Raw genomic sequence first — 57,085 nt, forward strand, 5'->3', positions numbered from 1 at the left:
AAACGCGCGAGAAGGACCCCCGCAAGTCGCTCCACCTGGACGACGTCCCCGTGCCCGAACTCGGTCCCGGCGAGGCCCTGGTCGCCGTCATGGCGTCCTCGGTCAACTACAACTCCGTCTGGACCTCGATCTTCGAGCCGATGTCCACCTTCGGCTTCCTGGAGCGCTACGGCCGCCTCAGCGAGCTGACCCGGCGGCACGACCTGCCGTACCACGTCATCGGCTCCGACCTGGCGGGCGTCGTGCTGCGCACCGGGCCCGGGGTCAACGCCTGGCGGCCGGGCGACGAGGTCGTCGCGCACTGTCTCTCGGTCGAGCTGGAGAGTTCCGACGGGCACAACGACACCATGCTCGACCCGGAGCAGCGGATCTGGGGCTTCGAGACCAACTTCGGCGGGCTCGCCGAGATCGCGCTCGTGAAGTCCAACCAACTGATGCCGAAGCCGGACCACCTGAGCTGGGAGGAGGCGGCGGCCCCCGGGCTCGTCAACTCCACGGCCTACCGCCAGCTCGTCTCGCGCAACGGCGCCGGTATGAAGCAGGGCGACAACGTCCTGATCTGGGGCGCGAGCGGCGGCCTCGGCTCGTACGCGACCCAGTTCGCGCTGGCCGGCGGCGCGACGCCGATCTGTGTGGTGAGCAGCCCCGAGAAGGCGGACATCTGCCGGGCGATGGGCGCCGAGGCGATCATCGACCGCGCCGCCGAGGGCTACCGGTTCTGGGCGGACGAGCACCACCAGGACCCGCGCGAGTGGAAGCGGTTCGGCAAGCGGATCCGGGAGCTGACGGGCGGTGAGGACGTCGACATCGTCTTCGAGCACCCGGGCCGCGAGACGTTCGGCGCGAGCGTGTACGTGACGCGCAAGGGCGGCACCATCGTGACCTGCGCGTCCACATCGGGCTACACGCACGAGTACGACAACCGCTATCTGTGGATGTCGCTGAAGCGGATCATCGGCTCGCACTTCGCCAACTACCGCGAGGCGTGGGAGGCCAACCGACTGATCGCCAAGGGCAAGATCCACCCGACGCTGTCCCGCGTGTACCCCCTGGAGGACACCGGACAGGCCGCCTACGACGTGCACGGCAATCTCCACCAGGGCAAGGTCGGCGTCCTCGCCCTGGCACCCCGCGAGGGCCTGGGCGTCCGCGACGAGGAGATGCGCGCACGGCACATCGACGCCATCAACCGCTTCCGCGACGTCTGAGAGGCGGTACCCCTCCATGACCGAGCGTCAGACGGAGCGGCACAAGGACCGGCCGTGGCTCATGCGGACCTACGCGGGGCACTCCACCGCCGAGGCGTCCAACGAGCTGTACCGCCGCAACCTCGCCAAGGGCCAGACCGGTCTTTCGGTCGCCTTCGACCTGCCGACGCAGACCGGGTACGACCCCGACCACGTCCTCGCGCGCGGGGAGGTCGGCCGCGTCGGTGTGCCCGTGTCCCACCTCGGTGACATGCGCCGGCTGTTCCAGGACATCCCGCTGGAGCAGATGAACACCTCCATGACGATCAACGCCACCGCGATGTGGCTCCTCGCCCTCTACCAGGTGGTCGCCGAGGAACAGGGCGCCGACCTCACCCGGCTCCAGGGGACGACGCAGAACGACATCGTCAAGGAGTACCTGTCGCGCGGGACCCATGTGTTCCCGCCAGGACCGTCCCTGCGTCTGACGACGGACATGATCGCGTACACGGTGAACCACCTCCCGAAGTGGAACCCGATCAACATCTGCAGCTATCACCTCCAGGAGGCCGGGGCGACCCCGGTCCAGGAGATCGCGTACGCCATGTCCACCGCCATCGCCGTCCTGGACGCGGTGCGGGACGGTGGGCAGGTGCCCGAGGAGAAGTTCGGCGAGGTCGTCGCGCGGATCTCCTTCTTCGTGAACGCGGGTGTCCGCTTCATCGAGGAGATGTGCAAGATGCGCGCGTTCGGCCGCATCTGGGACCGGGTCACGCGGGAGCGGTACGGCGTGACGGACCCGAAGCAGCGGCGCTTCCGGTACGGCGTCCAGGTCAACTCCCTGGGGTTGACCGAGGCGCAGCCCGAGAACAATGTGCAGCGCATCGTCCTGGAGATGCTGGCGGTGACGCTGTCGAAGGACGCACGCGCGCGTGCCGTGCAGTTGCCCGCGTGGAACGAGGCGCTGGGGCTGCCCCGGCCGTGGGACCAGCAGTGGTCGCTGCGGATCCAGCAGGTCCTCGCGCACGAGAGCGACCTCCTGGAGTACGAGGACATCTTCGACGGCTCCCGGGTCGTCGAGGCCAAGGTGGAGGAGCTGGTCACCGAGTCCCTCGCGGAGATCGACCGCATCCAGCAGATGGGCGGCGCGATGGCCGCCGTCGAGTCGGGCTATCTCAAGTCGCAACTGGTGTCCTCGCACGCCGAGCGCAGGGCGCGGATCGAGGGCGGCGACGAGAAGATCGTCGGCGTCAACATCTTCGAGACCACCGAACCCAACCCGCTCACGGCGGACCTCGGCACGGCGATCATGTCGGTGGATCCGGCGGTCGAGGACCAGGTCGTGAAGGCGCTGCGCGGCTGGCGCGACACGCGGTACCAGCCGCCGTTCAACCACCCGCGCCCCTGCAAGGCCCTGGAGCGGCTGAAGGCGGCTGCGGCCGGTACGGAGAACCTGATGGAGGCCAGCCTGGAGTGCGCGCGCTCGGGGGTCACGACCGGCGAGTGGGCGGACGCGCTGCGGGAGGTGTTCGGCGAGTTCCGGGCGCCCACGGGCGTGTCGTCGGCGCCGGTCGCCGTCGCCGCCGTCGCGGGCACCCCGCTCGCCGCGGTCCGCGCCAAGGTCGAGCGGACCGCGGCCGACCTGGGCGCGGGCAAACTGCGCCTGCTGGTCGGCAAGCCGGGCCTGGACGGGCACTCGAACGGCGCCGAGCAGATCGCCGTCCGCGCGCGGGACGCCGGGTTCGAGGTCGTCTATCAGGGCATCCGGCTGACGCCCGAACAGATCGTGTCGGCCGCGCTCGCCGAGGACGTGCACTGTGTGGGCCTGTCGATCCTGTCCGGGTCGCACGCCGCACTGGTGCCCGACGTCCTGGACCGGCTGCGCGAGGCCGGGGCCGGCGATCTGCCGGTGATCGTCGGCGGCATCATCCCGCCGGGCGACGCCGACGACCTGAGGCGGGCGGGAGTCGCCGCCGTCTTCACTCCCAAGGATTTCGGCATCACGGAGATCATCGGCCGTATCGTCGAGGAGATCCGGACAGCGAACAAGCTCGACCCACTGGAGGTCCCCGCATGACCGCGCCTGTCAACCGTCTGCGTCCGCGCCGCTCCTGTCTCGCGGTGCCGGGTTCCAACCCGCGGTTCCTGGAGAAGGCCCAGGGTCTCGCCGCCGACCAGGTGTTCCTGGACCTGGAGGACGCGTGCGCGCCTCTGGCCAAGCCGGACGCCCGGCACACCATCGTCAAGTTCCTCAATGAGGGCGACTGGACGGGCAAGACACGGGTGGTGCGCGTCAATGACTGGACGACGGAGTGGACGTATCGCGATGTCGTGACGGTGGTGGAGGGAGCCGGTCCGAACCTTGACTGCATCATGTTGCCGAAGGTGCAGGACGCCCAGCAGATCGTGGCGCTCGATCTACTGTTGACGCAGATCGAGAAGACGATGGGCTTCGAGGTCGGCCGGATCGGTATTGAGGCGCAGATCGAGAACGCGAAGGGTCTGGTCAATGTTGACGAGATCGCCGCCGCGTCACCCCGTATTGAGACGATCATCTTCGGCCCGGCCGACTTCATGGCGTCGATCAACATGAAGTCGCTCGTCGTCGGTGAGCAGCCGCCCGGCTATCCGGCAGACGCGTACCACTACATCCTGATGCGCATCCTGATGGCCGCGCGCACCCACGACCTCCAGGCGATCGACGGTCCCTACCTCCAGATCAAGAACGTCGACGGTTTCCGTGAGGTCGCCGGGCGGGCCGCCGCGCTCGGCTACGACGGCAAGTGGGTCCTGCACCCGGGTCAGGTCGAGGCCGCCAACGAGGTGTTCTCGCCGTCCCAGGAGGACTACGACCACGCCGAACTCATCCTGGACGCGTACGCGTACTGCACGTCCGAGGCGGGCGGGAAGAAGGGCTCGGCGATGCTCGGCGACGAGATGATCGACGAGGCGAGCCGGAAGATGGCGCTCGTCGTCTCCGGCAAGGGTCGCGCCGCGGGGATGCGGCGGACGACGGCGTTCGAGGCCCCGGAGGCGTAGGACATCATGCAGTTCGGCCGCACCTACGAAGAGTTCGAGATCGGCGCCGTCTACAAGCACTGGCCGGGGAAGACGGTCACCGAGTACGACGACCACCTGTTCTGTCTGCTCACGATGAACCACCACCCGCTCCACCTGGACAACAACTACGCCGAGCGGACGACGGACTTCGGACGCAATGTCGTCGTCGGGAACTACATCTACTCACTGCTCCTGGGCATGTCCGTACCGGACGTGTCGGGCAAGGCGATCGCGAACCTGGAGATCGAGTCGCTGCGCCACGTCGCGCCGACCTTCCACGGCGACACGATCTACGGCGAGACCACGGTCCTCGACAAGACCCCGTCCCGCTCGAAGAGCGACCGAGGGATCGTGTACGTCGAGACCAAGGGCTACAAGCAGGACGGCACCCTTGTCTGTGTGTTCCGCCGCAAGGTGATGGTGCCCACCGAGGCGTACGTCAAGGAGCGCGGCGGGGACCAGCCCGGCCGCCCGGAGCCGCGGGAAACGCCCCGGAAGCCGCAGGACCCGAAGCCACAGGACGAGAAGCCGCAGGAGAAGTGAAGCCATGAGCCGACTCGCCCAGACCCCTGGCCTCACCGAGGTCCAGCGGGAGATCCTGTCCACCGTCCGTGACTTCGTCGACAAAGAGATCATCCCGGTTGCGACGGAGCTGGAACACCGCGACGAGTACCCGCAGCAGATCGTCGACGGCCTCAAGGAGCTGGGCCTCTTCGGGCTGATGATCCCCGAGGAGTACGGGGGCCTGGGTGAGTCGCTGCTCACCTACGCGCTGTGCGTGGAGGAGATCGCGCGCGGCTGGATGTCGGTCTCCGGGATCATCAACACGCACTTCATCGTCGCGTACATGCTCAAGCAGCACGGCACTCAGGAGCAGAAGGAGTACTTCCTGCCCCGGATGGCGGCCGGTGAGGTGCGCGGCGCCTTCTCGATGTCGGAGCCGGCGCTCGGCTCGGACGTGTCGGCGATCACCTCGAAGGCGGTACGGGACGGCGACGAGTACGTCCTGACCGGTCAGAAGATGTGGCTGACGAACGGCGGCACGTCGAACCTGGTGGCCGTGCTGGTCCGCAGTGACGAAGGCCACCCGGACGGCACACCTCCGCACCGGTCGATGACGACGTTCCTGGTCGAGAAGGAGCCCGGCTTCGGCGAGGTCCGCCCGGGGCTCACCATCCCCGGGAAAATCGACAAAATGGGGTACAAGGGGGTCGACACCACCGAGCTGATCATGGATGGCCTGCGCATTCCGGCCAATCGTGTACTCGGCGGCACGACCGGCCGTGGCTTCTACCAGATGATGGACGGGGTCGAGGTCGGCCGGGTGAACGTGGCCGCACGTGGCTGCGGTGTCGCACAGCGTGCCTTTGAGCTGGGTGTGTCGTACGCACAGCAGCGTCACACCTTCGGCAAGCAGATCGCCCAGCACCAGGCCATCCAGTTCAAGCTGGCCGAAATGGCTACCAAGGTCGAGGCCGCCCATGCGATGATGGTGAACGCAGCACGCAAAAAGGACTCCGGGGAACGAAACGACCTTGAAGCAGGGATGGCGAAGTACCTCGCATCCGAGTACTGCAAAGAGGTGGTGGAGGACGCCTTCCGGATCCACGGCGGCTACGGCTTCTCGAAGGAGTACGAGATCGAGCGCCTCTACCGTGAGGCCCCGATGCTGCTCATCGGAGAAGGTACCGCCGAGATCCAGAAAATGATCATCGGGCGCAGGCTGCTTGAGGAGTATCGGCTCCAGGGATAGATCCCCTGGTCCGGGTGTTTTCTTCGAGAAGAAGATCACACCCGGCCGGCACCCTTCGGCCGTCGACTCGGCTTCCTGGCTTGCCGAGTTGTGCCTCGCAACCGATACGATCGCCGGAAAGCCGCCGTCCCCCGTCCTAGCGCGGCATCATCCGCTACGAAGGTCATCCATGCCCGACAGCCAAACCTCTGCATCTCGCGGCCGGGTCCGCATCGCGCGCGGAGCATCTCCCTGGCTCCTGCCGACCGTCGCCACCGCCGCCCTGAGCCTGGTCAGGTCCCGCCGCTCGCGCGGTGCGGCCGTCGTCGCCGTACCCGCCACCGCGCTCGCGGCGGGCATGCTGTGGTTCTTCCGCGACCCCGAGCGCCAGATCTCCCAGGGCCGGGTCATCTCTCCGGCCGACGGCGTGGTGCAGAGCATCATGCCGTGGAAGGACGGACGCACCCGCGTCGCGATCTTCATGAGCCCGCTGAACGTCCATGTGAACCGCGCCCCGCTCTCCGGCGAGGTCACCTCGGTCGAACACATCCCCGGCGGGTTCGTACCGGCATTCAACAAGGAGAGCGAGAACAACGAACGCGTTGTCTGGCACTTCGACACCGAGCTGGGCGACATCGAGATGGTGCAGATCGCGGGAGCGGTCGCGCGCCGGATCGTGCCGTACATTCCGCAGGGCACCAAGGTGGAGCAGGGTGACCGGATCGGTCTGATCCGCTTCGGCTCGCGCGTCGACATCTACCTCCCCGAAGGTGTGGACGTCGCGGTCGAGGTAGGCCAGAAGACCGTGGCTGGGGTGACTCGCATTGACCGTGATTGATCCGGAGACACAGGCCGGCTGGGTGCCCGAGGCGGACGAGGTCGACGACGACGCGGAGGAGATGCCCCTCTCCCTGCGTCTGTCGATAGCGGACACCCTGACACTCGGCAACGCCACCTGCGGCTTCATGGCGGTGTACTTCACCACCACCGGGATCCTGATCCCGCACCTCACCGGCAGCGACGAGTCGGGCATGGCCCGGCACTCCGCCGCCACCGCCGTGATCCTCATGCTCTGCGCCGCGGTCTTCGACCTCTTCGACGGACTCGTGGCCCGCAAGCTGCGGTCCTCGCCGATGGGCGCCGAGCTGGACAATCTGTCGGACCTGATCAGCTTCGGTCTGGCACCCGCGTACTTCGTTCTTGTCTACGGGATGGTCGCGGACGACGCGTACCAGAAAGTGGCCGCGGTCGGAGCGATCGTGGTGCTGCTGGCGGTGGTGCTGCGGCTTGCGCGGTTCTCCTGCGTGGCCGTGAAGGACGGCATGTTCCAGGGCATGCCGAGCCCGTTCGGCGCGCTGACCGTCGTATCGATCGTGCTGCTCGAACTGCCGTTCGTGGCGACGCTGCTCGCGATCGTCGGCACCGCGTGGCTGATGGTCAGCCGGGTCGAGTACCCCAAGCCCCGGGGCCGGCTCGCGGTGGCGATGCTCTCGTGGATCGTGCTGAGCATGGGACTGCTCGCGGCGTGGGCGTTCGACGCGCCGGGCGGTCAGCTCCTGCTCCAGACGGGCTGCGCCCTGCAACTCGTCCTCGGCGCCGTCATCCCGCTCTTCGCGACGGCCCGCCGGGTCAACAATTTCCGCGACAACCGACGCGAGGCCCGAGCCTGCCCCGACGGGCGGTAGACGGGCCCTGCACTACCGGACCGGGTGTGTCCGAGCCTTCGGAGGCTTGGACACACCCGGTCCTGTTCTGTCGTGTCGGCGACCTCAGATCAGGAAGTCCGTGGCGATACGTTCCGCCACCTGCTCCAGGAGGGGGCCCGCGTTCGCGATGCAGCGGGAGACGTCCGGTTCCACGTCCGTGAGGGCGTAGGCGCGGCGGATTCCCGCGCGGCCCAGCGCCTCCGGTGCCAGGGCGAGCCGGCCGCAGACGGCCACGACCTCCTTGCCTCCGGCGCGGGCCGCCGCCGCCACCCCGGCGGGGGCCTTCCCGTGCAGGGTCTGCTCGTCCAGCGACCCCTCACCGGTGATCACCAGCGAGGCCCGCTCCAGCGCGGGCGCGAAGCCGAGCACATCGAGCATCACCTCGATACCGGGCCGGAACCGCGCCCCGAGCCCCACCAGCGCCCCGTACCCAATGCCGCCCGCCGCCCCGGCGCCCGGCGCCTGTGCGCACTCCGCCGCCCGGGAGCCGGCCGACTTCTCCAGGACCCGGGCGAAATGGGCGAGCGCCGCGTCCAGCGCCGCCACGTCGTCCGGTGTGGCGCCCTTCTGCGGTCCGTACACCGCGGGCGCGCCCTTCGGGCCGGTGAGCGGATTGTCGACGTCGCTCGCGAGCACCAGGTCGACCTCGGCGAAGCGCGGGTCGATGCCGGACAGGTCGGCGGTGGCGAGGGTGCTCAGGGGGCCGCCGCCCGGAGCGACGGGTGCGCCGTCCGCGTCGAGGAACCGTGCCCCGAGCGCGGCGAGCATGCCCGCGCCGCCGTCCGTCGTCGCGCTGCCGCCGACCCCGAACACGAGGGTGCGGGCACCGGCGTCGAGCGCGGCCCGCAGCAGCTCCCCGGACCCGTACGTCGTGGCCGTCAGCGGTGCGAACTCGCCCTCGGGCAGGAGTTGCAGTCCGGACGCCTCGGCCATCTCCACGACGGCCGTGTCACCGCGCAGCGCGTACGCCGCCGTGGTCCCGGTGCCGAGCGGGCCCGTGACCCGTACCTCGCGGCGCTCGAATCCGGCGGCGACCGCCGCGTCCACCGTGCCGTCGCCGCCGTCGGCCACCGGCAGGGCCTCCACGCGTACGTGCGGCGCGACACGGAGCAGTCCTGCCGTGACCCGCTCGGCGACCTGCACGGCCGTGAGAGATCCCTTGAATTTGTCCGCGGCGATGAGCACGCGGTCCACGGGCCGCGTCTGCCCGGCCGTCGCCGTGGTCGCCGTGGTCGCCGCCGACGGCTTCGTCGAAGGCTGTGTCACCGAAGCGTCCGCCACCTTGGATTCCCCTTGCTTCCGGGCCTTGCTTGCGTCAAGGCAGTCGCGCCGCTGCGACCATAACCGGAGGAAGGGTCCCCTGCCCACCATCGAGGGCGAAATGATCGATCAAAGCGGGGTGATCACCCCCCGGCCCTGGTCACCCTTCCCTGGTTACCCTTCCTTCCCTGGTTACCCTTCCCTCGTGACCACCCAGGACTTCGCCACGTACATCGCCGGACTCCCCCGCGTCCTCGTCGGGGCCGCATGCCTCTTCCGGGACGCCGAAGGGCATGTGCTGCTCGTCGAGCCCAACTACCGCGACGGCTGGACGCTGCCGGGCGGCACCGTCGAGTCCGACGACGGTGAGAACACCGCGCCAGGGCGCGCGCCGCGAGACCGCCGAGGAGATCGGCCTGGACATCCCGCCGGGGCGGCTTCTCGCGATGGACTGGGTGCGGGCGGCGGGTGTTCCGCCGCTGGTGTCCTATCTGTACGACGGCGGGGTGCTCGATGCCGACCAGTTGAAGTCGATCCGGTTGCAGGAGGAGGAGTTGCTGTCGTGGCGGCTCGTGCCCCGGGACGGTCTCATGGAGCTGCTGCCGGGCGTCCTCGGCCGCCGTGTCCTCGCCGCACTCGACGTCCTGGACTCCGGCGCCGGCACCGTCGAGTTGGAGGACGGCGAACCCGTGCATTGATCACCATTGACGACACTGGTCAATCATTGACCGTCCAGACGGAATGCCGTGTTCGACTTGCTCAACTCTCCTGCCCGTACACACTGTTGATCGGCACAATGATCCTGTGCCGCACTACGAGTACATGGAATTCACCCTGGACGACGGTTCACAGGTCCGCCTGGAGCCGGCGCCCCCGGGCACGCCGCGGATCACCGCACTCCTCCCGACCCTCTCGGCGACCTGGCAGCTCCCCCGGACCCGCCGGAGCTGACGGGTGACCTGGTTCAAGGCGTCCTGCGACGACGGATCCGCCGACGCCCGTGGCGCGCTGGTACGGGTGCTCGCCACGGATCTGCGGCGGACGGCCGGCGCGGGTGTCTGCCTCACCGGACGCCGCCTCCTCACCTGCGCCCATGTCGTCAACGCGGCCCTGGGGCAGCCAATGCTCAGCCCTCGCGACCCGGGGCCGGTCTCGCTCACCGTGTCGTTCCCCGCGCTGAACGGTGCCCCCGCGCGCGGTGCCCGCCTCGCGGCCTGGGTGCCGCCGCGCTCCGTACTGCATCAGGGCCCGGTCGGCGACGACGCCCTGGAGTGGGCCGGCGACCTCGCCGTACTGGAGCTGGACGAGGAGCCCCCGCCGCCGGTCACACCCGTCCGGTGGCGCGCGATGCGGACGGGGCAGGAGGTGCGGGCCTGGTACGGGGGCGGTCAGGCGTTCTCGTACGCGGATGTGCGGGTCGGGCCGTGCGACGACCGGATCGGCTATCTCGACGGCCAGTTGTCGGGCGCCGCCGTCGACGACGGGTACAGCGGCGGACCCCTGTGGTCGCTCACCGAATCGGCCGCCGTCGGCCTGGTGATGGGCCGGATCACCGCGCCCGACGCGGTGTTCTCGCCGCAGCACACCCTGCGCCGCAGCTGGGGCATCACCTGGCAGCAGGTGCGCCGCGAGCTGGAGCACGTGGGGGCCGCGCCCGACGGGCTCCCGGCGGACGGGCGGGCGGCGGACGGCCGGGGGGCGGGCGGGCCCGGCGGTGACGAGTCGATACGGGACATGATGATCGGCCCGTTGCAGGCGCTGCTCGGCGATCCGACCGTACGGGGAGCCCATGCCACCGCGCTCGCCGCCGAACTCGATCTGCGGACCCCGGCCGACGGGACCGCGCCGGCCGTCGAGGAGCTGGCGCGGCTGCTGTGCACGACCGAGCGCGCGTTGCCGTCCCTCGCGGAGTCCCTGGCGCCCACGGTGACCGGCGACCCGAGGGCCCGTACCGCACTCGACCGGCTGCTGGCCCTGGGCCGGCTCACCACGGCGGCCCGCCTCCTCTCGGTCGCCGAACACCGCGTACTGCTCGGCAAGTTGGAGCACCTCACGCGGCAGGACCCGGGGCTGCTGCCACGGGCCGCGACCGCCGCGCTGCCCTATGTGGACCTGCCGGGCTCGCTCCAGGCGGCCCGCCTCGCGCCGCAGGCCGTGCCCGGTGTCCTGCGGGAGCTGGAGAACTGGCACGGCGACGGCTCGCCCGTGCCCGACGAGACGCCCCGGCTGCCCGCGCTCCTGCGGGTCGCCGAATATGTCGCCGCCGAGACCGAGGGCTATGCGGCGCAGGCGCTCCAGGAGTGGAGCGGCCGGGTCGCGGCGCGCCTAGGGATCCACGCGTCGGCGCTCGGGGAGCGGCGCGCGGATGCCGCCCGCTGGTCCGCGCGCGCCACGACGGCCGGGGTGCGGGTCCTGGTGGACATCGGGCGGTACGCGAAGGACCCCGCCGACCGCTACCGCTGTTCCGTGTGGCGGGTGCGGGCCGACGGCACGGCGGCGCGGACGTCGGCCGATCCCGAACGGCCGCGTACGGGACCGGAGATCGCCCGCCTCGTCCGTGACATCGCGGGGAGCGCAGAGGGCGCAGGTGACCAGGTCGCGCTGGTCGCGGTGTCGGTGAGCCCGGACGCGCTCGATCTGCCGGTCGACGAGTGGGACGGCGCGAGCGCCGACGAGTACCTGCCGGCCGCGCCGCTCGGTGAGGACTTCCATCTGGTGCTGCGCTGCCCGGACATCCGCCGCCGCTCGCGCGGGGTCACGGGTGATCTGAAGCGGCGGTGGAACGCCCGGCAGCAGAGCGACGCGCTCGTCGCCGACCAGCGCATCGGCGACGAGATGGAGCTGATCCGGCTGCTCAAGACAACCCATCGGGGTACCGCGCGCGTCATCGTGCACGGGACGCCCGCGCGCCGGGCCCAGTTGCTGCGTTTCTGTCTGGCCATGGGCGTCCCGATCGTGCTGTGGGACCGAGCGGCGCACGGTCCCTCCGACGCCGTACACCTCGACGCCACACAGCCGGACGGTCCGGTGGACGAACTGCCCGAGCGGGTACGCCACTTCCGGGTGCGTGCCTATGTGGACCAGGCGATGCCCGCACGTCCCGCGCTGGTGTGGGAGGACGCGGAGCTGCCGCTGCCCGACGCGCTGAGCCTCGCCGACCCCTCGGAAGAAGCCGGCCTCTCGGAAGAAACGGAGCAGGCGATATGACGGAGAACGACGGGTGGCGGCTGTTCCGGGGTGATCGCGAGGTCCGGCCGTTGGAGTTCCCCGCCGCGCCGCCCTGGCGGCAGTTCGGCGGTACGGAGCCCGGCCGGCGCGCCCGGCACCGGCCGTATCTGATCGGCCGTACGGAGGCCGACGTGGTGAGCGCCGCGCTGCATCTGCGGCGCCCGCTGCTGGTCACCGGGCACCCCGGCACCGGCAAGTCGTCCCTCGCGCACGCCATCGCGCACGAACTCGCCCTCGGCCCGGTCCTGCAGTGGCCGGTCAACAGCCGCTCGGTCCTCAAGGACGCGCTGTACGGGTACGACGCGATCGGACGGCTCCGCGAGACGCATCTGCTGAAGGAGCGGGGCGGCCCGGAACCCGACATCGGGACCTTCGTACGGCTCGGTCCGCTCGGTACCGCGCTGGTGCCGCGCGACCGGCCCCGGATGCTGCTGGTCGACGAGCTGGACAAGGGCGACGTGGACCTGCCGAACGACCTGCTGACGGTGTTCGAGGACGGCGAGTTCGAGATCCCGGAGCTGTCCCGGCTGCCGGACACCCAGGCGGAGGTGTCCGTGCTGACCCATGGCACGGACGGTGAGCGGGTGGTGGTGGAACGGGGTCTGGTGCGCTGCCGTGAGTTCCCGGTGGTCGTCATCACCAGCAACGGCGAGCGGGACTTCCCGCCCGCGTTCCTGCGCCGCTGTGTACGCCTCGATCTGCCGGACCCGGACGAGGAGCGGCTGCGGGACATCGTCGCCGCGCACCTCGGTGAGGAGGCGCTGAGCGGTGTGGACGACCTGCTGTACGCGTTCCTGAACCGCCGCGCGCCGGGCGAGCTGGCGACGGACCAGCTGCTGAACGCGGTGTTCCTGCGCAAGGGCGGGATGAACCTGGACGCCGAGGGTCTGCTGGACGCCGTGCTGCACCGGCTCGGCGGAGCGGTATAGCGGATGACGTCGCCCGCCGAACCGTCTCCGCTGGCGGCCCTGGGGTCGCTGCTCGGCCAGGAGCTGTCCGTCCACGAGCTGCTGGACACGCTGTGGCTCGCGGCCCGGCTGCCGCGCGACCAGGACGCGCCGCTGGTGGGCGCGCTCGCGCCGGACTCGGAGCACCGGCCAGGGACGGCGCGGCGCGGTGGGCGGGACCTGCCGCCGGACGGCGGTCCCGTGGCGGGGGACGACGGTGAGCCGGCCGGGCGGGTACCGGACCAGCCTCCGCCGCCCGCCCAGCTCATGGGCGCGCTGCACGCGGCGGCGGCGGCCCGCAGCGCCCCGGAGTTCGCGGATCCGGCCGGGCCCGTACGCAGGCGGCCGAACGGTGGCGCGCTGCCCGTGCGGGTGCCCGAGGAGAAGGCGCTCGGCACGGACGAGCTGCGGCTGAACCGGGCGCTGCGGGTGCTGAAGCAGCCTCATCCGGGCCAGGAGCGGCGGGAGTTCGACGAGGAGGCCACCGCGACGGCGATGGCCGAGACCGGGCTGCCCGATGTGGTGCTGCGCCCGGCGCGGCAGCGCTGGCTCGATCTGACGCTGCTCATCGACGACGGCATCTCGATGCTGCTGTGGCGCCGGCTGGCGACCGAGCTGCGGGCGATGCTGGAACGGCTCGGGGCCTTCCGGGACATCCGGGTGCACGGCCTCGACACCCGGTCGGCGGGCGCGCCGAGGCTGCGGGTGCGGCCGTACGACCCGATGGCCCCGCTCCTGTCGCCCGCGTCGGTCGCCGACCCGTCGGGGCGGACGCTGGTGCTGGTGATCAGTGACGGGGTCGGCGTGTGCTGGCGGGACGGGCGGATGCACACGGCCCTCGAACGCTGGGCGCGGCAGGGTCCGACGGCGGTGCTGCACGCGCTGCCCGCGCACATGTGGGCGAGTTCCGGTATCCGTTCGGAACCGTGGCTGGTGACCACGCGGCGGCGCGGCGCGGCCAACGACACCTGGGAGGTGGCCGATCCGCTGCTGCCGCCCGGCCTCGGCGAGGGGTTTCCGGGTGTGCCGGTGCCCGTGCTCGAACCGTATCCCCCGGCGGTCGCGGCCTGGGCGCGCCTGGTGGCGTCGCCCGGAGCCAGTACCGAACTGCCGCTGCTCACGGCGCCGGAGGCGCGGACGGCGAGGCGCCGGGCCGGGACGCGGGGGCCGAACGCGCCGGACGCGGTGCTGCGGTTCCGGGACGCGGCGTCCCCGCAGGCGTACCGGCTCGCCGCGCATCTCGCCGCGGTGTCCCCGCTGACGGTGCCGGTGATGCGGCTCGTGCAGGCCGCGGTGCCGTGGCGCGCCGACACCGCGCATCTCGCGGAGGTGTTCCTCGGCGGGCTGATGCGGCAGGTCGACACGGCGGACGCCCGGCTGCCCGCGCAGCACCGGCGGTTCGGCTTCCCTGAGGACGCGCAGGAGATCCTGCTCGACACGGCGGCACCGATCGATCTGCTGCGCACGACACGGGCGGTCACCGAGCGGCTGAGCACCCTGGTGGGCCGCTCCCCCGACTTCCCGGCCTGGCTGGCGCACCCGTCCGGTACGGGTGAACTCATGCCGGGGACCCGGCCGTTCGCCTGGCTGGAGGACCGGCTCCTCACCCATCTCGGGGCCCGGCCGATGGTGTCGGTGCCGGCGCCGCAGCAGCCCGTCGAGTACGAGGGCGTGCTGCTGCCGTCGGGGCTGGACACGGCGCCCTCGTGGCTGCCGGTGCGGCTCCAGGACCTGCACACCGTGGGCCCGTTCCGGCTCACGATGCGCGACGGCACCGGCGGCAGGCCCGTCGCGTACCTCGGTGAGACCACGGACGGGGAGCGGGCGCTGCTGCGGGTCGCGCACTCGTGGGACTCGCCGATGGCGCGGGAGCTGCTCGACGTGGAGCGGCGCGCGCTGCGCCGCATGGACGGGGTGTGCGCGCCGGCCGTGCTCGGCAGCGACCTCCAGGGCGCGACGCCGTGGATCGCGCTGCGCCTGGACACCCTCGGCAACGGGCTGCCCGCGCCCACCCTGCGCTCGGTCCTGGAGGTCTCGGGCCCGCTGCACGCCTCGCCGCTGCTGACCTGGCTGGGGTGGAACCTGGCGCGCGCGGTCGAGCGGTGCCATCGCAAGGGCATCGTGCACGGTTCACTGACGCCGGGCGCGGTCCTGGTGACGGAGTCGGCGCTGCACATCATCAGTTGGACGTCGGCCCGTATCGACGGCGCGTCGAGCGCGTCCCCGCTGTCCATGCCGACCAACTCCCCCTACCGGGCACCGGAGGTGACCCCGTGGGGCGAGTCGCGGATCGCGGCGGGCGATGTGTACGCGCTCGGCGTGATCCTCCTCCAGGCCGCGACGGGCCGGCACTGGCGCTGGTACGAGCGGGACGCCCTTGAGCACCATGCCGCGCTGCGGTCGCTCGAACCGCACGTACGGGAGCTGCTGCTGCGCTGCGTCGACGAGGAACCGGAGGCGCGGCCGACGGTCCGGGAGGTGATGGAGGGGTTCGGCGCGCTGCTGCCCGGCGCGCTGGAGTGGGACGACGCCCAGGACGACACGCCGGTCACGGACGCGGCGGAGACGCCCGAGCAGGACGTACGGCGCGACCGGTGGATCCGTACGATCCGGGCGCCGCTGGAACGGCCGCTGCGGATCGCGTTCGTCGGGGTGAAGGACCGGGCCGGGTGCACGACGACGACGATGGTGCTCGGCGCGGTCCTCGCCGAGCAGCGGCAGGAGCGGGTGCTGGCCGTCGACACGGACCGGCACGCGGGCAGCCATGTGCACATCGGCCGCCGGGTCTACCGGGACACTCCCGCGCGGCTCTCCGATCTCGCGCGGTCGGTCGAGGAGGTGGAGCGGTTCGAGGATCTGCGCCTCTTCCTGTCGGAGCACCGCTCGGGTCTGATGGTCCTGGCCAACGACTCGGTGTCGCATCCGCCGACGGCCGGGCAGTTCGCGGACGGCGAGTACGACCGGGTGGTGGAGGTGACTCAGCCGTACTTCGATCTCATGCTGACCGACACGGACAAGTTCCCCGCGGCCGTACTGGAGTCGGCGGACCGGATCGTGATCGTGTCCCGCGCGGATCCCGCCGGCCTCGCGCAGGCGCAGCAGGCGATGGACCGGCTCGTCGCACTGGATCTGCCGGGCCTGGTCACGGAGTCCGTGGTGGTCCTCAACCACAGCCGTCCGGCGGCGGGCTGGTCACTCGACCAGGGAAGTATCCGGGGCTTGAGTTCGCGGTGCCGGGGGGTGGTGACGGTACCCCGGGACAGCCATCTCCACATGGGCAGCACGGTGGAGCTGTCGTGGCTCGCGCCGGAGACGTATCAGGCGTATCTGCAGTTGGGGGCGGTGTTGTTGGGGCCTCGGACGGGTCCGGTCTGACGCCCGGAACCCGGATGCGCCGGAAGTGCCGAACGCGGACGGTTCCGGCGACGCGGCTCAGTCGTGCCAGACCGCGCGGATCCGTTCGACGCTCTCGGCGGCCTGGCGCAGGCCCGCGCGGGCGGCGCCGGGGATGCGGGACGCGTCCAGGGGGTTGCGGCCGAAGGCGCGGCGGGCCTCGCGGTCCGGGACCAGCAGGGCGGCCCGTACGCCGGCCTTCGCGAGGGACGCCACCTGCGCCGCGGCGCCGGGGTCGGCGCCCGGTCCCTTGGGGATCGGGGCGAGGACGACGACGCGGCGGCAGTCGTCCACCAGGTCGGCGTTGGTGGTGGAGCGGACGCCGCCGTCCATCCAGCGGCCGTCCCCCGCCGTGATCGGCGGGAACAGCGGGGGCAGGGCGCAACTGGCCACCATCGCGCGCGGCAGGTCGATGCCGTCGTCCGCGCCGAACCCCTTCGGCCGGCCCGTGAAGGCGTCCACGGCGAACAGCCGCACGGCCCGCTCCGGCCAGTCCTGGACGGGCAGTTGAGGGCCGAGGACGTCGAACACGTCGTCCTCCGACACTCCGCGTACGGCCAGCGCCAGCTTTCCGAACCGCTTGCCGGCGGTCACCGGGTCGCGTGAACCGAGCGCCGCCCACAGGTACTTCGCGGTCATGGCGAGGGTGAACCGTACGTCGGGCATGGACCGTTCGCCGCCGAGCTGGGCCGCGCAGAGGTCGGCGGGGGCTGCGCCACTGGCGAGTTCGACGGCGAGCAGCGCGCCGGCCGATGTGCCCGCCAGCAGGTCGGCCTTCCCGAGGTCGAGTCCCGCGTCGGCGTATCCCGCCAGCATGCCGACCTGCCATGCGTACGCGGTCAGTCCGCCGCCTCCCAGCACCAGCGCCTTGTCCATCCGCCGCTCCCCCGTCCTAACCGGAATGCCCTTCCGGAATGCCCGACGTTCCGGAATCCCTCTTCGAACCGTAAACGGGGATAACTCCCCGGTTCCATTCCGGACGCTAGCATGGCAACCGGGGAGTGGTCCACGGTTACCCGGTCGCGACGTCTACGAGAGGCAGGTGCGCCCATGGCGGTGCGCGGTGTGCGCGGTGCGCGGGAGGGGGATCCGGCGCCGCTGAGGCGGGACGCGCGACGCAACCGGGACGCGCTGGTGGCCGCCGCCCGGGACGTGTTCGCGGCGTACGGACTCGACGCGTCGCTGGACGAGATCGCCCGCCGGGCCGGGGTCGGCAACGCCACGCTGTACCGGCACTTCCCGACCCGGGGCGCCCTGGTCGACGCGGCCTTCCACGACGTACTGGCCGAGACCCGGCGCCTGGGCGACGAGGCCCGGTCCCACGACGACGCGTGGCAGGCGCTGACCGGCTACCTGGAGCAGGTCTTCGCGGGACTCGCGGCCGACCGGGGAGCCAACGACCTGATGACCACCGGTATCGAAGGGGTCGTGTCGCTGGAGGAGCTGCACGCGCACAACCGGGAGACGATCGGCCTGCTGATCGGCCGGGCGCAGGCGCAGGGCACGCTGCGCGCCGATGTCACCACGGAGGACCTGCTGTTGCTCCTGGCGGCGCTGGGCCGCACCGTCCCGGCGCTGACGGCGATCGTTCCCGACGCGTGGCGGCGCTATCTCGCCGTACTGCTCGACGGCCTCCGGGCCCGTCCCGCCGACGCGCCCGACGGCGGCCGGTCGCTCCCCCGCCCGTCCCTGACCTCCGGGCAACTCGGTGAGGTGCTGCGCGAACTGGGTCCGCACACCGCGCCGACGTCGAGGTGAGGGCGCGGTGAGGGTGCGGTGAGGTCACTATCGCGGCAGTGCCTGCGGTGGTGCCCGTGCGGCGCCGGAATGCGGTCGCCCCGCGCGCGGCCCCCGGCCTACCCTCGGCTCCATGGACAAGCCACTCGTCGCCATCCTCAGCGGCGCCGGAATCTCCACGGACTCCGGCATCCCCGACTACCGGGGGCCGAACGGGCTGTGGCGGCGTGATCCCGAGGCCGAGAAGCTCGTGACGTACACGTACTACATGGGTGATCCGGAGATCCGCCGGCGGTCGTGGCGGATGCGCCGGCGCAACCGGACGCTCCAGGCCGAGCCGAACGCCGCGCACCACGCCGTCGCCGAGCTGGAGCGCTCCGGGGTTCCGGTGCGGGTGATCACGCAGAACGTCGACGGGCTGCACCAGCGCGCCGGGCTCTCCGCGCGCAAGGTGGTCGAGCTGCACGGCAGCGCGCGGTCCGTGGTCTGTACGGAGTGCGGTGACCGGGGGCCGATGGAGGACGCGCTCGCGCGGGTCGAGGCCGGTGAGGAGGACCCGCCGTGCCGGGAGTGCGGCGGGATCCTCAAGTCGGCGACGGTGATGTTCGGTGAACGGCTCGACCCCGCCGTCCTCGGCGAGGCCCTGGGCATCACCAAGGCGTGCCAGGTGTTCCTCGCGGTCGGTACGAGCCTTCAGGTGCAGCCCGCCGCCGGGCTCGCGGGCCTCGCGGCCGAGCACGGCGCCCGCCTGGTCATCGTCAACGCCGAGCCGACTCCCTACGACGCCGTCGCCGACGAGGTCGTACGGGAGCCGATCGGGACGGCGCTGCCGAGGCTGCTGCGGGAGCTGGCGGAGTAGCGCCGCCGCCCGGTTCTCAGAACAGGGCGGTGCCGCGTTCGAAGTCCAGCAGGCGCTGCTTGCGGGGCAGCCCGCCGCCGTAGCCGGTGAGGCTGCCGTCCGAGCCGATCACGCGGTGGCAGGGGACGATGACGCTGATCGGGTTCTTGCCGTTGGCGAGCCCGACCGCGCGCGAGGCGCCAGGCTTTCCGAGCGACTGCGCGAGATCGCCGTAGGTGCGGGTCTCGCCGTACGGGATGCGCAGGAGCTGTTCCCAAACGGAGCGCTGGAACGGGGTGCCGTGCAGCCGCAGCGGCACGTCGAAGTCGGTACGGTCGCCGGCGAAGTAGGCGTCGAGCTGCCGTACCGTCTCGGCGAACGGCTCCGGGTCGGGGGCGGGGTCGCCGAAGGACTCCTCCGGCGGGCGGTGACGTTGATCGGTCATGTAGAGACCGCACAGGACGCCGTCGTCGTCGGCGACGAGCGTGAGGAGTCCATAGGGACTGTCAATGACGGTGTGCTGCTTCGTAGTTGTTGATTGATTCATGGTGGATCGCTCCATGATGTACGGGTCATGTTGAAGATGCATGGACCACGCTGAACTGGTCTATGCGGGCATGATGTTGATCGGGTGGTCATCAGTTGCCCATAGGTACTGGACCGCGTAGGCCCGCCAGGGACGCCAGGACGCGGCGCTCGCCGTGAGGGCGGCAGGGGTGGACGGAAGCCCCAGGTGCTCGGCGGCGCGGCGGACCCCGAGGTCGGTGGCGAGGAACGCGTCGGGGTCGCCGAGCGCGCGCATCGCGATGACCTCGACGGTCCACGGCCCGAAGCCGGGCAGTCCGGTCAGGCGGGCGCGGGCCTCGTTCCAGTCGGACTCGGCGCCGAGCCGCAGAGTGCCGTCGGCGAGGTGCGTCACCAGCGTGGTGAGGGTGGTGCGGCGGCTGCGCGGCAGGGCAAGCGCCTCGGGGTCGAGTGCGGCCAGCGCGTCGGGCGCCGGGAAGACGTGGGTGAGGCCGCCCTCGGCGTCCTCGACGGCTTCGCCATGGGCGGTGACGAGTCGGGCGGCGTGGGTGCGGGCAGCGGCCGTGGAGACCTGCTGCCCGAGCACGGCCCGTACCGCGAACTCGGCCTCGTCGACCGTACGCGGCACCCGGCGGCCCGGCGCCTTGTCGACGAGCGGCGCGAGCAGCGGGTCGGTGCGGAGCCGGTCGTCCACGGCGACCGGGTCCGCGTCCAGGTCGAGCATGCGGCGGCAGCGGCTGATGGCGACGGTCAGGTCCCGCATGTCGGTGAGCGTGAGCCGGCACGCGATGTGGTCGGGGGTCGGGGTGAGGGCGACGACGCCGTGTCCGTACGGGAGGCGGAGGGTGCGACGGTACGCGCCGTCGCGCCACTCCTCGACGCCGGGCACCGCAGTCGCCACCAGGTGCCCGAAGAGGTTGTCGGGGGTGAGGGGGGCGCGGAACGGCAGGCGCAGGGTGATCGCGCCGGGTGCGGCGCTCGGCTTCGGCGCCCGGGTGCGCAGCGCGCGGGCGCGCAGGTCGGTCGGGGACAGCGCGAACACCTCGCGCACGGTGTCGTTGAACGTGCGGATCGAGGCGAAACCGGCCGCGAAGGCGATCTCCGCCATGGTCAGCCCGGTCGTCTCGATGAGGAGCCGCGCGGTCTGGGCGCGCTGGGCACGGGCCAGGGCGAGCGGCCCTGCCCCCAGCTCGGCGAGTAGCTGGCGTTCGATCTGCCGGGTGCTGTAGCCGAGCTGTGCGGCGAGACCGGGCACGCCCTCGCGGTCGACGAGGCCGTCGGCGATGAGCCGCATGGCGCGGGCCACGAGGTCGGCACGCTGGTTCCACTCGGGCGAGCCGGGGCTCGTGTCGGGCCGGCATCGCTTGCAGGCCCGGAATCCGGCCTGCTGGCAGGCGGCGGCGCTCGGGTAGAACGTCATGTTCTCCGGCTTGGGCGGCACGACGGGGCAGCTCGGACGGCAGTAGATCCGCGTGGTCAGAACAGCGGTGTAGAACCACCCGTCGAACCGCGCGTCCTTGGACTGCACGGCCCGCACACAGTGCTCGGTATCGATGTACATCCCGCTTCGCATGCCTCAAGCATCGGCGATACGGACACCTGTGGCTGGCGAGAATCCGACATAGAGGTGCATGTGCCAGGGCCTGCCCGGACGGCCGCCGACCCTTCGGCGCCCCCTCAGCCCTCCTCCGTCACCGCCGCCGCAAAAGCCTCGTACGCCTGGTCGTCGAAGAGGACGAAGCGGACCTCCTCGATGGTGGGCGGGGCGGAGGTGCGGACGGTGTGGATCGCGGTGCGGGCGCCGTCGGCCATGGGCCAGCCGAAGATTCCGGTGGAGATCGCGGGGAACGCGACCGTGCGGGCGCCGAGGTCGGCGGCGGCGCGCAGTGACTCGCGGTAGCAGGAGACGAGCAGGGCGGAGCGGTCGTCGGTGGGCGACCAGACGGGGCCGACAGTGTGGACGACATGGCCCGCGGGCAGCAGGCCCGCCGTGGTGGCGACGGCCCGCCCGGTCGGCAGTCCCTTGCCGTAGTGGCCGGCCCGCAGCGCGCGGCACGCGGCGAGGATCGCCGGGCCGCCGCGCCGGTGGATGGCACCGTCCACGCCTCCGCCGCCGAGCAGGGAGGAGTTCGCGGCGTTGACGACGACGTCGACCGCCTGCTCGGTGATGTCGCCCCGGACGAGGGTGATGGCTGTCATGCCGTCATCGTACGAAGGGTGCGAGCGGTCCGGTCAGGTGTTCTGCCGGAGGTGTCGCCAGACCGCTTTGGCCGCGTTGTGGCCCGACATGCCGTGCACGCCGGGGCCCGGTGGGGTGGCGGACGAGCAGAGGAAGACCGCCGGGTGCGGGGTGGTGTACGGGGACAGGGTGATGCGGGGCCGGAGGAGGAGTTGCAGGCCGTCGGCGGCGCCGCAGGCGATGTCGCCGCCGACGTAGTTGGCGTTGTGGGCGGCGAGTTGGGGCGGGCCCGCGGTGGCGCGGGCGAGGACGCGGTCCCGGAAGCCGGGCGCGAACCGCTCGATCTGCCGCTCGATGGCGTCCGTGAGGTCGCCGTCCCAGCCGTGGGGGACATGGCCGTAGGCCCAGAAGACGTGTTTGCCCTCGGGGGCGCGTGACGGGTCGGCGACGCTGGGCTGGACGGTGATCAGGAACGGTGTTTCGGGCGCCCGGCCCTCGCGGGACGCGGCACGCAGCGCGGTGCCGATCTCGCGGCTGCTCGCGCCGATCTGGACGGTGCCGGCGCGGCGCGGTTCCTCGGCGGTCCACGGCACCGGTCCGTCCAGGGCGTAGTCGACCTTGAAGACGCTCGCGCCGTACCGGTACCGCTCGTAGTACCGCCCGAGGCCGGCGATCCTGGCGAGTGCGGTCGGTGAGGTGTCGAAGACGTACGCGCGCGCGGGCGGGAGGTCGTCGAGCCGCTTCACCTCGTAGTCCGTGTGCACGAGGCCGCCGAGGTCCTTCAGGTACGCGGTGAGGGCGTCGGAGATGGACTGCGAGCCGCCCCGGGCGACGGGCCAGCCGCCGGCGTGCGCGGCGAGCGCGAAGACCAGGCCGACGGCGCCGGTGGCGAAGCCGTCGAGCGGGGCGATGACATGGGCGACGAGCCCGGCGAACAGGGCTTTCGCGCGGTCGTCGCGGAAGCGCCGGGTCAGCCAGGTCGACGGCGGCAGGCCGACGAGTCCGAAGCGGGCGAGGGTGACCGGGTCCCGGGGCAGCGCGGTGCCCGGGAGCGACATGAAGTCGTGTACGAGGGTGTCCCAGCGGCCCGTGAAGGGGGCGACGAGTCTGCGGTACGCGCCCGCGTCGCGGGGTCCGAGCGAGGCGGCCGTCTCACCGACGGACCGGGACAGGACGGCCGCGGTGCCGTCGGGGAAGGGGTGCGCCATGGGCAGGCCGGCGTGCAGCCACTCCAGGCCGTACCGCTCCAGCGGCATCGCACGGAACGCGGGCGAGGTGATGCCCAGCGGATGCGCGGCCGAGCACGGGTCGTGCCGGAAGCCGGGCAGGGTGAGTTCTTCGGTGCGGGCGCCGCCGCCCACGGTGGCCTTGGCCTCGAACACGGCGACGGAGAAGCCCCTGCGGGCCAGTTCGACGGCAGCGGTCAGTCCGTTCGGTCCCGCACCCACGACGACCGCATCGAGCATCGACGGCACCTTCGGACTCCTTTGTCAGCCGATGGCCAGTGGGCCCAGGATATGCCGCGCCGCTCGGGCCCCGGGCGGGGTGGCCGTCCGGAAACCAGGTCCGCGACCCGGGCGTGAGGTCACCGCCCGGCGCGCAGCAGCTCCAGGACCCGCGCCACCGTCGCACGGTCGCGCCCCGCCGTGAACGGCAGCGCGTTGCCTCCTTCGATGCGGAAGGGCGTGCCGTCCAGCGTCGCATGCGTACCACCCGCCTCGCTGACGAGAAGCAGACCGGCGGCGTGGTCCCAGGAGTTCTCCCAGGAGAACGCGACGGCGTCCAACTCGCCCTTGGCTATGGCGAGATACTCCAGACCGGCCGAACCGCAGGGGCGCGGCAGGACACCCTCGGTGCGCAGTCCGAGCAGGGCGCGCTTCTGGTCGGGCGTGGTGAAGTCCGGGTGGGACGTGGCCACTTCGAGTGCGGCGCCGGGCGCGGGGGCGCCAGCGGTGAGCGCCCGGCCGTTGAGCACGGCGCCCTCTCCGCGTACCGCCACGGCCATCTCGTCGAGCGCCGGGGCGTATGTCCACGAGGCGTGCACCTGGCCCTGGACCGCGAGCGCGACGAGCATGCCGAAGCCGGGGTCGCCGTGCACGAACTGGCGGGTGCCGTCGACCGGGTCGACTATCCACACGGGGGCGTCGCCGCTCAGCGCGTCGGTGGTCGCCGGGTCCGCGTGCACGGCCTCCTCGCCGACGACGACGGAGCCGGGGAGCAGCGCGGTGAGCGAGGCGGTGAGGTGCTCCTCGGCGAGACGGTCGGCGACGGTCACCAGGTCGTGCGGGCCGTTCTTCTCGACGATCTCGTGGGCGGCGAGCTGCCGGAAACGGGGCATGACCTCGGCGGCGGCGGCCTTGCGTACCGCCTCCTCCACTTCGGTCAGGCCATGGGCGAGAAAGTCTTCGATCATGTGTCCATCGAAGCACGCGTGTCTGACAATCCGTACCCGGGTGGTGTACGTGGGGTGGAAACGAGGCGAATTGAACGCGACGCCGACCGGATCACCCGGCCGAACGCCGCGTGACGCGGCGCTCACCGTCCGACGGCGTACCCCTGCATCCCGCGCGGATTGGCCGCCGCCGACAGGACGCCGGTCCGCGGATCGCGGGCGACCGCGCACAGTCGTCCCTCGGACCAGGCGTCCCCGACGGTCACGAGATGCCCTCGGCGGCGCAGCTCGGCGACGACCTCCGGGGGTGTCCGGGATTCGACGGTGACGCTGCCGGGGCGCATACCGCGCGGGTAGAACGAGCCGGGGAAGCTGTCGTTGTGCCAGTTCGGGGCGTCGACGGCGCCCTGGAGGTCGAGGCCGCCGCGGACGGGTGCGCGCACGGCGACGGCGAGGAAGAAGTGGACCTGCCACTGGTCCTGCTGGTCGCCGCCGGGGGTGCCGAACGCCAGCACGGGCACCCCGTCGCGCAGCGCGAGGGACGGCGTCAGCGTGGTGCGGGGGCGCCGGCCGGGGGTCAGGGAGTTCGGCAGGCCCTCGTCCAGCCAGGTCATCTGGAGGCGGGTGCCGAGCGGGAACCCGAGTTCGGGCACGACCGGGTTCGACTGGAGCCAGCCGCCGCTGGGGGTCGCGGCGACCATGTTGCCCCAGCGGTCGACGACGTCCAGGTGGCAGGTGTCGCCGCGGGTCGCGCCGTCGGACGCCACGGTCGGCTCCCCCGCGCCCGCGGGGACCCCGAGCGCGTCGAACTCGAACTCGCTCTCCGTCTCGCCGGTGACGACGGCATGCGCGTACGAGGACAGTCTCGGGGCGCGCCCGCCGGGGCTGCCGGGGCGCAGGTCGTGCGAGGCCCGCTCGCCGACGAGGGCGCGGCGCCCGGCGTTGTACGCGTCGGACAGCAGATCGGTGAGCGGCACGTCGGCCGCGTCCCCGTACCAGGCCTCACGGTCGGCCATCGCGAGTTTGCAGCCCTCGACGAGCAGGTGGACGTAGTCGGCGGAGCCGTGGGCGGGCAACTCGTCGGGCAGCAGGGCGAGTTGCTGGAGGAAGGCGGGTCCCTGGCTCCAGGGGCCCGCCTTGCAGAGCGTCCAGCCGTTCCAGTCGTACGTGGCCGGGTCCTCGTACGTCGCACGCCAGCCGGCGAGGTCCTGGGCGGTGAGGGTTCCGGTGTGGCGGGTGCCGCTGGTGTCCCGGGTGGGGCGCGCGGACTGGCGGACCACGGCCTCGGCGATGAAGCCCTCGCTCCAGATGGTCCGGGCCGCGTCGATCTGGGCGACCCGGTCGGCGCCGCCGGTCCGGGTCGCCTCGGCGACGAGCCTGCGCCAGGTCGCGGCGAGCGCCGGGTTGCGGAACAGTTCCCCGGGCCGGGGGGCCTTGCCGTCCGGCAGGTACACATCGGCCGACGAGGTCCACTCGGTCTCGAACAGCTCCCGCACGCTCTCGACGGTCTCGCCGACGCGCTCCACGGGCGCGTGGCCGTCGTCGGCGTACCCGATCGCGTACGCGAGGACGTCGGCGAGTGTCTTGGTGCCGTGGTCGCGCAGGAGCAGCATCCAGGCGTCGAAGGCGCCGGGCACCGCGGCGGCGAGGGGGCCGGTGCCGGGGACGAGGGAGAGCCCGAGGCCGCGGTAGTGGGCGACGGTGGCGCCCGCCGGGGCGACGCCCTGGCCGCACAGGACGCGTACGGGGCCTTCCGCCGGGGCGAGGATGATCGGAACCTCGCCGGCCGGGCCGTTGAGATGGGGCTCCACGACGTGCAGGACGAATCCCGCGGCGACCGCAGCGTCAAAGGCGTTGCCGCCGTCCTCCAGGACGGCCATCGCGGACTGCGAGGCGATCCAGTGGGTGGACGACACCATGCCGAAGGTGCCCTGGAGGGTGGGGCGGGTCGTGAACATGCGGCCTCTCACCTCGATGTTTCCGCGTATCGGCCAAACCGGTGGGCGCTCAGGACCGGTCCTGGGGAGAATTCCCTCAACTCTGCCGCTCCCTCTTGGAGTTCTTCTCGAACTCGACCTGAGGATGCTCGGGAGCAGGATGTCCAGGGTCCTGGACGACTTGCTCAGTGGGCCACGATGTTCCGGGATACAGGCCGACCACGTCTTCCTTGAGGCGGATCGTGGCGCTGAAGCCATCGGGCCCGGTGACGCGGATGGCGACATCGTAAAAGGCCCTGCGGCTCCCCGTGTTGGTGACTTTTACAGGGATCGTGAGGGATTCTCCGTGCCGTGTGGGTCGGTACACGGTCACGTCACCGTCCTTGAGGATGGCCGGCCCGAAGTCCTCTTGTCCTGAAGGAACTCCCGAGAACTCAGGGGGCGTGACCGGATCCCCGCTCGGAGCACTGGCGGCTCGCTTGCTCGCCTCGGCCGACAGCGCCTCTTCCTCGGCGCTGTCCGCCGACGGCGAAGGAGGTGTGGATACCGGTTGGGGCGGCGCCTTCGACGCTTTGCTGCTGGTCGACTCTCCGGCTGACTGCGTCCCCGTGCCGGAACTCTGCGCGGAGCACGCCGCCAGGCCGAAGGTGAGCACCAGGGCAGGGAGCGCACGGGTAAGGCGGCGTAGCGGCTGGCCAGAGGTAGGCATGGTTCGCGGCGCTCCTTGTCGACTCGTCAGTTGCACGGCGTCGCGTAAGTGACGCGGTTGATCAGGTGGGTCGTGGACGCGGGCGAGTCTTTCATGAGTGCGGTGACCGTGGAACGGCCACACAACGTTGCTGCGGCCCGAGCCGCTTCGACGTCGGCGGCGGGCTCCTCACGAGGTGGATCGGTCTTCGTACTGGTGCCACGCCGACATGCCGAGCCTGTTCTCGGGTCCGATGTCGAGGCGGTCGGGGATGTGGACGGTGACGGGGGCGTCGCCGGGGCGGGGGACGACCCGCAGGTAGGGCGTCCATTCGGAGTTCATCCGCCACGCCAGGTTGCTGATCGCCGACTCGCCCGTGCGCAGGGTCAGGCGGGCGGGGCGCGCCGAGTCGCCCGCGGTGACCGCTTCGGTGCCCTGGACGGCCTGGACGCCCGTCATCGGCTCTTCGCTCTCGTCGAGGACGGTGAGGGACGGGTAGCCGTCGAGGGTGTAGGGCTTGCTGCCGCAGTTCGTCAGGGTGAGCGTCATCATGCGCAGGCCCATGGCCCCTTGGACGGGTTCGGACGTCAGGCGCACGCCGGATGCGGGGCAGCCGGTGGGGCTGGGGGCCTCCGGTGTGGGCGGCAGTTCGAGCCCGGCGGTCGGCGCGGGCATCGGGGGCGGAGAGGGAGACGGTGGCGTGGGGGTCGGGGTCGGGCGCCGCTCGGGGTTGCGTTCACGGTCGATCTCCGCGCCCAGGCCGCAGGCGGCCGTGGTCCCGGCCAGCAGGACCACGGCGGCCAGCGCCCCCAGTGCCGACCGGAGCACCGGCCGGGTTCGTATCACGCTCACGGCCTGATCATGACATGACGGACGCGGTCCCCCGCGCGCCTAGACGGTGTCGTGATTGCTTCGCGCCCCCACCAGGCCCGACTCGTAGGCGAACACGACCAGTTGGGCCCGGTCGCGGGCGCCGAGCTTCGTCATCGCGCGGCTCACATGCGTCTTGGCCGTGAACGGGCTGATGACCATGTGCGCGGCGATCTCCTCGTTGGTGAGCCCGCGCGCGGCGAGCGCGGTGACCTCGCGCTCCCGGCGTGTGAGGCACTCCAGGCCGGGCGCCGTGGCCCGGTCCGGCGGCCGGGCCACGAACGCGCCGATCAGGCGCCGCGTCACCGAGGGCGACAGCAGCGCGTCCCCGCGCGCGACGACGTCGATGGCCTGGAGCAGGTCGGCGGGTTCGGTGTCCTTGAGCAGGAAGCCGCTGGCCCCCGCGCGCAGGGCGTCGAAGACGTACTCGTCGAGGCCGTAGTTGGTGAGGATCACCACGCGTACGTCCGCGAGGAGCGGGTCGTCCGCGATCCGGCGGGTCGTCTCGATCCCGGTCATGACCGGCATCTGTACGTCGATCAGGGCCACGTCGGGCACCTGCTCGCGGATCAGGTCGAGACCCCGCTGCCCGTCGGCGGCCTCGCCGACGACCTCGATGCCGTCCTCGGCCTCCAGGAGGGCCCGGAACCCGGCCCGCATCAGCGCCTGGTCGTCCACCAAGGCGACCCTGACGGCACGACCGGCACGGCCCTCACGGCCGTCACCGCGCGCGATGTCGCTCATGTCGCCTCCGCCTCGGCCAGGGCGCCCGCGTCCAGGGCGCCCGCGTGCAGGGGCAGTTCGGCGCGTACCGCGAATCCGCCGTCGGGGCGGGGCGCGGCCCGCAGGGTGCCGCCGAGCGCGGCGACGCGTTCCCGCATGCCGGTGAGGCCGGTTCCGGGCTCCGGTGGGCTCGCCCGGTCGGCGGCGCCGTCGTCCTCGACGCGGACCGTCACCTCCCGCTCGCCGTAGTCGAGGGTGACCGTCACCTCGGCGGGGCCCGCGTGCCGGGCGACGTTGGTGAGGGCTTCCTGGACGATCCGGTAGACGGCGCCGTCTACCGCGCGGGACAGCGGTCGCTCACGGCCCGTCACCTTCAGCTCCACGGCGATCCCCGCCGACCGGGCCCGCTCGACCAGCAGGGCGGGCGTCCCGGTGGGCTCGTCGGTACGCAGGACGCCGAGGGTGGCGCGCAGTTCGCGCATGGCCTCGCCGCTCGCCTCCTGGATGGCGAGCAGCGCGGGCGGTACGTCGTCGCCGCGCTTGCGGGCGAGATGGACGGCGACGCCCGCCTGGAGCTTGACGATCGAGATGCTGTGGGTCAGCGAGTCGTGCAACTCGCGGGCGATCCGCAGCCGTTCCTCGCCGGCGCGGCGCAGCGCGGCCTCCTCGCGGGTGCGCTCGGCCTCCAGGGCGCGCTGTTCGGTCTGCCGGAGGTACGCCTGCCAGTTGCGGTCGGCGAGGCCCGTGACGACGGCGCACAGGAACCATCCGGTGAGCAGCAGGGTCTGCCGTACGGCGCTTCCGGTGTCCGCGCCGTCGACCGTCGCGGCGGCGACGAGGAATCCGGCGAGGAAGACGGCGGCGGCGCTTCCGGCGACGGCGCGGTGGCCCGCGCGGGCGGCCGTGTGGACGGCGCCGACGACCGGAACGGCGGCGGTGGCACCCGGGTCGGAGTGCAGGACGAACGCGAGCAGGCAGACCGTGGTGGCCGCGAGGACCGCGCGGGGCGCCACCCGGTACGCGGCGAGCGCCGCCGAACCGACCGCCACGAGCACCGCGTCGAGCGCCCCGAGGCCGTCGCCGAAGAGGGCGGCGAGCACGACGACGGCCCCGGCCACGACGGCGAGCACCCCGTCGGCCGGGTGGATCTCCCGCAGCCGTCCGCTCCGGCCGCGCACCTGGTCATCCCGCATGTCCGCACCCTAGACGGCCGCACCGACAACGGCGTCGCCCCAGGGGAGGGCTCCGGGACTACTCCCCGCGCAGTAGTCACCGCCGCGCCCCGGCCCCGGTGGCGCAGCGCGGAGTGCATGCGCCGGTACGACGCGAGCGGCGCCCCCGCCCGGCCACGATCGGAACCGTTCCCTGCCCGTCCCAAATCCCCGGAGCCCACCATGGCGAGTCCCTTCCGTTTCACCACCCCCGTACCGCACCGGTCCGTCACCGGCCGGACCGCCGAGGTCTACTCCCAGCTCGCCGACGAGTTCGGCATCGAGCGCGCGGCCGTCTTCACCGTGCTGTCGTCGGCGCCCGAGATCCTGGTCCCCACCTGGGCGTTGATGCGGGAGTCGCTGCTCGCGGGCGCCGGCTCGCGTACGGATCGCGAACTGGTGGCGTACGGGGTGTCCCGGGCGAACCGGTGCCCGTTCTGCGTGGATGCCCACACGATGCTGCTGCACGCGACGGGCGACCACGCGCTCGCCGAGACCCTCGCGCGCGGGGACACCCCTCGTAGCGAGGCGCACGCGCGGCTGCTGGCGTGGGGTGAGGAGACCCGGGTCCCGGGCGGCGCGCAGGTCGATCCGCCACCGTTCCCCCCGGCGTACCTGCCCGCGTACTACGGCTCGGCGCTGGCGTTCCACTTCATCAACCGCATGGTGTCGGCGCTGCTCACGGAGAACGTGCTGCCGGGCAACGCGCAGCGGTTCCGCGCCGTGCGCACCGTCGTGGGGCGTTCCGTGTCCCGCACCGTGCGCCGCACCCTCGTCCCCGGCGCGGGCCTCGCCCTCCTGGACGCCCCGGTCGACCTGCGGACCGTCCCGTCGTGGGCGGCGGGCTCGCCGGTGGGTTCGGCGTACGTGGCGCTGCGGACGGCGGCATTCCTGGGCGCGGGGCTGCTGGACGACGCGGACCAGGCGCTCGTACGCGAGACGGTCGCCGCGTGGGACGGCGGGCATCCGCCCCTGGTGTGGGACGCGTTGCCGGACCGGTCGCGGCCCGGGGCGCGTCTCGCGGTCCTCGCCGCGCTGGCCCCGTACCGGATCACCGAGGACGACGTCGCGGCCTGGCGCACCCCTGAGACGCCGTTCACGGACCACTGTCTGGTGCATCTGATCGCGTACGGCGCGATCGTGGCTGTCGACCGGCTGGAGAGCGGCGTGTCCGCGCGCGTGCACACGGCGGGTGAGGCGTCGTGACCGCGATCGACGCCAACGCGCAGGCGCGCGTGTGGAACGGTTCCGTCGGGGCCCAGTGGGCCGGGCAGCAGGAACGGATGGACCGGATGCTCGCCGGTCTCAACGAGCCGCTGTTCCGTGCCGCCGCCATCGGCGAGGGCGATCAGGTGCTGGACGTGGGCTGCGGGGCCGGTGCGACCACCCGGATCGCGGCCGGGCTCGCCTCTCGCGGGAACGTGCTCGGCGCGGATGTCTCGGCGCCCCTACTGGAGCGGGCCGCCGCCCTCACCGGGGCCGAGGGGATCCGTAACGTCACCTACGCGCGCGTGGACGCGCAGTCGTACCCCTTCCGCGCGGGGGCGTACGACGTGGTGATCAGCCGGGGCGGGGTGATGTTCTTCGCCGACCACGCGGCGGCCTTCCGCAACCTCGCGCGGGCGCTGCGCCCCGGCGGGCGGCTGGTGTTCGTCTGTCCGCTGCCGCACGGCGCGGACGTCGAGGAGTCGCGGGTGATGGCCGCGTTCGGCGCGCGGCTGCGGGAGACCGGAGCGGGCGCGGGCCCGTCGGCCGACCGGATGGCGGCGATGACCGCGATGGCGTCCCTGTCCGACCCGGACCGTGTCCGCGCCGTACTCGGCGGCTACGAGGACGTGACGGTGGACTCGGAGGCCGTGGACACCGTGTGGGGCCGGGACGCCGCCGACACGGTCGGTTTCCTGCTGTCCCAGCAGTCGGCGCAGGAGGTGCCGTCCCCGGCACGAGCGGCGCTGGAGGACGTGTTCCGTCCGTACGAGACGCCGGACGGGGTGCGGTTGCGCTCGGGGGTGTGGCTGGTGACGGCGGTGCGGCCCCGGTGAGAGCGCTGGGGTGGCCCGTACGGGGGTCGGGCCACCCCAGGAGTCGTCGCCGTACGGTCACGTCCGGGTGCGGTCCGCTCCGCCGAGCCGGGTCAGGACCACGTACACGACGAGCGCCGACGTCAGGCCGACCGCCCAGCCGTAGTTCGCGAGGGGCTTGAGGAACGGGATGAGGCCGTCCTGCGGGAAGGGGCCCTTGCCGGGGTCGGAGTGGGAACCGCCGACGGCCAGGATCCCGCCGACAACGAAGGCGGCCACGGCCCGCCAGTTCCAGCCGCTCCGGTACCAGTATCTGCCGCCGGGCCGGTACAGGTCGGCGAGGTCGAGTGCGGTGCGGCGGACGATCCAGTAGTCGGCGATGAGGATGCCCGCGACGGTGCCGAGGAGTCCGCCGACGACACCGAGCCACACGAAGATGTAGAACTCGGGTGTCTCGATGAGCTTCCAGGGGAAGATGACGACGCCGACGACGCCCGTGATGAGCGCGCCCTTGCGGAAGTCGATGACCTTGGGCGCGAGGTTCGCCAGGTCGTACGCGGGCGACACGACGTTCGCCGCGATGTTGACGGAGATCGTGGCGACCAGGACCGTCACCAGGGCGTAGAGCAGTCCGAACACGTTGTCCGTCTTGGCGGCCAGTTCGACGGGCTCCCAGATCGGCGCGTCGTAGACGGCCTGGGAGCCGGAGGTGACGAGCACGGAGAGCAGCGCGAACGCCGTCATGGTGGTGGGCAGTCCGAGTGTCTGACCCCATACCTGCGCGCGCTGGCCCTTGCCGAAGCGGGTGAAGTCGGGGATGTTCAGGGACAGCGTCGACCAGAAGCCGATCATGCCCATGAGGGCGGGGAAGAAGACCGGCCAGAAGTCGGCGCCCCAGCCCAGTTTCGACGGCTGGTCGAGCAGCGGGCCCAGGCCGCCCGCCTTGTCGGAAATCCACACCAGGAGCACCACGGCGCCGACGAGGACGAAGGGCGCCGCCCAGTTCTCGAAGCGGCGCAGGGTCTCCATACCCCGGTGGATGATGGCGAGTTGGAGCGCCCAGAACACGACGAAGCACAGCCACAGCGTCCAGGGGTAGCCGCCGATCTCGCCGGCCTTCGCCCAGGCGCCGCCGAAGACCTGGTTGAGCAGGATGTAGATGCCCTGGCCGCCGATCCAGGTCTGGATGCCGAACCAGCCGCAGGCGACGGCGGCGCGGACCAGGGCGGGCAGATTGGCGCCGCGCAGCCCGAACGAGGCGCGGGCCAGCACCGGGAAGGGGATGCCGTACTTGGGTCCGGCGTGGCCGGTGAGGAGCATCGGCAGCAGGACGATGACGTTGGCCGCCGCGATGGTGAGGACGGCCTGTTTCCAGTCCATGCCGAGCGCGACGAGCCCGGAGGCGAGCGTCCAGGAGGGGATGTTGTGGGCCATGCCGATCCACAGGGCGGCGAAGTTGTAGGTGCCCCAGTGGCGTTCGGAGAGCGGGATGGGCTTCAGGTCGTCGTTGGCGAAGCGGCTGTCGGCGGGGAAGGCGCCGGGGACCAGTTCGACGCGGCCGTCGGGTGCGGTGGTCTGGGATATCGCGGTGGGTGGGCCCGTGGGGACGGTGTCGGTCATGGGCAGTCCGTTCGGCGGATGGCGCACGGGTGGCGCGGGGAAGGGACCTGACATGGGCCGTGCGGATGCGGGGTGCGGGTGAGTCACCGGCGTGCGGGTGGTACTTCGGGGTGCGGGTGCCCCAGTGCGGGGAGGCGTGGGGCACCCGCACCCGGTCACTGGAAGCGCGGGATGATCTCCGACCCGTAGGTGTCGACGACCGTCTCGCGCGCGTCGTGCATCGCGTACACGGCGAACTGGTCCACGCCGATGTCGCGCAGCGTCCGAAGCTTCTCGATGTGCGCCTCGACCGGTCCGAGCAGGCAGAAGCGGTCGACGATCTCGTCCGGCACGAACGCCGTGTCGGGGTTCCCGGTCCGCCCGTGGTGGGAGTAGTCGTAGCCCTCGCGCGCCTTGATGTACGCGGTCAGCGCCTCGGGGACGAGCCCGGAGTGCTCGCCGTAGCGGGTGACGAGATCGGCGACATGGTTGCCGACCATGCCGCCGAACCAGCGGCACTGCTCGCGCGCGTGCGCGAGGTCGTCGCCGACATAGGCGGGCGCGGCGACACAGATCTTCACGTCGGACGGGTCACGTCCGGCGTCGGCCGCCGCGTCCCGTACAGACTTGACCATCCACTCCGTCAAGTATGGATCGGCGAGTTGCAGGATGAACCCGTCCGCCTTCTGTCCGGCGAGCGCGAGCGCCTTGGGCCCGTACGCGGCCATCCACACCGGCAGCCGGCCGTCCTTGACCCACGGCAGCCGCAGCGGCTGTCCGTCGACCTCCGTCTCGCGGCCCTCGGCGAGGTCGCGGATGACGTCGATCGCCTCGCCGAGCCGGGCCAGGGTGTTGGGTTTGCGCCCGGCGACGCGCATGGCGGAGTCGCCGCGCCCGATGCCGCACACCGTGCGGTTGCCGTACATCTCGTTGAGGGTGGCGAAGGTGGAGGCGGTGACCTCCCAGGTGCGGGTGCCCGGGTTGGTCACCATCGGGCCCACGATGAGCCGTTCGGTGTGTTCGAGGACGCGGCTGTAGATGACGAACGGCTCCTGCCACAGGACGGCCGAGTCGAAGGTCCAGCCGTAGCGGAAGCCGTTGCGTTCGGCGCGCCGCATGAGTCCGACGACCGCCGAGCCGGGCGGGTCCGTCTGAAGGACGAGTCCGAAGTCCATGAGCGCAGCTCCTAGGGCGAAAGGGACGCTAGTCGAGGTACTGACAGGTGCCGCGCGGGATGTACTGGCCGTGGCCCGCGCGCCCGGTGAACTCGCGGCCGTCGACGACGACTTCGCCGCGCGACAGGACGGTCTGGACCTGTCCGGTGATCCGTCTGCCCTCGTACGCCGAGTAGTCGACGTTCATGTGCTGGGTGTCCACGGAGAGGGTCTGTTCGGCGTGCGGGTCGTAGATGACGACGTCGGCGTCGGCGCCGGGCGCGATGGTGCCCTTCTTGGGGTAGAGGCCGAACATGCGGGCCGGGGTCGCGCAGGCGATCTCGATCCAGCGGCGGCGGCTGATGTGCCCGTCGAGGACGGCCTGGTGGAGCAGGTCCATACGGTTCTCGACGCCCGGCAGGCCGTTGGGGATCTTGGAGAAGTCCCCGCGGCCCAGGTCCTTCTGGCCGGTGAAGCAGAACGGGCAGTGGTCGGTGGAGACGACCTGGAGGTCGTTGGTGCGCAGCCCGCGCCAGAGGGCTTCCTGGTGCTCCTTGGGCCGCAGGGGCGTGGAGCAGACGTACTTGGCGCCCTCGAAGCCGGGCTCGGCGAGGTTGTCGGTGGACAGGAACAGGTACTGCGGACAGGTCTCGCCGAAGACGGGCAGGCCCTTGTCGCGGGCGGCGGTGATCTCGGCGACGGCCTCGTCCGCCGACACATGGACGACGTACAGCGGGGCGCCCGCCACGCGCGCGAGCTGGATCGCCCGGTGGGTGGCCTCCGCCTCCAGGACGACCTTGCGTACCTCGCCGTGGTAGCGCGGATCGGTCTCCCCGCGCGCGAGGGCCTGTGCCACGAGGACGTCGATCGCGATGCCGTTCTCGGCGTGCATCATGATCAGCCCGCCGTTGGACGAGGACCGCTGCATCGCGCGCAGGATCTGTCCGTCGTCGCTGTAGAAGACGCCCGGGTAGGCCATGAACAGCTTGAAGGAGGTGATGCCCTCCTCCACGAGCAGGTCCATCTCCTTGAGGGTGCCCTCGTTGACGTCGGAGAGGATCATGTGGAAGGCGTAGTCGATGGCGCATTTACCGTCGGCCTTCGCGTACCAGGCGTCCAGGCCCTCGCGCAGCCCGTGCCCGACGCTCTGCACGGCGAAGTCGACGATGGTGGTGGTGCCGCCCCAGGCGGCGGCCCGGGTGCCGGTCTCGAAGGTGTCCGACGCGAAGGTGCCGCCGAACGGCAGCTCCATGTGCGTATGGGCGTCGACGCCTCCCGGGATGACGTACTTGTCCGTCGCGTCGATGACCCGGTCCGCGGTCCAGGCGTCGGCGACGGCGGTGCCGTGCGCGGCGAGCGCGGCGATCCGGCCGTCCTCGATCAGTACGTCGGCGTGCGTCTCGTCCGCGGCGGTGATGACGAGTCCGCCACGGACCAGGGTGCGGGTACTCATGGTGCGCTCCCTCTCGTGCGTTGCTGAGCCAGGCGGCGACTACAGTCCGCGCAGGGCCTGTTCGAGGATTCCGGCGCCCTCTTCCGCCTCGGCGACCGTGAGGGACAGGGGCGGGGCGAGCCGTAGGACGCTGGTGTTGTGGCCGCCGCCCTTGCCGATGAGGAGGCCGCCGGCGCGGGCCGCTTCGAGGACGGCGGTCGCGGCGTCCGGGTCGGCCTCGTCGGTGCCCGGCTTCACCAGCTCGACGCCGATCATCAGGCCACGGCCGCGCACTTCCCGTACGCCCGGGATCTGGGCGGCGACGGCGCGCAGCCGCTCGATGAGCAGGCCGCCGACGCGGCGGGCGTTGCCCTGGAGGTCGTGCTCCAGGAGGTACGTCAGGTTGGCGAGCCCGGCGGCCATGGTGACCGGGGAGCCGCCGAAGGTGGAGATGGAGTTCGCGTCGAGGCAGTTCATGACCTCGGCGCGGGCGACGACACCGCCGATGGACATGCCGTTGCCGATGCCCTTGGCGAAGGTGAGGAGGTCCGGCGGGCCGCTCTCGCCGTGCGCCTGCCAGCCCCAGAAGTGGTCGCCGGTGCGGCCCCAGCCGGTCTGCACCTCGTCGGTGATCCAGAGGATGCCGTGCCGGTCGAGCACCTCGCGGAACGCCGCGTACAGCCCGTCGGGCGGGGCCGTGAAACCGCCGACGCCCTGGATCGGTTCGGCGATCAGCGCGGCCACTCCCCCGCGCACCTGGCCGAGCAGGTCTTCCAGGTCGGCGACGCAGGCGGCGGTGAACTCGGCGTCGGACAGGTGTGCGTAGGGCCCCCGGGTGCGGACGCCGCCGTGCACGTACAGCGTCTGGAGCGGGGACAGGCTCGTCGGGGACCAGCCGCGGTTGCCGGTGATGCCGACCGCGCTGAAGGAGCGGCCGTGGTAGCTGTTGCGCATCGCCAGGATCTGGTTCGAGCGGCGGTAGGTGGTGGCGAGGAGGAGGGCCGCGTCATTGGCCTCGGTGCCCGATGTGGTGAAGAAGACGCGGGCGTCGGGGATGCCGGACAGGGACGCGACCCGCTCGGCCAGGTCGATCATCGGCCGGTCGAGGTAGAGCGTGGACGAGTGGATGATCCGGCCGGCCTGCTCACTGACCGCCTTGGTGACCTCGGGCAGCGCGTGCGCGGTCATGGTGGTGAGGATGCCGCCGAAGAAGTCCAGGTAGCGGGTGCCGTCGGCGCCCCAGACGTAGCGTCCCTCGCCGTGCGTCAGCTCGATGGGGTCGGCGTAGTACAGGGCGAGCCAGTCCGGCAGGACGGCCCGGTGGCGTGCGTACAGATCGCTCACGGCTGCACCAGCCCCTCGTACGCGTCGGGGCGCCGGTCTCGGTAGAACGCCCACTGGTTGCGGACCTCTTCGATCAGGTCGAAGTCGAGGTCGCGGACGAGGAGTTCCTCGGCCTTGTCGCTCGCCGGGTCGCCGACGAACTGTCCGCGCGGGTCGACGAAGTAGCTGGTGCCGTAGAAGTCGTTGTCGCCGTACTCCTCCACGCCGACGCGGTTGATCGCGGCGATGAAGTACTCGTTGGCGACGGCCGCCGCGGGCTGCTCAAGCTGCCACAGGTACGCGGACAGGCCCCGCGAGGTCGCGGACGGGTTGTACACCAACTGGGCACCGTTGAGGCCGAGTTGCCGCCAGCCCTCGGGGAAGTGCCGGTCGTAGCAGATGTACACGCCGACGCGTCCGACGGCCGTGTCGAAGACGGGCCAGCCGAGGTTGCCGGGCTTGAAGTAGTACTTCTCCCAGAAGCCCTTGACCTGCGGGATGTGGTGCTTGCGGTACTTGCCGAGGTAGGTGCCGTCGGCGTCGATCACGGCGGCGGTGTTGAAGTAGAACCCGGCCTGCTCGACCTCGAAGACCGGGACGACGATCACCATGCCGAGTTCGGCGGCGAGCGCCTTCATCCGGGTGACGGTCGGGCCGTCCGGCACCGGCTCCGCCCAGCGGTAGTGCTCGGGCTCCTGCACCTGGCAGAAGTACGGCGCGTTGAAGACCTCCTGGAAGCCGATGATCTTCGCTCCCTGGCGGGCGGCCTCGCGCGCGTGCTCCTCATGTTTGTCGATCATGGATTCGGTGTCGCCGGTCCAGGTCGCCTGGACCAGAGCGGCGCGTACGACATGGGCCATGAGCTGCTCCTTCGACGGGACGTCAGCGAGCTTCTACGCCCGTAGACAAGGGCGGTAGAGGCACGAACGTAAGCCCCGCCGCCGAGCGGGGCAAGACCATCGTCGTGAACCCGCTGAGTCGATCATGTTTCTTACCCAGGTGGGGGACGAAGCCCTGCTGAGCCGTACGGCGGTCGTCCGGCGCTCGTACGGCGGCGGGGGCGGGTCAGGGAGCCGGCGGGGGGGGCGGGTCAGGAGCTGTGACCGGCGACGCGGAGGGCGTGGACGAGGTCCCAGCGGCGCTCGTCGGAGACACCGGCCGCGGCGGCGAGCAGCAGCGGGACCAGCCGCTCCGGGTCGCTCCGGACGCTGCGGGCGGCCTCTTCGGGCGTACGGACCCGTACGTACGCGTCGAGCAGGGCGCGGACCTCACGGGTGCGGCCCGCGGCGGCGAGGTCGAGTACGGTCGTGCCGATCTCGTCCGGCGGGCGGGCGACCCCCTGGCGCAGGAGCAGCGCTCCGTCGTCGGTGCGGCCCGCGGCGGTGAGGGTGTCGGCGAGGGCCACGAGCCGGTCGGCGGGGAGCGAGGCGGCCTCCCACAGCAGCGTCGCCCAGTCGGCGGCGAGCCCGGCCCGGCCGAACTCCATGGCGAGCAGCGGGAAGCGTTCGGCGGGCCAGTACGCGGCCTCGACCAGGACGGCGTGGGCCTCGCCGCTGCGGCCTTCGGCGCGCAGCCGGACCAGGGCGCGCACGGCGTCGACGGTGGCGCGGCGGGCCTCGTCGTCCGGCGCCGGGAGCGCGGGCTCGGGACGGCTCGGCTCCTCGGCGGCCCCGGCGAACCGGGCGCCGCGCGGGGTGCGGCTCTTGGGGGCGGGTACGGGCAGCTCGGGGACGGCCGGTGGTTCGTCCACGGCACCTTCGTCGGCGTCGGTTTCGAGTCCGGCGAAGCGGGCGCCGCGCAGGCGTCGGCCGCGTTGCTTGGGGACGGTGCGTGGGGGGTCGGGGGTGGTGGGGGTCGGGGTGGGGTCGGGTTCGGGAGCGGGTGCCGGTTTCCGGTCGGGGCGCGGGTCGGGGGGTGGCTCGGGCGGCCGGTCGTCCTGCCCGGCCGGGTCCGGCGCGGCGAAACCCTCCGGCCAGGCGGGGGCCGACGCGGGGTGCCGCACCGGGGTCCACGCGGACCAGATCTGGCCCTGGTACGGCTCGCCCGCGGTGGCGTCGTCGGAGGGGTGGTGGGGGTACTGGTGCTCGGGGGCGAACTGCTGCTGGGGGTGAGGGTGTTCAGTGAATTGCTGGGGGTGGTGAGGGTGTTGGGGGTGCGGCTGCGGGGGTTGGCCCTGCTGAGGTCGGCTCTGGGCTTGCCGGGGTTGCGCCTGTCCGGTCGTCGGGTGCTGGGGGCGCGGCTGGGCTTGGTGCGGGTACGGCCGGCCGGTGGGTGACGCGCCGCGTGGATCGCCCCGTGTCGCGCGCCGCCGCTCCAAGTCGCCCATCCGCGCGCGGAGTTCACCGCAGCGGGCGGTGGCCCGTTCGTGGTCGTCCTCGGCCCAGGCCAGATCCTGGCGGACGGCCTCGGCCTCGTCGCCGGACGGGGCGGCGGCGAGCAGCCGGCCGAGTTCACGGCGCCGCTCGGCCGCGTACCGCTGCTCCCTGAGCATCACGTCGAGCCGGTTGCCCAGGGCCTCCAGGGCGCCCGGCCGTACGTCGAGTGCCGCGAGCGACGCGGCGTGCAGGGCCCGCGCCCGTACCGTCTCGGTCTCTGCCGTGCGCGGCCCGTGGCCGGCGGCGAGATCCTGGAGCAGCGCCTCCACGACGTCCCAGGGCGGCACCTCCCGGCCGTCGAGACAGGCCCGCATACCGTCGGGATCTCGCTGCCAGAACACACCGCACCAGCCGACGCCCTGGTCGAGGCGCGCCAGCAAGCCGTTCAGGTACGTCGCGAAGTCCCGTACCCGGTCCGGGAGTTGATCCACTGCCATACGAAGCTCGCCCCCAAGAGACTGGAGCCCTCCGGTCCGGTAGCCAACACCCGTCGTGTTACAGCGCGGCTACGCGGAGTTTTCGAACCGCGCGCAGAATAGCGCCCGATCCTGTGTGTCCCCCGACGTTCGGCGTGCCCGAACATACTCCTGTGGGCCGCACCAGTGGTCCGCCGCGCACCGAACGCCCCACCGGGAGCGCGTCCGCAGCCGTCGAGGAGCACGCACCATGAACGCCGCACCGGCCCGCCTCCTGTACGTCACCGACCTCACGTACCCCGCGCGCGGGCGACCCTACGGCGACGAGGACATCGCGCTGTCGGCGCGGCTGCGCGAGGAGTTCACGGTGGCGCTGTGCCATCCGGTCGACGCGGTACGGCTGATGGACGCCTTCGACGCGGTCGTGGTCCGCAACAGCGGCCCGGTCCTGCACTACCAGGAGCAGTACGACACCTTCCGCGCGGAAGCACTGCGCCGGGGCACCCGCGTGTACAACCCGCTCACGGGCCGCGCCGACATGGCCGGAAAGCAGTACCTGCTCGACTTGTACGCGGCCGGGTTCCCGGTGATCCCGACGGTGGACGATGCCGCCGGCCTGGACCGGCTGCCGTTCGCCGACGCGTATGTGGTGAAGCCGAAGAAGGGCTCGGACTCGCTGGGCCTGCGGTTCGTGTCCGAGCGGGACCGGCTGCCCGCGCTGACGGACGGCGACATGCTGGTCCAGCCCCGGATCGCGTTCCGGCACGAGATCTCGTTCTACTTCGTCGACGACGCCTTCCAGTACGCGCTGTACGCGCCCGACGTGGAGCGGCGCTGGGAGCTGGAGCCGTACGAGGCATCGGCCGCCGACATCGGGTTCGCGCGCCGGTTCGTGGAGTGGAACGCGCTGGACCACGGCATCCAGCGCGTCGACGCGTGCCGCGCGCCGGACGGGTCGCTGCTCCTGGTCGAGCTGGAGGACCTGAACCCGTACCTGTCGCTGGACCGGGCCCCCGCGCCCGCGCGCGAGGCGTTCGTCGCGGCGATGAAGACGTCCCTACGGGGGTTCCTCGCGGAAGGCGGGTTCGTCGCGGAACCCGGGATCGTCACGGAGTGAGGCACGCGCGCGGGACGCCGTCCCCGGAAATCGCTCCCCCGCGCGCGTACCCTCACGCCGGCAGCAGCGAACACCTCGCCATCAGGTCGTCCAGGGACAGCCCCAGCGCCCCGGCCAGCGCGGCGACCGTGAAGAAGGCCGGGGTCGGGGCCCGCCCGGTCTCGATCTTGCGCAGCGTCTCGGCGGAGATCCCCGCACCTGCGGCGACCTCCGCCATGCTGCGCGGGCCACGCGCGGCGCGCAGCAGCCGGCCGAGCCGCTCGCCGCGTTCACGCTCTTCCTGGGTCAACGGAGTCCGTACCATGACGCCATTCTAATACCGGTATAGTAATTGGCATGGTGGAACTCAAGACGGATACTTCGATCGACGCGATGCGTGAGGCGGGACGCGTCGTGGCGCGGGCTCTCACGGCGGTACGGGAGGCCGCAGGCATCGGTGTCTCGCTGCGCGAGCTGGACGCGGTGGCGCACGGCGTGCTGCGGGACGCCGGTGCCTCGTCGCCCTTCCTCGGCTATCGCCCGGGGTTCGCCCCGACCCCGTTCCCGGCGGTGCTCTGCACGTCCGTGAACAACGCCATCGTGCACGGCATCCCGACCGACTACCGGCTGCGGGACGGCGATCTGCTCTCGGCCGACTTCGGCGCCGAACTCGGCGGCTGGGTGGGCGACTCGGCGATCAGCTTCACCGTCGGCACCCCGCGCGAGCAGGACCTGAGGCTGATCGGGACGGCCGAGCGGGCCCTCGCAGCGGGGATCGCGGCGGCCGTCGTCGGCAACCGTATCGGCGACATCGCGCACGCGATCGGCACGGTGTGCCGGGCCGCCGGGTACGGCATCCCGGAGGACTTCGGCGGGCACGGCATCGGCCGCCGGATGCACGAGGACCCGGGGGTGCCGAACGAGGGGCGGCCGGGGCGCGGCATGCCGCTGCGGCACGGCATGGCGCTCGCGATCGAGCCGATGGTCATCGCCGGCGGCATCGACGGCTACCACGCGGCGCCGGACGGCTGGACCCTGCGCACGAACGACGGCAGCCGCGCGGCGCACGCCGAGCACACGGTGGCCATCACGGACGCGGGACCGCGGATCCTCACCGCGCTGTAGCGGCGGGGTCCACGGGCCCGGTCCGTGCCGAAAAGGGGCTCCTAGCGCGCGGGGTGCACGACCATCGCCGACCCCCCGCCCCTGCGGACCGTCTCGGCCGCCGCGAGCCAGCGACCGTCCGGGAGCCGCTGGACGCCGGTGGCCGCGCCGATCTCCGGGTTCTGCCGGAACCCGTGCCCGATGGCTTCCAGTTCGCCGCGCAGCGGGCTGTCCCACAGGCCCGGTTCCAGCTCCGTCGTCGTCTGGTTGCGCTGGCTCGCGCGCGGCGCCGCGATGGCGTCGACCAGGGGCAGGCCCCGGTCCACGAAGCCGGTCAGGGTCTGCAGGACGGTGGTGATGATGGTCGCGCCGCCGGGCGAGCCGAGGGCCACGACGGGCCGGTCGTGCCGGTCGAGCACGATGGTCGGCGCGATCGAGGACCGCGGTCGTTTGCCGGGCCCCGGCAGGTTCGGGTCGTGCACGGCCGGGTCGGCGGGTGCGAAGGAGAAGTCGGTCAGCTCGTTGTTGAGCAGGAAACCCCGCCCCGGCACGGTGATCCCGCTGCCGCCGGTCTGCTCGATGGTCAGCGTGTACGAGACGACGTTGCCCCATTTGTCGGCCACCGTCAGATGGGTCGTGTGCTCGCCCTCGTACGTCGTCGGGGCCGCCTTGTCGCCCGCCGCGCAGGGCACCGGGTGCCTCGGGTCGCCGGGTGCGAGGGGGCTGGTGAGGACGGCGTCGTCCTTGATGAGGCACGCGCGCGTGTCCGCGTACCGCTGGGAGAGCAGTTCCTTCGCGGGGACGTCCTCGAAGGCGGGGTCGCCGACCCAGCGGCCCCGGTCGGCGAAGGCGATCCGGCTCGCCTCGATGAAGCGGTGCAGATACGCGGCCTTGCTCGCCTTCGACAGGTCGGTGCGCTCCAGGATGTTCAGCGCCTCGCCGACGGTCGTGCCGCCGGACGAGGAGGGCGCGATCGAGTAGACCTTGAGCCCCCGGTAGCCGGTCTCGGTGGGCGCCTGCCGCTTGGCGCGGTAGGACCGCAGGTCGTTCAGGGTCAGGTCTCCCGGCCGGGCGACGCGTCCCGACGCGGGGTCGACCGGCGGTTTGTTGACCGTACGGACGATGTCCTCGGCGAGGGCGCCCCGGTACAGGGTGTCGATGCCCTTGCGGCCCAGTTCGTCGTAGGTGCGGGCGAGATCGGGGTTCTTGAACGTGGAGCCGACGACGGGCAGGGCGCCGCCGGGCAGGAACAGTTTCGCGGTGGCCGGGAAGTCCTTGAAACGGGCCTGGTTGCTCTCGGTCTGCGCACGGAACGTCGCGTCGACCGTGAACCCGTCGCGGGCCAGCCGCTCGGCGGGCGCCAGCAGGGTGCCGAGGCGTTTGCTGCCCCAGGCGTCGAGCGCGCTCTGCCAGGTGGCGGGGGTGCCGGGGGTGCCGACGCCGAGGCCGCTGGTGACCGCCGCGTCGAACGGGATCGGCTTGCCGTCCTCCAGGAACAGACCGGAGTCGGCGCTCAGCGGCGCGGTCTCGCGGCCGTCGATGGTGCGTACGGTGCGGGACTTGGCGTCGTAGTAGACGAAGTAGCCGCCTCCGCCTACGCCGGCCGAGTACGGCTCGGTGACGCCGAGGGCCGCCGCCGTGGCGACGGCGGCGTCGACCGCGTTGCCGCCCTTGCGCAGGATCTCGATGCCCGCGGCCGACGCGTCGGCGTCGACGCTGGCGACGGCGCCGCCGTAGCCGACCGCGACCGGAACCTTGCCGGGGGTGCCGTGCCCGCCCGGGGGCGCCTTCGACGCGGCGGCCGGTGGCGCGGTCGCGCCGACCGAGACCACCGTGGCCGCGACGGCCAGCACCAGCAGACTCCGTGACGTCCGTAGCTTCCGCGTGAGGGGGCGACGCATCCGTACCTCCAGTCAACAGCCGTCCGCGCAGCGTAACTTCACGCCCCCCGGCCCGCCACCACCCCTCGAACCCGTGTACGTGCGCCCGCTAGCATGCGCGCCCATGAATGACGACGTGCGCAACATCGTCCTCGGCGTGGTCGCGGCGGGCATCAGTGCCGCGCTGGGCTGGCTCGCCCGTACGTACCTCTGGAAGCGGAAGCTCCGCCGCAAGCAGGCGTTCTTCGGGCTGCCCGACAACTCCGAGTCCCTGCTGGTGGTGAACCGGGAGGCGGGCGGCCCCGAGCTGACCGTGATGCGGCACGATGTCTTCGCCCTGCTCGAACTCTCCGCGCTGATCAAGGACTGCGGGGCGCACGCGCAGGTCGTCGCGCACGACGCGGCGCAACAGGGGTTCGGGGAGCGCACCGAGTTCTGTGTCGGCGGGCCCGCGTCCAACCGGCGGATGGCGGCGCACATGGCGAGCCTGCTGCCCGGGATCCGGGTGAACACCGAACCGGAGCCGGGCCCGGACCGCGGCGCCTTCCAGATCGGCAGCGAGCGATACCGCATGGACGGCGGGAAGACGGAGTACGTGCTCCTCGCGCGGCTCACGGCGGGGCAGGGCGAGCGGGCCAGACCGGTGTTCCTGTTCTGCGGGCAGCGCGCCATCACCAATCAGGCGGCGACCCGCTATCTGGCCCGCCACCATGAGCGGCTGGCCCGCAAGCACGGCCAGAACTCTTTCGTCCTGCTGCTGAAGGTCGTCAATTCGCAGGCGTACGGGCCGGACGTGGTGGAGCTGGTCGCGGATGTCACGCGGGCCGCGCAGGCGCCGGCGCCCGTGCCGGAGGCCCGGACCTCGCACCGGGCCAAATGATCTCACCCGGTTCCGATCTGTGACGTGAGCGACGAAACCCGTCCAAGAGGCAACCATTCCGGACGCTCCGCCCTCTCTCCGTGCGGTTCCACTTCGCACGGAGGTACGACCCTTGAGCACCACACCGAGCACCACACGGAAGTCGGCCATGCCCGACACCGGTCGTATACGTTCCACCCGGCCACGCGGGCGTCATCTGGTCGCCGGCGGGGTCGCCGGGCTGACGGTGCTGCTCACCGCCTGCTCGGGCAGCCCGGCGGCCGGCGCGGCCGATCCGACCTCCGGCAAGGGCGGGGACGCCCCGAAGCCGAAGATCTCCGTGGTGCCGCGCGGCACCGGGGCGGCGGCGGGGAAGCCGGTGACGGTGAAGCTGGCCGACGGCGCCCTGAAGGAGGTCGCCGTCACGGACGCGGACGGCGGCCGGCTCGCCGGGAAGGTGTCGGCGGACGGGCGTACGTGGACGTCGGAGCGGGTGGCCGCGCCCGGGACGGCGTACACGGTACGGGCCACGGCGGAGGACGGCGGCACCGCGAAGGCGTCGTTCACGACGGCCGCCGCCGACAAGGTCAACAAGCTCACGCTCGCGCCCGGCAAGGACACCACGGTCGGCGTCGCCCAGCCGCTGTCGATCGTCTTCGACCACCCCGTGAAGAACAAGGCCGCCGTCGAGCGCGGCCTCAAGGTCACCACGTCGAACGGCACGACCGGCTCCTGGGGCTGGATCGCCAACCACGACGGCCGCGACCGGATCGACTGGCGCCCCGAGGAGTACTGGCGCGCCGGTACGAAGGTGAAGCTGACCGCCGAGCTGAACGGCGTCGACTCCGGGACGGGCGGAGGCTGGTTCGTACGGGACTACGCCACCCGGTTCACGGTCGGCGCCTCGCAGGTCGTCAAGGTCGACCTGGGCACCAAGCAGCTCCGTCTGGTACGGGGCGGGCAGGTCGTCCGTTCGATTCCGGTGTCGGCGGGCACGCCCGGCGGTGAGAAGGCGTCGTGGGGCGGGACATCGGTGCTGATGTCGAAGGAGGGCACGATCAACATGCGCTCCGAGACGGTGGGCCTCGGCGACGCGTACGACAAGATGGTCGACTACTCGATGCGGCTCACGTGGTCCGGGATGTACGCCCACGCGGCGCCCTGGAACGCGGGCCACTTCGGCATCGCGAACCGCAGCTCCGGCTGCATAGGGATGAGCGACACGAACGCCGCCTGGCTCTACGCCCAGCTCCGCCCCGGCGACCCCTTCGAAATCACAGGCCCAGGCTCCAAGGGCACCCCGACCCCGGGCAACGGCTATGGCGAATGGAACATGCCCTGGACGGAGTGGCAGACCAAGAGCGCTTTGAAGTGAGCGGGAGGGGGATGGTTAGTGGGTGAGGGGGCCGGGGCTGGTGGAAGAGGGGGCCAGGGCTGAGGGAAGAGGGGCGGTTGGCGGGGGGTGCCAGGGCGGGTCATCAAGGGCGGTTGCGAGGGCTGGCCGTCGGGGGCGGTTGCCACGGCAGATCGTCAGGGGTGGTTGCGAGGGGGGGCGTCGGGGGCAGTTGCCACGACTGGCCGTCGGTGGGCGGTTGCCCCGGGCCGGTTGCCACGGCTCGCCATCACAGTTGGTCGGCAGGGATGGCCGTCAGGGGCAGTTGCCAGGGCAGGTCGTCAGGAGTGGTTGCGAGGGGTGGTCGTCGGGGGCGGTTACCACAGCAGGTCGTCAGGAGTGGCCGCCGGGGGCGGTTGCCAGGGCTGGTTCCCACGGCTGGCCATCAGGGCTCGTTGCCAGGGCTGGCCATCAAGGGCAGTTGCCACGGCAGGTCGTCAGGGTCGACCGTCGGGGACGGTTGCCAGGGCTGGCCCTCAGGGGTGGCCGTCGGGGCGGTTGCCACTGCTGGACGTCAGGGCCGGCGCTGAACACTCCCCCTGAACCCCCACCACCTTCTCCCGCCGCGACGGCGAGCACCCCGAACAACCGACCCGGCGGTCACCACCACCCTCGACCACGCCACCACGCCGCCACACCACCACACCACCAGGCGACCCCACCACCGCCACCACGCCACAGCTTCACCAGGCCACGCCACGCCCTGAAACCCAGCCACCTCGCCGCCTCCCCCTCCACGCCCTGAAACCCAGCCACCTCCTCGCCTCCCCCGCCACCCCCTGAACACCCCGCCCCCTCTCCCCGCCACGACAGCGAACACCCCAAACAACCCCACCGTCAGTCACCCCCCTCCCCAAACCCCCACCATCCACTCCCCACCGCGACAGCGAACACCCCCCACAACCTCACCAGCGGTCACCGCCGACCCCCGCGACAGCGGAATATCCCCCTCCGGCGAGAGGAGAAGCCGGGCGCAGCCCACGACCGCGGAAAGGCGATCCCGCACCGACGACACCGCTCAGCCCGCCGCCAGGCGATTTGCAGGGCCCACCACACGGTGTTTTCGTGGACATACCCACCCAAACACCGCACCCGGAGCCCTGATGTCGCTCTCATCGTTCGGATCCCTCGGCGGGCAGGACCCCTTTTCCGAGTTGCTCAACCGCTTCTTCGGCATGTCCCCGGCGTCCGCGCCACCCGCTGTGCAGCGGGTCCCGATCGGCCGATTGCTGAGCGATTCGGCCCGTGAGCTGCTTGTCGCCGCGTCGGCGCGCGCCGAGAAGGACGGCAGCCCCGACCTCGACACGGAGCACCTGCTGTGGGCGGCGACCCAGGTCGCCCCGGGCCGGGCGCTGCTCGCCGACGCGGGTGCGAACCCGGACAGCCTCGCGAAGGAGATCGAGGAGGTGCTGCCGGGCGAGAGCGCCAGTGCCTCGTCGGAGCCGGGACTCACCCCGGCCGCGAAACGCGTCCTGATCGGCGCCCACGCCCGTTCCCAGGCCGCGGGCGCCTCGTACATCGGCCCCGAGCACATCCTGGGCGCCCTCCTGGACGACCGTGACTCGGGCGCCGCCCAGGTGCTCGCCCACCACGTACCGGACGCCGCACGGCTGCGCCGGGCCGCGGACGCGGCGCCGCGCAGGTCCGAGGCGCCCCCGCAGCAGAGCGACACACCGACCCTGGACCAGTACGGCCGCGATCTGACGGCCGAGGCGAAGGCGGGCCGCCTCGACCCGGTGGTGGGCCGCGCCTCCGAGATCGAACAGACCGTCGAGGTCCTGTCACGCCGGTCCAAGAACAATCCGGTGCTCATCGGCGAGCCGGGCGTCGGCAAGACGGCGATCGTGGAGGGCCTCGCGCAGCGCATCGTCGCGGGTGAGGTGCCGGGCAGTCTCAAGGACCGCCGGGTGGTCGCCCTCGACCTGTCGGGCCTGGTGGCGGGCTCGAAGTACCGCGGTGAGTTCGAGGAGCGCCTGAAGAACGTGATCGACGAGGTCAGGGCGGCGTCCGAGTCGACGATCCTGTTCATCGACGAGCTGCACACGGTGGTCGGCGCGGGCTCCGGCGGCGAGGGCGCGATGGACGCCGGCAACATCCTGAAGCCGGCCCTGGCCCGCGGTGAGCTGCATGTCGTCGGGGCCACGACGATCGACGAGTACCGCAGGTACGTGGAGAAGGACGCCGCCCTGGAGCGCCGTTTCCAGCCGGTGATGGTGCCGGAGCCGACCGTCGAGGAGACGGTCCAGATCCTGGAGGGCCTGCGCGACTCGTACGAGGCCCACCACCAGGTCCGCTTCACCGACGACGCCCTGGTGGCCGCCGCCGAACTGTCCGACCGGTACATCTCGGACCGGTTCCTGCCGGACAAGGCGATCGACCTCATGGACACGGCGGGCGCCCGGGTCCGGCTGAAGTCCCTGGGCCGGTCCACGGAGGCCGTCGAGCGCGAGGACCGGATCGCCAGGCTCCAGCGCGAGAAGGACCAGGCCATCGCGGCGGAGGATTTCGAACGGGCGTCGGACATCAAAGAGCGCATCGCCGAGGTCGAGGACGAGCTGGCGGGCGTGGCGGAGCGCCGCGAGGGCGTCATGAAGGTCACCGTCGACGACATCGCCGACGTGCTGTCCCGCCGTACCGGCATCCCGGTGTCGCAGCTGACGCAGAGCGAGAAGGAGAAGCTGCTGAAGCTGGAGGACGCGCTGCACGAGCGGGTCGTCGGCCAGGACGAGGCGGTGACGGCGGTCTCCGAGGCGGTACGGCGCAACCGCGCGGGCATGGGCGACCCGGACCGCCCGGTTGGCTCGTTCCTGTTCCTCGGCCCGACGGGTGTCGGCAAGACGGAGCTGGCCAAGGCGCTGGCCGCGCTCCTCTTCGGCGACGAGAACCGGATGGCCCGCTTCGACATGAGCGAGTTCCAGGAGCGGCACACGGTCTCCCGCCTGGTGGGCGCCCCGCCCGGATACGTCGGCCACGAGGACGCGGGCCAGCTCACCGAGAAGGTGCGCAGGCAGCCGTACAGTGTGCTGCTGTTCGACGAGATCGAGAAGGCGCACCGGGATGTCTTCAACACGCTGCTCCAGGTCCTGGACGACGGCCGGCTGACGGATTCGCGCGGCCGTACGGTCGACTTCCGGCACACCGTCGTCATCATGACGAGCAACATCGGGGCGCAGCGCATCCTCGCGCACCAGGGCGAGGTGGAGGCCGGGAGCGGCGCGCTGAGCCAGTCGCTCAAGGACGCGCTGATGGACGATCTCCGGGAGCGTTTCCTGCCGGAGTTCCTGAACCGTATCGACGAGATCATCGTGTTCCACGGCCTCGGCGACGACGACCTCACGCGCATCCTCGATCTGCTCCTGGAGCGCAGCAAGCGCCGGGTCCATGCGCAGGGGCTGCGTCTGGAGGTCACCGACGCGGCGAAGAAGCTGCTGGTCGCGCACGGTACGCAGCCGGAGTTCGGGGCCCGTCCGCTGCGCCGCACGATCCAGGCGGAGCTGGACAACCGGCTGGCGGCGCTGCTCCTCGGCGGCGAGGCGGACCCGGGCGACACGATCATCGCGGACGTCCAGAAGGACGCCCTGGTGTGTGCGGTGCGCAAGGGGTCCCCGCCGGAGCGGGACGCGGGCGGCGGCGCCCCCGCCGAGGAGACCACCGAGCTGCCGAAGTAGCCCGCGCCCACGCCCCGTACGCCTCCCGCCGCGGCGGTTGCGGTTTCCCTTCTCGTGGCTCGCGAGCAACCCGTCCGGCGCGCAGCTGACCTTCTGCTCACCGGCGGCCGACCCCCGCTACGGGTCGGTGCCACCGCGTGAGCAGTGATCTCCGGCTGCTGCCGCCGGGCGGGCCTGGCCCTGCGAGCTGCTGCTCCCCCTAGGCCCTGCCTGACACGGCCTAGAGCCTGGGGGGTGTGGGGGGAGCCCCACCTGGCAGCAGCGTCCCTGGTTCGGCCGCGGCGACGCCCGCGGCCTCCGTCTTGGGATTGCGCCGCTCGCGCCGGGCCACCCAGTGGGCGAACCAGGAGAGCAGCATGCACATCCCGATGTAGATCGGTGAGATCACCATCACCACGGGGATGAACGGCAAATCGTAGTCGAGGTTCGACGCGATCAGCTTGCCCGCGTGGAGGAACTCCTCATAGGTGATCAGATAGCCGAGCGAGGTGTCCTTGAGCGCCACCACGAGCTGACTGATGATGGCGGGCAGCATCGCGCGTACGGCCTGCGGTACGAGGACGAACGTCATGACCTGCGTCTTGCGCATGCCGAGGGCGAACGCCGCCTCGTGCTGGCCGCGTTCGACCGCGTTCACGCCGGAGCGGAAGACCTCGGCGAGGACCGAGCCGTTGTAGAGGGTGAGCCCGGCGACGAGCGCGGGCAGAGGCTGCACCTTCAGCGCCACGAAGATGAAGAAGATCATCACCAGGACGGGCATGGCGCGGAAGAACTCGACGACCAGTGTCGACAGCCAGCGCACGAACCGGTGGTCGGAGAGCCGGCCGGTGGCGAGGATGCCGCCGAGCGCGAGCGAGAGCACCGCGGCGATGCCGAACGCCTTGAGCGTGTTGCCGAGCCCGCGCAACAGCAGTTCCTGGATGCCCTTGTACTCGAACGGCATCCACTTGGTGTATGTGAACTGGTCGGTGTCGAAGAGTAGATAGATGATCCACCCGATCAAGGCGAGGATCAACACCGTACAGATGACGCCGTAGATGCGGTGCCGCTGCCGGGTGCGGGGGCCCGGGACGTCGTAGAGGGCGGTGGACTCGGGGGTGGACGGGGTGGCTCCCGCGGAGGCCGCGGGTGTGGTGGTGGCGGTCATCGGGCGACTCCCCAGCGGCGTTCCAGCACGTTGAACAGGGCGCTGATGGCGAGGGTGATGATGAGATAGCCGACGGCGATCCAGACGAACGTCCAGATGATGTTGTAGCCCAGCTCGCTCAACGTCTTGTAGGTGCCGAGCAGTTCGTTGACGCTGAACGCTCCGGCGATGGCGGAGTTCTTCGCCAGGGCGATGAGCGTGGAGCCGACGGGCGGGATCACGGACCGGAACGCCTGCGGCAGGACGACCACGGACAGCGTCTGCCCGAACGTCATCCCGAGACTGCGGGCCGCCTCACCCTGACCACGGGGCACGGTGTTGATGCCGGAGCGCAGTGCCTCGCAGATGAAGGCGGAGGTGTAGCAGCCGAGGGCGAGGATCGCGAACACCTTGAAGGGCAGCACCAGTCCGAAGCGGGGCAGGCCGAGCAGCACCGCGAAGAACAGCAGGGTGAGCGGGGTGTTGCGCAGGACGGTGACCCAGACCGTGCCGACCGCCCGCAGGGACCGTACGGGCGACACGCGGAACGACGCGATGAGGAAGCCGAGGACGAGCGCCAGGATCGAGGCGAAGACGGTGAGTTCGACGGTGCCGAGGAAGCCCTGGGCGAAGGTGGAGAAGTTGCTGGTCAATACGTTCAAGGGGGCCTCGCTCAGCTCGCCGGGTAGCGGTCGATGGCGGGTGGCTGGGGCGCGGGGACCCCGGACAGGCCGAGTGTCGCGTCGTACGCCTTCGTCCAGTCGCCGTTCTTCTCGCGGGCGGCGAGCGCGTCGTCGAGGGCGAAGCGCAGCGCGTTGTCGCCTTTGGGTACGCCGATGCCGTAGGGCTCCTTCGAGAAGGGTTTGCCGACCACCTTCAGCTCCTTGGGCGCCTTGGCCGCATAGCCGATCAAGATGGCGTCGTCGGTGGTCACTGCATCAACCTGGTACGTCAACAGGTTGTCCACACACACCGAGTACGTGTCGTACGCGACGAGCGTCGCCTTGGGATAGTCCTGCTGGATCCGCTGGTACGGGGTCGAACCGGCGGCGGAGCAGACGCGTTTGCCGTCGAGATCCTGCGGTCCGTTGATGTCGTGTTCGTCGGTCCGCACCAGCAGGCCCTGCCCGGCCATGTAGTACGGGCCGGCGAAGCCGACAAGCTTCTTGCGGTTGTCGTTGATGGTGTAGGTGCCGACGTAGTAGTCGATCTGGCCGTTCTGGAGGGCGGTTTCGCGGTTGGCCGACGCGATGGTCCTGAAGCGGATGGTGCCGGGGTCGAGGCCCAGGGACGCGGACATCATCTTCGCGATCTCGATGTCGAAGCCCGAGTAGGTGCCGGTCGCCGGGTCCTTCTCGCCCAGGTACGGCTGGTCCTCCTTGGCTCCCACCGTGAAGTAGCCGCGGGACTTCGCCCGTTTCCAGGTGCTGGAGTCCGGGAGCTGGAAGCCCTGGTCGACCGCGTAGTGGGGCAGCTTCCCGGCCGCGGGTCCCTTGGTCGGCGGGCTGCCCTCCTTTCCGCAGGCCGCCGCGGCGAGGGCGGTGAGGGCGGCGAGCAGCAGAAGGGCGAGCGCGCGGAGCGTGCGCGGAGCGCGGTGGCGTCCGCCGTGGCTGTGGCGTCCTCTGTGGCTGTGGCGTCTCACGAGACGTGTCACCGTGTCACCCCCGTCAGTGCTTGAGGATCTTGGAGAGGAAGTCCTTGGCGCGCTCGCTCTCCGGGTTGGTGAAGAAGGCCTCCGGGGTGCGGTCCTCGACGATGCGGCCGTCGGACATGAAGACGACGCGGTTGGCGGCGGAGCGCGCGAAGCCCATCTCGTGGGTGACGACGACCATGGTCATGCCCTCGCGGGCGAGCTGCTGCATGACTTCGAGGACTTCGTTGATCATCTCCGGGTCGAGTGCCGAGGTCGGCTCGTCGAACAGGAGGGCCTTCGGGTCCATGGCCAGGGCGCGGGCGATGGCAACGCGCTGCTGCTGGCCGCCGGAGAGCTGGGAGGGGAACTTCGCCGCCTGGTCGGCGAGGCCGACGCGGTCGAGGAGTTGGCGCGAGCGCCGGTCGGCCTCGTCCTTCTTGCGTCCGCGGACCTTGGTCTGCGCGAGGGAGACGTTCTGCAGAACGGTCTTGTGGGCGAACAGGTTGAACGACTGGAACACCATGCCGACCTCGGCACGCAGCTTCGCCAGGGCCTTGCCCTCTTCGGGCAGGGGTTGACCGTCAAGACGGATGGAACCGGACTGGATCGTCTCAAGCCTGTTGATCGTCCTGCACAGTGTTGATTTCCCCGACCCCGACGGGCCGATGACGACGACCACCTCCCCCTTGCCGACGGTGAGGTTGATGTCCTGGAGGACATGCAACGTCCCGTAGTACTTGTTCACGTCGTGCAGTTCGATCAACGGATCGACGGCCATGCCCTGCCCTGCCCACTGTCGGTGGTTGGTCCGGGCAAACTATCCACCGCAATATGGGACTTAACAGACGACACGCACGTATGGGCATTAACCGTATTTGCCGCATTTGAGTTACTTGGCGTACGAAATGGCCGCGTCAGGCTTCGGCGGCCTCGGCGTAGACCTGGAACAGTTCGGGGGCGCCGTTGACCGCCCAGTCGAGGCCCGCCTCCACGACTTGGATCTCACGCCCGGAGGCGAGCCGCACCACCGGGTGACCGCCCGGCCATACATGCCAGACGGCCGCGGGAACGGTACGGACGATGACCGAACCGAGGTACAGACCCGCGTCGTTGCCCAGCCAGGGCAGCAGTTCGGGGTCGTCGCGCCAGCGCGGCAGAAGTTGGTCGAGCGCGTGCAACGACCCAGCGGTGTCGTCGAGTTCGAGCCCCATCGCCCCCGCCTGGGAGCGCAGCAGCTCGCACTCCGAGAACAGTTCACTCACAGCTTCCTGGTCGTTCTCGAACACGGCCACGAGTCCGTCACCGCCGTCGGGAGACTGCCGCTTTCGCCATTTGTCCAGGAAGTCCAGGAAGTCCAGGAAGGGGATGTTCATAAGCCCAGCGTGACATTCGTACCGGCTGTCGCACCACAGGCGCGCGGACACCGCCATGGGTCGAAGTTCACAACGAAGTTCGCAAGGAAGTTCGCAAAGTGGTTCGCAAGGAAGTTCGCCCGGAGTTCGCGCGTCACGCGTTGACGCGTACCTGTTGACTCTCTAGCTTCTTGCACCACGTGTGAGGTCACCTGTCCGTGGCCGGTTCGTCACCGAGTGGGGCGAAAGGGCCATGACCGAGCGGGAGGAGTCGGTCATGCGCCGGCACTTGTGGGGTTCGGCGGCGGCGTTGGTCACCCTGGTCGCGGCGCTCGCGGCACCCGCACCGGCCGCCGCGGCGACAGCGGCGACAGCAACCCGCCCACCGGCCCACGGTCCGAACCCGGCCCCCCTCGACCGCCTCTTCGACAACCGCGCCGTCAGCGACGACGACCGCCCCGGTGACGCCGACTTCGACGGCTCCGGCGCCTCCCTCTCGGCGGGCGACCTGGCCGCCGCGGGATGGACCCCCGGCCGCTCGCTCACCGTCGAGGGCGCCCGGCTCACCTGGCCCCGGCGCGCCCCGGGCGAGCCGGACAACGTGCACGCCGACGGCCAGTCCGTCCGGCTGCGGGGGCGCGGCGACGCGCTCGCCTTCCTGGTGGCGGGCACCGGGGGCACCCCGGCCGGCGGCGAGGGCACCGTCCGCTACCGCGACGGTTCCCGGGGCACGTACCGGCTGACGGCGCCCGACTGGCGGCTCGGCACTCTTGCCACCAAGGCCGTCGCGCTCCCGCATGTCAACACCCCGGACGGTCAACTCGCCGAGCGGGCGAAGCTGTACGCCGTGACGGTGCCCCTGGTCCGGGGCCGCGAGGTCGAGTCGGTGGTGCTGCCGCGCGACACGGGCCCGGATCTGCATGTGTTCGCACTGGCGGTGCGTACGGCGACGACCGGCTGGACCGGCACCTGGGCGGCGCCGACGGCGACCTACGCGACGGTGGGGCCCTGGACCGACCGGACGCTACGACTCGTCGCGCACACCTCCGTGGGCGGTTCCCGGGTGCGGATCCGCTTCGACAACACGTTCGCGTCGGCGCCGGTACGGATCGGGAGCGCCACGGTCGCCGTGCAGGGGGCGGGCGCGGCTGCGCGGAACACCCCCGTCCGGCTGACGTTCGGCGGTGCGAGCGGCGCCGAAGCCCCGGCGGGCGCCCAGGTGTTCAGCGACCCGCTGGCCTTCACGGTGGAGCCGGACAGCAATCTGCTGGTGAGCTTCCATCTGCCGGGCACGGTGACGGCGGCGCCCCTGCACCGGGAGGCGGTGCAGGTGTCGTACGTGAGCGGGCCCGGCGACCACACGGCCGACGCGGGCGGGGACGCGTACCCCTCGACCCTCACGACGTGGCCGCTGCTCGCCGGGATCGATGTGAGCGGCGGACCGGGGTCCGTGGTGCTGCTCGGTGACTCGATCACGGACGGCGCCCGGTCGACGCAGAGCGCGAACCGCCGCTGGCCGAACGTGCTGGCCACGCGGCTCCTGAACCAGCGCGAGGTGCCCCGTTACGGCGTGCTCAACCAGGGCATCTCGGCGAACCGGGTGGTCGCCGACCGGTATCCCGGCGACGGTGTCTCCACGGACTCTGGCGGGGTGAGCGCCCTGCACCGCCTCGACCGCGATGTGTTCGCGCAGCCGTCGGCCCGTACCGTCGTCGTCTTCCAGGGGGTCAACGACGTCCGCTGGGGCACGTCCGCCGATGACGTGATCGCCGGGCTGCGGGAGATCGCCGCGCGGGCGCACGCGCGCGGGCTGCGGGTGCTCTCGGCGACGATCGCGCCCTGCGCGGGCGAAAGCCTCTGCACCCCGGACGCCGACGCGCGGCGCACCGCGATCAACGCGTATCTCCGGGACAGCGGGGGCGACTTCGACGCCGTGCTCGACTTCGACCGGGTGCTGCGCGACCCCGCGCAGCCGTCGCGGATCCTGCCCGCCTTTGACAGCGGGGACCATCTGCATCCGGGCGACACGGGGCTCGCTGCGCTCGCCGACTCGGTGGACCTGCGGCTGCTCAGGCCGTGAGCCGCAGTCGCCCGGTGGATCACGGCCGTCTCACACGTCCAGGTCGACCACCACCGGCGCGTGGTCCGACGCGCCCTTGCCCTTGCGCTCCTCACGGTCCACGTACGCGTCGGAGACGGCCTTCGCGAACGCCTCGTTGCCGTAGACGAGGTCGATGCGCATGCCGCGGTTCTTCGGGAAGCCGAGTTGGCGGTAGTCCCAGTAGGTGAAGGGGTGGTCGTACTTCAGCGGGCGCGGCACCACATCGGACAGGCCCGCGTCGCGCAGGGACGCGAGCGCCGCACGCTCGGCCGGGGTGACGTGGGTGGCGCCCTCGAAGAGGCTGATGTCCCAGACGTCGTCGTCGGTCGGCGCCACGTTGTAATCGCCCATCACCGCGAACGGCCTGCCGCCCGCCGCGTCGTCAGCGACCGCCGCACGCAGGGCCTCGAACCACTGGAGTTTGTAGGCGTAGTGCGCGTGCTCGACCTCGCGGCCGTTGGGCACGTACACCGACCAGACGCGGACCGGGCCGCAGGTCGCCGAGACCGCGCGGGGTTCCCGCACGCCGTCGTACCCCGGGTCGCCCGGCAGGCCCTTGACGACGTCCTCCAGGCCGATGCGGGAGATCACCGCCACGCCGTTCCACCGGCCGGTCGCGTGCACCGCCGACTCGTATCCCAGCTCGCGCAGTTCGGCGGCCGGGAACTGCTCCTCGGTCGTCTTGGCCTCCTGCACGCACAGCACGTCGGTGCCGCTGCTCTCCAGCCAGGCGAGGAGCCTCGGGAGGCGCGCGGTGATCGAGTTCACGTTCCAGGTCGCGATGCGCATGCCTCACAACCTACCCGGCGGGTACGACAACGGGCCCGGCCCCCGGGTTGGGGGAGGCTAGGGTCTTTCGTTTGGATCAGGCCGGATCAGGGAGCGGGGTCTGGTGCCGTGCATCGCAAGGCGGAGGAGGGAGTCAGGGCGGCGCCCTGGC

General features: G+C 71.7%; 47 protein-coding genes and 1 pseudogene (1 of these 48 running past the window's edge). 22 read left to right on the forward strand and 26 right to left on the reverse strand.

The annotated features are described in order from the left end of the window. The 7 genes from ccrA to pssA all read left to right on the forward strand — a co-directional run. Window positions 1-1,208 carry the 3' portion of a crotonyl-CoA carboxylase/reductase gene (gene ccrA / locus ACIQNU_RS37820; protein ID WP_401375409.1) on the forward strand. Its footprint begins 130 nt before the window's first position, so the window shows 1,208 of its 1,338 coding nt (coding positions 131-1,338); its start codon lies beyond the left edge, outside the window; its stop codon occupies window positions 1,206-1,208. 16 nt (window positions 1,209-1,224) lie between these two features. Continuing rightward, window positions 1,225-3,264, forward strand: a complete 2,040-nt coding sequence (locus ACIQNU_RS37825) for a protein meaA (protein ID WP_401375411.1) — start codon at window positions 1,225-1,227, stop codon at window positions 3,262-3,264. Next, window positions 3,261-4,226: an HpcH/HpaI aldolase/citrate lyase family protein gene (locus ACIQNU_RS37830; RefSeq protein ID WP_401375414.1), complete on the forward strand. Its 966-nt coding sequence runs from the start codon at window positions 3,261-3,263 to the stop codon at window positions 4,224-4,226. The genes ACIQNU_RS37825 and ACIQNU_RS37830 overlap by 4 nt, the downstream gene beginning before the upstream one ends. A 6-nt stretch (window positions 4,227-4,232) precedes the next feature. Next, the gene (locus tag ACIQNU_RS37835; RefSeq protein WP_401375415.1) at window positions 4,233-4,790 is read left to right on the forward strand and encodes a MaoC family dehydratase; all 558 of its coding nucleotides are present in this window, start codon (window positions 4,233-4,235) and stop codon (window positions 4,788-4,790) included. A 4-nt stretch (window positions 4,791-4,794) separates the two neighbouring features. After that, window positions 4,795-6,000, forward strand: a complete 1,206-nt coding sequence (locus ACIQNU_RS37840) for an acyl-CoA dehydrogenase family protein (RefSeq protein WP_401375416.1) — start codon at window positions 4,795-4,797, stop codon at window positions 5,998-6,000. Window positions 6,001-6,169: 169 nt separating this feature from the next. After that, window positions 6,170-6,817: a phosphatidylserine decarboxylase gene (locus ACIQNU_RS37845; protein ID WP_401375419.1), complete on the forward strand. Its 648-nt coding sequence runs from the start codon at window positions 6,170-6,172 to the stop codon at window positions 6,815-6,817. Between the two features lie 22 nt (window positions 6,818-6,839). Further along, window positions 6,840-7,664, forward strand: coding sequence for a CDP-diacylglycerol--serine O-phosphatidyltransferase (gene pssA / locus ACIQNU_RS37850; RefSeq protein WP_401375507.1), 825 nt, complete (start codon window positions 6,840-6,842; stop codon window positions 7,662-7,664). Between the two features lie 84 nt (window positions 7,665-7,748). Here pssA and ACIQNU_RS37855 read toward each other — a convergent pair whose 3' ends face one another. Continuing rightward, window positions 7,749-8,870, reverse strand: a complete 1,122-nt coding sequence (locus tag ACIQNU_RS37855) for a glycerate kinase (protein WP_401375509.1) — start codon at window positions 8,868-8,870, stop codon at window positions 7,749-7,751. A gap of 280 nt (window positions 8,871-9,150) precedes the next feature. Here ACIQNU_RS37855 and ACIQNU_RS37860 point away from each other — a divergent pair. The 5 genes and pseudogenes from ACIQNU_RS37860 (at window position 9,151) to ACIQNU_RS37880 (ending at window position 16,495) form a co-directional block, all read left to right on the forward strand. Then, window positions 9,151-9,643, forward strand: a pseudogene (locus tag ACIQNU_RS37860) (NUDIX domain-containing protein). Window positions 9,644-9,749: 106 nt separating this feature from the next. Continuing rightward, window positions 9,750-9,896: a hypothetical protein gene (locus ACIQNU_RS37865; protein ID WP_401375420.1), complete on the forward strand. Its 147-nt coding sequence runs from the start codon at window positions 9,750-9,752 to the stop codon at window positions 9,894-9,896. A gap of 3 nt (window positions 9,897-9,899) precedes the next feature. Continuing rightward, complete coding sequence (locus ACIQNU_RS37870) at window positions 9,900-12,152, forward strand: trypsin-like peptidase domain-containing protein (RefSeq protein ID WP_401375423.1); 2,253 nt, start codon at window positions 9,900-9,902, stop codon at window positions 12,150-12,152. Then, complete coding sequence (locus tag ACIQNU_RS37875; protein WP_401375425.1) at window positions 12,149-13,102, forward strand: AAA family ATPase; 954 nt, start codon at window positions 12,149-12,151, stop codon at window positions 13,100-13,102. The genes ACIQNU_RS37870 and ACIQNU_RS37875 overlap by 4 nt, the downstream gene beginning before the upstream one ends. A gap of 3 nt (window positions 13,103-13,105) precedes the next feature. Then, complete coding sequence (locus ACIQNU_RS37880; RefSeq protein WP_401375427.1) at window positions 13,106-16,495, forward strand: SAV_2336 N-terminal domain-related protein; 3,390 nt, start codon at window positions 13,106-13,108, stop codon at window positions 16,493-16,495. A 57-nt stretch (window positions 16,496-16,552) separates the two neighbouring features. Here ACIQNU_RS37880 and ACIQNU_RS37885 read toward each other — a convergent pair whose 3' ends face one another. Then, window positions 16,553-17,389 (reverse strand): patatin-like phospholipase family protein, encoded by an 837-nt coding sequence (locus ACIQNU_RS37885; protein ID WP_401375430.1) that lies wholly within the window; start codon window positions 17,387-17,389, stop codon window positions 16,553-16,555. Between the two features lie 174 nt (window positions 17,390-17,563). On the opposite strand from ACIQNU_RS37885, the gene ACIQNU_RS37890 reads away from it, so the two are divergent. Continuing rightward, window positions 17,564-18,271: a TetR/AcrR family transcriptional regulator gene (locus ACIQNU_RS37890; RefSeq protein WP_401375432.1), complete on the forward strand. Its 708-nt coding sequence runs from the start codon at window positions 17,564-17,566 to the stop codon at window positions 18,269-18,271. 112 nt (window positions 18,272-18,383) lie between these two features. Further along, a complete protein-coding gene (locus ACIQNU_RS37895; RefSeq protein WP_401375435.1) occupies window positions 18,384-19,109 on the forward strand; it encodes an SIR2 family NAD-dependent protein deacylase in 726 nt (241 codons plus the stop codon). 16 nt (window positions 19,110-19,125) lie between these two features. Here ACIQNU_RS37895 and ACIQNU_RS37900 read toward each other — a convergent pair whose 3' ends face one another. From ACIQNU_RS37900 to ACIQNU_RS37945, 10 genes are all read right to left on the reverse strand, one after another. Beyond that, window positions 19,126-19,635: a methylated-DNA--[protein]-cysteine S-methyltransferase gene (locus ACIQNU_RS37900; RefSeq protein ID WP_401375438.1), complete on the reverse strand. Its 510-nt coding sequence runs from the start codon at window positions 19,633-19,635 to the stop codon at window positions 19,126-19,128. Window positions 19,636-19,695: 60 nt separating this feature from the next. Next, window positions 19,696-21,174 carry an AlkA N-terminal domain-containing protein gene (locus ACIQNU_RS37905; RefSeq protein WP_401375512.1) on the reverse strand — a complete coding sequence of 493 codons (1,479 nt, stop codon included), beginning with the start codon at window positions 21,172-21,174 and terminating at the stop codon, window positions 19,696-19,698. A 116-nt stretch (window positions 21,175-21,290) separates the two neighbouring features. Continuing rightward, window positions 21,291-21,812, reverse strand: a complete 522-nt coding sequence (locus ACIQNU_RS37910; protein WP_401375440.1) for an O-acetyl-ADP-ribose deacetylase — start codon at window positions 21,810-21,812, stop codon at window positions 21,291-21,293. 33 nt (window positions 21,813-21,845) lie between these two features. Continuing rightward, a complete protein-coding gene (locus ACIQNU_RS37915) occupies window positions 21,846-23,267 on the reverse strand; it encodes a phytoene desaturase family protein (protein WP_401375441.1) in 1,422 nt (473 codons plus the stop codon). A 110-nt stretch (window positions 23,268-23,377) separates the two neighbouring features. Then, window positions 23,378-24,205: an inositol monophosphatase family protein gene (locus ACIQNU_RS37920; protein ID WP_401375442.1), complete on the reverse strand. Its 828-nt coding sequence runs from the start codon at window positions 24,203-24,205 to the stop codon at window positions 23,378-23,380. Between the two features lie 122 nt (window positions 24,206-24,327). After that, window positions 24,328-26,142 (reverse strand): gamma-glutamyltransferase family protein, encoded by a 1,815-nt coding sequence (locus ACIQNU_RS37925; protein WP_401375444.1) that lies wholly within the window; start codon window positions 26,140-26,142, stop codon window positions 24,328-24,330. Between the two features lie 76 nt (window positions 26,143-26,218). Continuing rightward, window positions 26,219-26,776, reverse strand: coding sequence for a hypothetical protein (locus ACIQNU_RS37930; protein ID WP_401375446.1), 558 nt, complete (start codon window positions 26,774-26,776; stop codon window positions 26,219-26,221). A gap of 222 nt (window positions 26,777-26,998) precedes the next feature. Then, complete coding sequence (locus tag ACIQNU_RS37935) at window positions 26,999-27,661, reverse strand: DUF4232 domain-containing protein (RefSeq protein ID WP_401375449.1); 663 nt, start codon at window positions 27,659-27,661, stop codon at window positions 26,999-27,001. Window positions 27,662-27,700: 39 nt separating this feature from the next. Further along, entirely contained in the window at window positions 27,701-28,423 is a 723-nt protein-coding gene (locus ACIQNU_RS37940) for a response regulator (protein ID WP_401375451.1), read from the reverse strand. Continuing rightward, the gene (locus tag ACIQNU_RS37945; RefSeq protein WP_401375452.1) at window positions 28,420-29,595 is read right to left on the reverse strand and encodes a sensor histidine kinase; all 1,176 of its coding nucleotides are present in this window, start codon (window positions 29,593-29,595) and stop codon (window positions 28,420-28,422) included. The genes ACIQNU_RS37940 and ACIQNU_RS37945 overlap by 4 nt, the downstream gene beginning before the upstream one ends. Before the next feature lie 201 nt (window positions 29,596-29,796). Here ACIQNU_RS37945 and ACIQNU_RS37950 point away from each other — a divergent pair, with 201 nt between their 5' ends. Then, the gene (locus tag ACIQNU_RS37950) at window positions 29,797-30,819 is read left to right on the forward strand and encodes a carboxymuconolactone decarboxylase family protein (protein WP_401375453.1); all 1,023 of its coding nucleotides are present in this window, start codon (window positions 29,797-29,799) and stop codon (window positions 30,817-30,819) included. Beyond that, window positions 30,816-31,655: a class I SAM-dependent methyltransferase gene (locus ACIQNU_RS37955; protein WP_401375456.1), complete on the forward strand. Its 840-nt coding sequence runs from the start codon at window positions 30,816-30,818 to the stop codon at window positions 31,653-31,655. Before ACIQNU_RS37950 ends, ACIQNU_RS37955 begins: the two co-directional genes overlap by 4 nt. 57 nt (window positions 31,656-31,712) lie before the next feature. Here the strand turns inward: ACIQNU_RS37955 and ACIQNU_RS37960 are convergent, their stop codons facing one another. The 6 genes from ACIQNU_RS37960 to ACIQNU_RS37985 form a co-directional block, all read right to left on the reverse strand. Continuing rightward, window positions 31,713-33,254 carry an NCS1 family nucleobase:cation symporter-1 gene (locus ACIQNU_RS37960; protein WP_401375458.1) on the reverse strand — a complete coding sequence of 514 codons (1,542 nt, stop codon included), beginning with the start codon at window positions 33,252-33,254 and terminating at the stop codon, window positions 31,713-31,715. Between the two features lie 155 nt (window positions 33,255-33,409). Further along, on the reverse strand, window positions 33,410-34,408 hold the full coding sequence (locus tag ACIQNU_RS37965) for a TIGR03842 family LLM class F420-dependent oxidoreductase (RefSeq protein ID WP_401375461.1): 999 nt from the start codon (window positions 34,406-34,408) through the stop codon (window positions 33,410-33,412). Window positions 34,409-34,436: 28 nt separating this feature from the next. Then, window positions 34,437-35,840 (reverse strand): dihydropyrimidinase, encoded by a 1,404-nt coding sequence (hydA, locus tag ACIQNU_RS37970; RefSeq protein WP_401375463.1) that lies wholly within the window; start codon window positions 35,838-35,840, stop codon window positions 34,437-34,439. A gap of 39 nt (window positions 35,841-35,879) precedes the next feature. Further along, on the reverse strand, window positions 35,880-37,163 hold the full coding sequence (locus ACIQNU_RS37975; RefSeq protein ID WP_401375464.1) for an aspartate aminotransferase family protein: 1,284 nt from the start codon (window positions 37,161-37,163) through the stop codon (window positions 35,880-35,882). After that, window positions 37,160-38,002 carry a nitrilase-related carbon-nitrogen hydrolase gene (locus ACIQNU_RS37980; RefSeq protein ID WP_401375466.1) on the reverse strand — a complete coding sequence of 281 codons (843 nt, stop codon included), beginning with the start codon at window positions 38,000-38,002 and terminating at the stop codon, window positions 37,160-37,162. Before ACIQNU_RS37980 ends, ACIQNU_RS37975 begins: the two co-directional genes overlap by 4 nt. Window positions 38,003-38,232: 230 nt before the next feature. Then, window positions 38,233-39,954 (reverse strand): hypothetical protein, encoded by a 1,722-nt coding sequence (locus ACIQNU_RS37985; protein WP_401375467.1) that lies wholly within the window; start codon window positions 39,952-39,954, stop codon window positions 38,233-38,235. 229 nt (window positions 39,955-40,183) lie between these two features. Between ACIQNU_RS37985 and ACIQNU_RS37990 the strand changes: the two genes are divergently transcribed. Beyond that, complete coding sequence (locus tag ACIQNU_RS37990; protein ID WP_401375469.1) at window positions 40,184-41,050, forward strand: hypothetical protein; 867 nt, start codon at window positions 40,184-40,186, stop codon at window positions 41,048-41,050. 52 nt (window positions 41,051-41,102) lie between these two features. Here ACIQNU_RS37990 and ACIQNU_RS37995 read toward each other — a convergent pair whose 3' ends face one another. After that, window positions 41,103-41,354 (reverse strand): helix-turn-helix domain-containing protein, encoded by a 252-nt coding sequence (locus tag ACIQNU_RS37995; protein WP_401375470.1) that lies wholly within the window; start codon window positions 41,352-41,354, stop codon window positions 41,103-41,105. A gap of 32 nt (window positions 41,355-41,386) precedes the next feature. Here ACIQNU_RS37995 and map point away from each other — a divergent pair, with 32 nt between their 5' ends. After that, complete coding sequence (map, locus tag ACIQNU_RS38000; protein WP_401375473.1) at window positions 41,387-42,154, forward strand: type I methionyl aminopeptidase; 768 nt, start codon at window positions 41,387-41,389, stop codon at window positions 42,152-42,154. 41 nt (window positions 42,155-42,195) lie between these two features. On the opposite strand, the gene ggt is transcribed toward map, so the two are convergent. Further along, window positions 42,196-44,034 (reverse strand): gamma-glutamyltransferase, encoded by a 1,839-nt coding sequence (gene ggt / locus ACIQNU_RS38005; protein ID WP_401375476.1) that lies wholly within the window; start codon window positions 44,032-44,034, stop codon window positions 42,196-42,198. A gap of 103 nt (window positions 44,035-44,137) precedes the next feature. On the opposite strand from ggt, the gene ACIQNU_RS38010 reads away from it, so the two are divergent. The 3 genes from ACIQNU_RS38010 to ACIQNU_RS38020 all read left to right on the forward strand — a co-directional run bounded on the left by ACIQNU_RS38010 (window position 44,138) and on the right by ACIQNU_RS38020 (window position 49,933). After that, the gene (locus tag ACIQNU_RS38010; RefSeq protein WP_401375479.1) at window positions 44,138-44,893 is read left to right on the forward strand and encodes a hypothetical protein; all 756 of its coding nucleotides are present in this window, start codon (window positions 44,138-44,140) and stop codon (window positions 44,891-44,893) included. Window positions 44,894-45,041: 148 nt separating this feature from the next. Beyond that, window positions 45,042-46,247, forward strand: coding sequence for an Ig-like domain-containing protein (locus ACIQNU_RS38015; protein WP_401375482.1), 1,206 nt, complete (start codon window positions 45,042-45,044; stop codon window positions 46,245-46,247). Window positions 46,248-47,368: 1,121 nt separating this feature from the next. Beyond that, window positions 47,369-49,933, forward strand: coding sequence for an ATP-dependent Clp protease ATP-binding subunit (locus tag ACIQNU_RS38020; protein WP_401375485.1), 2,565 nt, complete (start codon window positions 47,369-47,371; stop codon window positions 49,931-49,933). A 220-nt stretch (window positions 49,934-50,153) separates the two neighbouring features. Here ACIQNU_RS38020 and ACIQNU_RS38025 read toward each other — a convergent pair whose 3' ends face one another. The 5 genes from ACIQNU_RS38025 to ACIQNU_RS38045 form a co-directional block, all read right to left on the reverse strand. After that, on the reverse strand, window positions 50,154-51,080 hold the full coding sequence (locus ACIQNU_RS38025) for an amino acid ABC transporter permease (protein ID WP_401375488.1): 927 nt from the start codon (window positions 51,078-51,080) through the stop codon (window positions 50,154-50,156). Further along, window positions 51,077-51,721 carry an amino acid ABC transporter permease gene (locus ACIQNU_RS38030; RefSeq protein WP_401375491.1) on the reverse strand — a complete coding sequence of 215 codons (645 nt, stop codon included), beginning with the start codon at window positions 51,719-51,721 and terminating at the stop codon, window positions 51,077-51,079. Before ACIQNU_RS38030 ends, ACIQNU_RS38025 begins: the two co-directional genes overlap by 4 nt. Window positions 51,722-51,732: 11 nt before the next feature. Beyond that, on the reverse strand, window positions 51,733-52,620 hold the full coding sequence (locus ACIQNU_RS38035; protein WP_401375514.1) for a glutamate ABC transporter substrate-binding protein: 888 nt from the start codon (window positions 52,618-52,620) through the stop codon (window positions 51,733-51,735). Between the two features lie 106 nt (window positions 52,621-52,726). Continuing rightward, window positions 52,727-53,470, reverse strand: coding sequence for an amino acid ABC transporter ATP-binding protein (locus ACIQNU_RS38040; protein ID WP_401375494.1), 744 nt, complete (start codon window positions 53,468-53,470; stop codon window positions 52,727-52,729). Window positions 53,471-53,606: 136 nt separating this feature from the next. Then, window positions 53,607-54,065, reverse strand: a complete 459-nt coding sequence (locus tag ACIQNU_RS38045) for a DUF6278 family protein (protein ID WP_401375497.1) — start codon at window positions 54,063-54,065, stop codon at window positions 53,607-53,609. A gap of 256 nt (window positions 54,066-54,321) precedes the next feature. Between ACIQNU_RS38045 and ACIQNU_RS38050 the strand changes: the two genes are divergently transcribed. Then, entirely contained in the window at window positions 54,322-56,124 is a 1,803-nt protein-coding gene (locus ACIQNU_RS38050) for an SGNH/GDSL hydrolase family protein (protein ID WP_401375500.1), read from the forward strand. A gap of 30 nt (window positions 56,125-56,154) precedes the next feature. Here ACIQNU_RS38050 and ACIQNU_RS38055 read toward each other — a convergent pair whose 3' ends face one another. Continuing rightward, entirely contained in the window at window positions 56,155-56,934 is a 780-nt protein-coding gene (locus ACIQNU_RS38055; RefSeq protein WP_401375503.1) for an exodeoxyribonuclease III, read from the reverse strand. Window positions 56,935-57,085: the final 151 nt, after the last annotated feature.

The sequence above is a fragment of the Streptomyces sp. NPDC091292 genome (assembly GCF_044757265.1).
Lineage (GTDB): Bacteria > Actinomycetota > Actinomycetes > Streptomycetales > Streptomycetaceae > Streptomyces.

Excerpts from the sequence above, each read along its gene's own strand:
- ACIQNU_RS37825 (WP_401375411.1), top strand. The coding sequence starts at position 1,225 with ATGACCGAGCGTCAGACGGAGCGGCACAAGGACCGGCCGTGGCTCATG.
- ACIQNU_RS37830 (WP_401375414.1), top strand. The coding sequence starts at position 3,261 with ATGACCGCGCCTGTCAACCGTCTGCGTCCGCGCCGCTCCTGTCTCGCG.
- ACIQNU_RS37835 (WP_401375415.1), top strand. The coding sequence starts at position 4,233 with ATGCAGTTCGGCCGCACCTACGAAGAGTTCGAGATCGGCGCCGTCTAC.
- ACIQNU_RS37840 (WP_401375416.1), top strand. The coding sequence starts at position 4,795 with ATGAGCCGACTCGCCCAGACCCCTGGCCTCACCGAGGTCCAGCGGGAG.
- ACIQNU_RS37845 (WP_401375419.1), top strand. The coding sequence starts at position 6,170 with ATGCCCGACAGCCAAACCTCTGCATCTCGCGGCCGGGTCCGCATCGCG.
- ACIQNU_RS37875 (WP_401375425.1), top strand. The coding sequence starts at position 12,149 with ATGACGGAGAACGACGGGTGGCGGCTGTTCCGGGGTGATCGCGAGGTC.
- ACIQNU_RS37880 (WP_401375427.1), top strand. The coding sequence starts at position 13,106 with ATGACGTCGCCCGCCGAACCGTCTCCGCTGGCGGCCCTGGGGTCGCTG.
- ACIQNU_RS37885 (WP_401375430.1), bottom strand. The coding sequence starts at position 17,389 with ATGGACAAGGCGCTGGTGCTGGGAGGCGGCGGACTGACCGCGTACGCA.
- ACIQNU_RS37890 (WP_401375432.1), top strand. The coding sequence starts at position 17,564 with ATGGCGGTGCGCGGTGTGCGCGGTGCGCGGGAGGGGGATCCGGCGCCG.
- ACIQNU_RS37895 (WP_401375435.1), top strand. The coding sequence starts at position 18,384 with ATGGACAAGCCACTCGTCGCCATCCTCAGCGGCGCCGGAATCTCCACG.
- ACIQNU_RS37900 (WP_401375438.1), bottom strand. The coding sequence starts at position 19,635 with ATGAATCAATCAACAACTACGAAGCAGCACACCGTCATTGACAGTCCC.
- ACIQNU_RS37905 (WP_401375512.1), bottom strand. The coding sequence starts at position 21,174 with ATGTACATCGATACCGAGCACTGTGTGCGGGCCGTGCAGTCCAAGGAC.
- ACIQNU_RS37910 (WP_401375440.1), bottom strand. The coding sequence starts at position 21,812 with ATGACAGCCATCACCCTCGTCCGGGGCGACATCACCGAGCAGGCGGTC.
- ACIQNU_RS37920 (WP_401375442.1), bottom strand. The coding sequence starts at position 24,205 with ATGATCGAAGACTTTCTCGCCCATGGCCTGACCGAAGTGGAGGAGGCG.
- ACIQNU_RS37925 (WP_401375444.1), bottom strand. The coding sequence starts at position 26,142 with ATGTTCACGACCCGCCCCACCCTCCAGGGCACCTTCGGCATGGTGTCG.
- ACIQNU_RS37940 (WP_401375451.1), bottom strand. The coding sequence starts at position 28,423 with ATGAGCGACATCGCGCGCGGTGACGGCCGTGAGGGCCGTGCCGGTCGT.
- ACIQNU_RS37945 (WP_401375452.1), bottom strand. The coding sequence starts at position 29,595 with ATGCGGGATGACCAGGTGCGCGGCCGGAGCGGACGGCTGCGGGAGATC.
- ACIQNU_RS37950 (WP_401375453.1), top strand. The coding sequence starts at position 29,797 with ATGGCGAGTCCCTTCCGTTTCACCACCCCCGTACCGCACCGGTCCGTC.
- ACIQNU_RS37960 (WP_401375458.1), bottom strand. The coding sequence starts at position 33,254 with ATGACCGACACCGTCCCCACGGGCCCACCCACCGCGATATCCCAGACC.
- ACIQNU_RS37965 (WP_401375461.1), bottom strand. The coding sequence starts at position 34,408 with ATGGACTTCGGACTCGTCCTTCAGACGGACCCGCCCGGCTCGGCGGTC.
- hydA (WP_401375463.1), bottom strand. The coding sequence starts at position 35,840 with ATGAGTACCCGCACCCTGGTCCGTGGCGGACTCGTCATCACCGCCGCG.
- ACIQNU_RS37980 (WP_401375466.1), bottom strand. The coding sequence starts at position 38,002 with ATGGCCCATGTCGTACGCGCCGCTCTGGTCCAGGCGACCTGGACCGGC.
- ACIQNU_RS37985 (WP_401375467.1), bottom strand. The coding sequence starts at position 39,954 with ATGGCAGTGGATCAACTCCCGGACCGGGTACGGGACTTCGCGACGTAC.
- ACIQNU_RS37990 (WP_401375469.1), top strand. The coding sequence starts at position 40,184 with ATGAACGCCGCACCGGCCCGCCTCCTGTACGTCACCGACCTCACGTAC.
- ACIQNU_RS37995 (WP_401375470.1), bottom strand. The coding sequence starts at position 41,354 with ATGGTACGGACTCCGTTGACCCAGGAAGAGCGTGAACGCGGCGAGCGG.
- map (WP_401375473.1), top strand. The coding sequence starts at position 41,387 with ATGGTGGAACTCAAGACGGATACTTCGATCGACGCGATGCGTGAGGCG.
- ggt (WP_401375476.1), bottom strand. The coding sequence starts at position 44,034 with ATGCGTCGCCCCCTCACGCGGAAGCTACGGACGTCACGGAGTCTGCTG.
- ACIQNU_RS38010 (WP_401375479.1), top strand. The coding sequence starts at position 44,138 with ATGAATGACGACGTGCGCAACATCGTCCTCGGCGTGGTCGCGGCGGGC.
- ACIQNU_RS38015 (WP_401375482.1), top strand. The coding sequence starts at position 45,042 with ATGCCCGACACCGGTCGTATACGTTCCACCCGGCCACGCGGGCGTCAT.
- ACIQNU_RS38020 (WP_401375485.1), top strand. The coding sequence starts at position 47,369 with ATGTCGCTCTCATCGTTCGGATCCCTCGGCGGGCAGGACCCCTTTTCC.
- ACIQNU_RS38025 (WP_401375488.1), bottom strand. The coding sequence starts at position 51,080 with ATGACCGCCACCACCACACCCGCGGCCTCCGCGGGAGCCACCCCGTCC.
- ACIQNU_RS38040 (WP_401375494.1), bottom strand. The coding sequence starts at position 53,470 with ATGGCCGTCGATCCGTTGATCGAACTGCACGACGTGAACAAGTACTAC.
- ACIQNU_RS38045 (WP_401375497.1), bottom strand. The coding sequence starts at position 54,065 with ATGAACATCCCCTTCCTGGACTTCCTGGACTTCCTGGACAAATGGCGA.
- ACIQNU_RS38050 (WP_401375500.1), top strand. The coding sequence starts at position 54,322 with ATGCGCCGGCACTTGTGGGGTTCGGCGGCGGCGTTGGTCACCCTGGTC.
- ACIQNU_RS38055 (WP_401375503.1), bottom strand. The coding sequence starts at position 56,934 with ATGCGCATCGCGACCTGGAACGTGAACTCGATCACCGCGCGCCTCCCG.